This is a genomic window from Rhizobium sp. SU303, assembly GCF_021052345.1.
Classification (GTDB): Bacteria; Pseudomonadota; Alphaproteobacteria; order Rhizobiales; family Rhizobiaceae; genus Rhizobium; species Rhizobium laguerreae.
The window spans coordinates 2,516,366-2,572,187 of the sequence record NZ_CP088095.1 but is presented as its reverse complement, the minus strand read 5'-3'; the positions used below and the strand labels follow the sequence as shown (position 1 = coordinate 2,572,187).

General features: G+C 61.6%; 56 protein-coding genes and 2 pseudogenes (1 of these 58 only partly in view). 41 read left to right on the top strand and 17 right to left on the bottom strand.

What is annotated here, in order from left to right; genetic code table 11:
- The 5 genes from RlegSU303_RS12860 to RlegSU303_RS12840 form a co-directional block, all read left to right on the top strand.
- Positions 1-1,261, top strand: partial view of a cobyrinate a,c-diamide synthase gene (locus RlegSU303_RS12860; RefSeq protein ID WP_131628995.1) — the 3' portion only. It extends 50 nt beyond the left edge of the window; only the last 1,261 of its 1,311 coding nucleotides appear in the window; its start codon lies beyond the left edge, outside the window; it ends in the stop codon at positions 1,259-1,261.
- Complete coding sequence (locus tag RlegSU303_RS12855) at positions 1,258-2,334, top strand: threonine-phosphate decarboxylase (protein WP_131628994.1); 1,077 nt, start codon at positions 1,258-1,260, stop codon at positions 2,332-2,334. The genes RlegSU303_RS12860 and RlegSU303_RS12855 overlap by 4 nt, the downstream gene beginning before the upstream one ends.
- Before the next feature lie 3 nt (positions 2,335-2,337).
- Entirely contained in the window at positions 2,338-3,318 is a 981-nt protein-coding gene (gene cbiB, locus RlegSU303_RS12850; RefSeq protein WP_017960831.1) for an adenosylcobinamide-phosphate synthase CbiB, read from the top strand.
- 93 nt (positions 3,319-3,411) lie between these two features.
- Positions 3,412-3,612, top strand: a complete 201-nt coding sequence (locus tag RlegSU303_RS12845; RefSeq protein WP_003540491.1) for an ECs_2282 family putative zinc-binding protein — start codon at positions 3,412-3,414, stop codon at positions 3,610-3,612.
- Positions 3,613-3,747: 135 nt separating this feature from the next.
- On the top strand, positions 3,748-4,179 hold the full coding sequence (locus RlegSU303_RS12840) for a L,D-transpeptidase (RefSeq protein WP_017960829.1): 432 nt from the start codon (positions 3,748-3,750) through the stop codon (positions 4,177-4,179).
- Positions 4,180-4,210: 31 nt separating this feature from the next.
- On the opposite strand, the gene RlegSU303_RS12835 is transcribed toward RlegSU303_RS12840, so the two are convergent.
- The gene (locus RlegSU303_RS12835; RefSeq protein WP_017960828.1) at positions 4,211-4,933 is read right to left on the bottom strand and encodes a Crp/Fnr family transcriptional regulator; all 723 of its coding nucleotides are present in this window, start codon (positions 4,931-4,933) and stop codon (positions 4,211-4,213) included.
- Positions 4,934-5,372: 439 nt separating this feature from the next.
- Between RlegSU303_RS12835 and RlegSU303_RS12830 the strand changes: the two genes are divergently transcribed.
- The 7 genes from RlegSU303_RS12830 (at position 5,373) to RlegSU303_RS12800 (ending at position 11,842) form a co-directional block, all read left to right on the top strand.
- On the top strand, positions 5,373-5,651 hold the full coding sequence (locus RlegSU303_RS12830; RefSeq protein ID WP_003540486.1) for an acyl carrier protein: 279 nt from the start codon (positions 5,373-5,375) through the stop codon (positions 5,649-5,651).
- Positions 5,652-5,854: 203 nt separating this feature from the next.
- A complete protein-coding gene (locus RlegSU303_RS12825) occupies positions 5,855-6,337 on the top strand; it encodes a 3-hydroxyacyl-ACP dehydratase FabZ family protein (protein ID WP_003540474.1) in 483 nt (160 codons plus the stop codon).
- Positions 6,334-7,539: a beta-ketoacyl-ACP synthase gene (locus tag RlegSU303_RS12820; protein ID WP_131718611.1), complete on the top strand. Its 1,206-nt coding sequence runs from the start codon at positions 6,334-6,336 to the stop codon at positions 7,537-7,539. The genes RlegSU303_RS12825 and RlegSU303_RS12820 overlap by 4 nt, the downstream gene beginning before the upstream one ends.
- Before the next feature lie 12 nt (positions 7,540-7,551).
- Positions 7,552-8,838, top strand: a complete 1,287-nt coding sequence (locus tag RlegSU303_RS12815; protein WP_017960826.1) for a beta-ketoacyl-ACP synthase — start codon at positions 7,552-7,554, stop codon at positions 8,836-8,838.
- A gap of 56 nt (positions 8,839-8,894) precedes the next feature.
- Positions 8,895-9,923, top strand: coding sequence for a zinc-binding dehydrogenase (locus RlegSU303_RS12810; protein WP_131718610.1), 1,029 nt, complete (start codon positions 8,895-8,897; stop codon positions 9,921-9,923).
- Between the two features lie 4 nt (positions 9,924-9,927).
- On the top strand, positions 9,928-10,863 hold the full coding sequence (locus RlegSU303_RS12805; RefSeq protein ID WP_017960824.1) for a lipid A biosynthesis lauroyl acyltransferase: 936 nt from the start codon (positions 9,928-9,930) through the stop codon (positions 10,861-10,863).
- 262 nt (positions 10,864-11,125) lie between these two features.
- Positions 11,126-11,842 carry a PAS domain-containing protein gene (locus RlegSU303_RS12800; RefSeq protein WP_131718609.1) on the top strand — a complete coding sequence of 239 codons (717 nt, stop codon included), beginning with the start codon at positions 11,126-11,128 and terminating at the stop codon, positions 11,840-11,842.
- Between the two features lie 19 nt (positions 11,843-11,861).
- Here the strand turns inward: RlegSU303_RS12800 and RlegSU303_RS12795 are convergent, their stop codons facing one another.
- The 3 genes and pseudogenes from RlegSU303_RS12795 to RlegSU303_RS12785 form a co-directional block, all read right to left on the bottom strand.
- Positions 11,862-12,224: a VOC family protein gene (locus tag RlegSU303_RS12795; RefSeq protein WP_017960822.1), complete on the bottom strand. Its 363-nt coding sequence runs from the start codon at positions 12,222-12,224 to the stop codon at positions 11,862-11,864.
- Positions 12,225-12,623 carry a polyketide cyclase gene (locus tag RlegSU303_RS12790; protein ID WP_017960821.1) on the bottom strand — a complete coding sequence of 133 codons (399 nt, stop codon included), beginning with the start codon at positions 12,621-12,623 and terminating at the stop codon, positions 12,225-12,227. It lies immediately after the preceding gene.
- A gap of 70 nt (positions 12,624-12,693) precedes the next feature.
- Positions 12,694-13,278 (bottom strand): annotated as a pseudogene (locus RlegSU303_RS12785) (helix-turn-helix domain-containing protein).
- 210 nt (positions 13,279-13,488) lie between these two features.
- On the opposite strand from RlegSU303_RS12785, the gene gndA reads away from it, so the two are divergent.
- Both gndA and RlegSU303_RS12775 read left to right on the top strand, forming a co-directional pair.
- On the top strand, positions 13,489-14,940 hold the full coding sequence (gene gndA / locus RlegSU303_RS12780) for an NADP-dependent phosphogluconate dehydrogenase (protein ID WP_172426272.1): 1,452 nt from the start codon (positions 13,489-13,491) through the stop codon (positions 14,938-14,940).
- An 83-nt stretch (positions 14,941-15,023) separates the two neighbouring features.
- Positions 15,024-15,788: a carbon-nitrogen hydrolase family protein gene (locus RlegSU303_RS12775; protein ID WP_094085739.1), complete on the top strand. Its 765-nt coding sequence runs from the start codon at positions 15,024-15,026 to the stop codon at positions 15,786-15,788.
- A 73-nt stretch (positions 15,789-15,861) separates the two neighbouring features.
- On the opposite strand, the gene RlegSU303_RS12770 is transcribed toward RlegSU303_RS12775, so the two are convergent.
- Positions 15,862-16,239 carry a VOC family protein gene (locus RlegSU303_RS12770; protein WP_094085740.1) on the bottom strand — a complete coding sequence of 126 codons (378 nt, stop codon included), beginning with the start codon at positions 16,237-16,239 and terminating at the stop codon, positions 15,862-15,864.
- 251 nt (positions 16,240-16,490) lie between these two features.
- Between RlegSU303_RS12770 and RlegSU303_RS12765 the strand changes: the two genes are divergently transcribed.
- From RlegSU303_RS12765 to RlegSU303_RS12755, 3 genes are all read left to right on the top strand, one after another.
- A complete protein-coding gene (locus tag RlegSU303_RS12765; RefSeq protein ID WP_131628993.1) occupies positions 16,491-16,985 on the top strand; it encodes a GNAT family N-acetyltransferase in 495 nt (164 codons plus the stop codon).
- Between the two features lie 56 nt (positions 16,986-17,041).
- Positions 17,042-17,551 carry a GNAT family N-acetyltransferase gene (locus tag RlegSU303_RS12760; RefSeq protein WP_094085742.1) on the top strand — a complete coding sequence of 170 codons (510 nt, stop codon included), beginning with the start codon at positions 17,042-17,044 and terminating at the stop codon, positions 17,549-17,551.
- Between the two features lie 131 nt (positions 17,552-17,682).
- Positions 17,683-18,300, top strand: coding sequence for a class I SAM-dependent methyltransferase (locus RlegSU303_RS12755; RefSeq protein WP_131628992.1), 618 nt, complete (start codon positions 17,683-17,685; stop codon positions 18,298-18,300).
- A gap of 9 nt (positions 18,301-18,309) precedes the next feature.
- Here RlegSU303_RS12755 and RlegSU303_RS12750 read toward each other — a convergent pair whose 3' ends face one another.
- The 3 genes from RlegSU303_RS12750 to RlegSU303_RS12740 are packed head-to-tail and all read right to left on the bottom strand — an operon-like array spanning position 18,310 to position 20,596.
- Positions 18,310-18,855, bottom strand: a complete 546-nt coding sequence (locus RlegSU303_RS12750; protein WP_131718608.1) for an AAA family ATPase — start codon at positions 18,853-18,855, stop codon at positions 18,310-18,312.
- A gap of 15 nt (positions 18,856-18,870) precedes the next feature.
- The gene (locus RlegSU303_RS12745) at positions 18,871-19,947 is read right to left on the bottom strand and encodes a D-alanine--D-alanine ligase family protein (RefSeq protein ID WP_131628991.1); all 1,077 of its coding nucleotides are present in this window, start codon (positions 19,945-19,947) and stop codon (positions 18,871-18,873) included.
- Positions 19,948-19,981: 34 nt separating this feature from the next.
- The gene (locus tag RlegSU303_RS12740; protein ID WP_131718616.1) at positions 19,982-20,596 is read right to left on the bottom strand and encodes a C39 family peptidase; all 615 of its coding nucleotides are present in this window, start codon (positions 20,594-20,596) and stop codon (positions 19,982-19,984) included.
- A gap of 176 nt (positions 20,597-20,772) precedes the next feature.
- Here RlegSU303_RS12740 and RlegSU303_RS12735 point away from each other — a divergent pair, with 176 nt between their 5' ends.
- Both RlegSU303_RS12735 and leuS read left to right on the top strand, forming a co-directional pair.
- A complete protein-coding gene (locus RlegSU303_RS12735; protein ID WP_131619759.1) occupies positions 20,773-21,681 on the top strand; it encodes a LysR family transcriptional regulator in 909 nt (302 codons plus the stop codon).
- A gap of 393 nt (positions 21,682-22,074) precedes the next feature.
- On the top strand, positions 22,075-24,591 hold the full coding sequence (leuS, locus tag RlegSU303_RS12730; protein ID WP_131718607.1) for a leucine--tRNA ligase: 2,517 nt from the start codon (positions 22,075-22,077) through the stop codon (positions 24,589-24,591).
- Between the two features lie 57 nt (positions 24,592-24,648).
- Here leuS and RlegSU303_RS12725 read toward each other — a convergent pair whose 3' ends face one another.
- A complete protein-coding gene (locus RlegSU303_RS12725; RefSeq protein WP_011652324.1) occupies positions 24,649-25,692 on the bottom strand; it encodes a LacI family transcriptional regulator in 1,044 nt (347 codons plus the stop codon).
- Between the two features lie 454 nt (positions 25,693-26,146).
- On the opposite strand from RlegSU303_RS12725, the gene RlegSU303_RS12720 reads away from it, so the two are divergent.
- From RlegSU303_RS12720 to RlegSU303_RS12655, 14 genes and pseudogenes are all read left to right on the top strand, one after another.
- Positions 26,147-27,382, top strand: a complete 1,236-nt coding sequence (locus RlegSU303_RS12720) for an ABC transporter substrate-binding protein (protein WP_131628989.1) — start codon at positions 26,147-26,149, stop codon at positions 27,380-27,382.
- Between the two features lie 181 nt (positions 27,383-27,563).
- Complete coding sequence (locus RlegSU303_RS12715; RefSeq protein WP_012757807.1) at positions 27,564-28,469, top strand: carbohydrate ABC transporter permease; 906 nt, start codon at positions 27,564-27,566, stop codon at positions 28,467-28,469.
- Positions 28,462-29,406 (top strand): carbohydrate ABC transporter permease, encoded by a 945-nt coding sequence (locus RlegSU303_RS12710; protein ID WP_017960808.1) that lies wholly within the window; start codon positions 28,462-28,464, stop codon positions 29,404-29,406. Before RlegSU303_RS12715 ends, RlegSU303_RS12710 begins: the two co-directional genes overlap by 8 nt.
- Positions 29,407-29,410: 4 nt before the next feature.
- A complete protein-coding gene (locus RlegSU303_RS12705) occupies positions 29,411-30,502 on the top strand; it encodes an ABC transporter ATP-binding protein (protein ID WP_017960807.1) in 1,092 nt (363 codons plus the stop codon).
- Between the two features lie 333 nt (positions 30,503-30,835).
- Entirely contained in the window at positions 30,836-33,295 is a 2,460-nt protein-coding gene (locus RlegSU303_RS12700) for a beta-mannosidase (RefSeq protein WP_017960806.1), read from the top strand.
- Positions 33,296-33,332: 37 nt separating this feature from the next.
- A complete protein-coding gene (locus RlegSU303_RS12695) occupies positions 33,333-34,094 on the top strand; it encodes a sugar phosphate isomerase/epimerase family protein (RefSeq protein WP_018242361.1) in 762 nt (253 codons plus the stop codon).
- Positions 34,095-34,103: 9 nt separating this feature from the next.
- Positions 34,104-35,237 carry a Gfo/Idh/MocA family protein gene (locus RlegSU303_RS12690; RefSeq protein ID WP_017988583.1) on the top strand — a complete coding sequence of 378 codons (1,134 nt, stop codon included), beginning with the start codon at positions 34,104-34,106 and terminating at the stop codon, positions 35,235-35,237.
- 127 nt (positions 35,238-35,364) lie between these two features.
- Positions 35,365-36,396 (top strand): L-glyceraldehyde 3-phosphate reductase, encoded by a 1,032-nt coding sequence (mgrA, locus tag RlegSU303_RS12685; protein WP_131718606.1) that lies wholly within the window; start codon positions 35,365-35,367, stop codon positions 36,394-36,396.
- Positions 36,397-36,490: 94 nt separating this feature from the next.
- On the top strand, positions 36,491-38,104 hold the full coding sequence (locus RlegSU303_RS12680; protein ID WP_131718605.1) for a glycoside hydrolase family 43 protein: 1,614 nt from the start codon (positions 36,491-36,493) through the stop codon (positions 38,102-38,104).
- A 452-nt stretch (positions 38,105-38,556) separates the two neighbouring features.
- Complete coding sequence (locus RlegSU303_RS12675) at positions 38,557-39,483, top strand: ABC transporter ATP-binding protein (protein WP_131644263.1); 927 nt, start codon at positions 38,557-38,559, stop codon at positions 39,481-39,483.
- On the top strand, positions 39,480-40,241 hold the full coding sequence (locus RlegSU303_RS12670; protein WP_003540416.1) for an ABC transporter permease: 762 nt from the start codon (positions 39,480-39,482) through the stop codon (positions 40,239-40,241). The genes RlegSU303_RS12675 and RlegSU303_RS12670 overlap by 4 nt, the downstream gene beginning before the upstream one ends.
- 71 nt (positions 40,242-40,312) lie before the next feature.
- Entirely contained in the window at positions 40,313-40,738 is a 426-nt protein-coding gene (locus RlegSU303_RS12665) for a hypothetical protein (RefSeq protein WP_131718604.1), read from the top strand.
- A gap of 120 nt (positions 40,739-40,858) precedes the next feature.
- Positions 40,859-41,087 (top strand): annotated as a pseudogene (locus RlegSU303_RS12660) (ABC transporter permease); the annotation flags it as partial.
- Between the two features lie 110 nt (positions 41,088-41,197).
- Positions 41,198-41,935 carry an SDR family oxidoreductase gene (locus RlegSU303_RS12655; RefSeq protein WP_094085754.1) on the top strand — a complete coding sequence of 246 codons (738 nt, stop codon included), beginning with the start codon at positions 41,198-41,200 and terminating at the stop codon, positions 41,933-41,935.
- On the opposite strand, the gene RlegSU303_RS12650 is transcribed toward RlegSU303_RS12655, so the two are convergent.
- From RlegSU303_RS12650 to RlegSU303_RS12630, 5 genes are all read right to left on the bottom strand, one after another.
- Positions 41,898-42,821 carry a LysR family transcriptional regulator gene (locus RlegSU303_RS12650; protein ID WP_094085755.1) on the bottom strand — a complete coding sequence of 308 codons (924 nt, stop codon included), beginning with the start codon at positions 42,819-42,821 and terminating at the stop codon, positions 41,898-41,900. The genes RlegSU303_RS12655 and RlegSU303_RS12650 overlap by 38 nt on opposite strands.
- Before the next feature lie 125 nt (positions 42,822-42,946).
- Positions 42,947-43,384, bottom strand: coding sequence for an EamA family transporter (locus tag RlegSU303_RS12645; RefSeq protein WP_017960798.1), 438 nt, complete (start codon positions 43,382-43,384; stop codon positions 42,947-42,949).
- A 187-nt stretch (positions 43,385-43,571) separates the two neighbouring features.
- Positions 43,572-44,273: a TIGR02281 family clan AA aspartic protease gene (locus RlegSU303_RS12640; RefSeq protein ID WP_131628984.1), complete on the bottom strand. Its 702-nt coding sequence runs from the start codon at positions 44,271-44,273 to the stop codon at positions 43,572-43,574.
- Positions 44,270-44,488, bottom strand: a complete 219-nt coding sequence (locus RlegSU303_RS12635) for a DUF1289 domain-containing protein (protein WP_131628983.1) — start codon at positions 44,486-44,488, stop codon at positions 44,270-44,272. The genes RlegSU303_RS12640 and RlegSU303_RS12635 overlap by 4 nt, the downstream gene beginning before the upstream one ends.
- A gap of 18 nt (positions 44,489-44,506) precedes the next feature.
- Positions 44,507-45,289 (bottom strand): adenosylcobinamide-GDP ribazoletransferase, encoded by a 783-nt coding sequence (locus RlegSU303_RS12630; RefSeq protein ID WP_017960794.1) that lies wholly within the window; start codon positions 45,287-45,289, stop codon positions 44,507-44,509.
- A gap of 156 nt (positions 45,290-45,445) precedes the next feature.
- Between RlegSU303_RS12630 and cobT the strand changes: the two genes are divergently transcribed.
- Together cobT and RlegSU303_RS12620 are read left to right on the top strand one after the other, a co-directional pair.
- A complete protein-coding gene (gene cobT / locus RlegSU303_RS12625; RefSeq protein WP_017960793.1) occupies positions 45,446-46,462 on the top strand; it encodes a nicotinate-nucleotide--dimethylbenzimidazole phosphoribosyltransferase in 1,017 nt (338 codons plus the stop codon).
- Positions 46,463-46,601: 139 nt separating this feature from the next.
- Positions 46,602-46,991 carry a diacylglycerol kinase gene (locus RlegSU303_RS12620; RefSeq protein ID WP_131628982.1) on the top strand — a complete coding sequence of 130 codons (390 nt, stop codon included), beginning with the start codon at positions 46,602-46,604 and terminating at the stop codon, positions 46,989-46,991.
- A 104-nt stretch (positions 46,992-47,095) separates the two neighbouring features.
- Here RlegSU303_RS12620 and RlegSU303_RS12615 read toward each other — a convergent pair whose 3' ends face one another.
- Positions 47,096-48,631 carry a sensor histidine kinase gene (locus RlegSU303_RS12615; RefSeq protein WP_231283823.1) on the bottom strand — a complete coding sequence of 512 codons (1,536 nt, stop codon included), beginning with the start codon at positions 48,629-48,631 and terminating at the stop codon, positions 47,096-47,098.
- Between the two features lie 106 nt (positions 48,632-48,737).
- Between RlegSU303_RS12615 and RlegSU303_RS12610 the strand changes: the two genes are divergently transcribed.
- The 4 genes from RlegSU303_RS12610 to RlegSU303_RS12595 all read left to right on the top strand — a co-directional run bounded on the left by RlegSU303_RS12610 (position 48,738) and on the right by RlegSU303_RS12595 (position 52,237).
- Entirely contained in the window at positions 48,738-49,295 is a 558-nt protein-coding gene (locus RlegSU303_RS12610) for a thermonuclease family protein (protein WP_131628981.1), read from the top strand.
- 4 nt (positions 49,296-49,299) lie between these two features.
- Positions 49,300-49,932 (top strand): uracil-DNA glycosylase family protein, encoded by a 633-nt coding sequence (locus RlegSU303_RS12605; protein ID WP_131628980.1) that lies wholly within the window; start codon positions 49,300-49,302, stop codon positions 49,930-49,932.
- A gap of 69 nt (positions 49,933-50,001) precedes the next feature.
- Positions 50,002-50,490: an Lrp/AsnC family transcriptional regulator gene (locus RlegSU303_RS12600; RefSeq protein WP_003540387.1), complete on the top strand. Its 489-nt coding sequence runs from the start codon at positions 50,002-50,004 to the stop codon at positions 50,488-50,490.
- A gap of 718 nt (positions 50,491-51,208) precedes the next feature.
- Positions 51,209-52,237 carry a porin gene (locus RlegSU303_RS12595; protein WP_131628979.1) on the top strand — a complete coding sequence of 343 codons (1,029 nt, stop codon included), beginning with the start codon at positions 51,209-51,211 and terminating at the stop codon, positions 52,235-52,237.
- A 303-nt stretch (positions 52,238-52,540) separates the two neighbouring features.
- On the opposite strand, the gene RlegSU303_RS12590 is transcribed toward RlegSU303_RS12595, so the two are convergent.
- Both RlegSU303_RS12590 and RlegSU303_RS12585 read right to left on the bottom strand, forming a co-directional pair.
- The gene (locus tag RlegSU303_RS12590) at positions 52,541-53,224 is read right to left on the bottom strand and encodes a DNA alkylation repair protein (protein WP_131628978.1); all 684 of its coding nucleotides are present in this window, start codon (positions 53,222-53,224) and stop codon (positions 52,541-52,543) included.
- Positions 53,221-54,090 carry an NAD(P)-dependent oxidoreductase gene (locus RlegSU303_RS12585; RefSeq protein ID WP_131628977.1) on the bottom strand — a complete coding sequence of 290 codons (870 nt, stop codon included), beginning with the start codon at positions 54,088-54,090 and terminating at the stop codon, positions 53,221-53,223. Before RlegSU303_RS12585 ends, RlegSU303_RS12590 begins: the two co-directional genes overlap by 4 nt.
- A gap of 163 nt (positions 54,091-54,253) precedes the next feature.
- On the opposite strand from RlegSU303_RS12585, the gene RlegSU303_RS12580 reads away from it, so the two are divergent.
- Together RlegSU303_RS12580 and RlegSU303_RS12575 are read left to right on the top strand one after the other, a co-directional pair.
- The gene (locus tag RlegSU303_RS12580; RefSeq protein ID WP_131718603.1) at positions 54,254-54,622 is read left to right on the top strand and encodes a hypothetical protein; all 369 of its coding nucleotides are present in this window, start codon (positions 54,254-54,256) and stop codon (positions 54,620-54,622) included.
- 197 nt (positions 54,623-54,819) lie between these two features.
- Positions 54,820-55,785, top strand: coding sequence for an aliphatic sulfonate ABC transporter substrate-binding protein (locus tag RlegSU303_RS12575; protein ID WP_131628976.1), 966 nt, complete (start codon positions 54,820-54,822; stop codon positions 55,783-55,785).
- Positions 55,786-55,822: the final 37 nt, after the last annotated feature.

Genomic DNA, 55,822 nt, shown 5'->3' with positions numbered 1-55,822 from the left:
GGTGACGCTCGGGCTGCTCCGAGCGCTTCGCCGGCGCGGCATAGCGGTCGCGCCCGGCAAGGCCGGCCCCGACTATATCGATCCTGCCTTTCATGCGGCCGCGAGCGGCACGCTTTGCCTGAATTTCGATCCCTGGGCGATGCGCCCGGAGCTGATCTCGGCCAATGCCGCCCTTCACCGTTCCGGCGACCGCATCCTCGTCATCGAGGCAATGATGGGGCTTTTCGACGGCGCGGCCGACGGAAAGGGAACGGCGGCCGATCTCGCCGCCCAGCTGGGGCTTTCCGTGGTGCTCGTCGTCGACGCCTCGCGCATGTCGCAGTCGGTGGCGCCGCTGGTTTCCGGTTTTGCCGGCTTCCGCGCCGATGTCCGGGTTGCCGGCGTTATCCTCAACAAGGTCGGCAGCGACCGGCACGAAGCGATGCTGCGACAGGCGCTGGAGGCTATCCGCATGCCCGTCATCGCCGTGATCGGCAGCGACAAGGCGCTTTCTTTGCCGGAGCGCCATCTCGGGCTGGTTCAGGCCGGCGAACATGCGACCCTCGACGGTTTCATCGACCATGCGGCGGATGCCGTCTCCGAGGAATGCAATTTCGAATTTCTGCTACGCATTGCAAAGCAAGGGCTCAACCGGCCGTCGGCCGCCAATATCGACCGGTTGCCGCCGCTGGGCGCACGCATCGCCGTGGCGCGCGATGTCGCCTTTGCCTTTTGCTACGAGCATATGTTGCTCGGCTGGCGCCGCCGGGGTGCTGCGATCTCCTTCTTCTCTCCGCTTGCCGACGAGGCACCAGCTACCGATGCCGATGCGATCTATCTGCCTGGCGGTTATCCTGAGCTGCACGCCGGACGGCTCGCAGAGGCGCAGAATTTCCGCGCCGGCATGCTCGACGCGACGGCGCGCGGCGCCAGGATTTACGGCGAGTGCGGCGGCTACATGGTGCTCGGCGACGGGCTGATCGATGCGGGGGGCAAGCGCCATCAGATGCTCGGCCTGCTGCCCGTCGTTACCAGCTATGCCGAGCGAAAGCGCCATCTCGGCTATCGCCGTGTCGTGCCGCTCGACGGCGCCTTCTTCGCGCGGATGATGACGGCCCATGAATTCCACTATTCCAGCGTCGTCTCCGAGGGCGAGGGCAAACGGCTTTTCCAGGTGCAGGATGCGCTCGGGACCGATCTGGGTGCAGCCGGGCTCCGGTGCGGGCAGGTGGCGGGGTCCTACATGCATCTGATCGATCTAGCCGGAGCAACGGCTGCATGAGCGCACCGATCGTCCATGGTGGCGGCATCACCGCGGCTGCCGCTACCTTCGGCGGCAGGCCGGACGACTGGCTCGATCTTTCCACGGGCATCAATCCGTGCCCCGTCGCTCTGCCGGATATTCCGGCAAGAGCCTGGCACCGCCTGCCGGACAGGCACCTCGTCGACGAGGCGAGGCGTGCGGCGCGCGATCACTATGGCAGCGGCGAGATCCTGCCGCTCCCCGTGCCCGGCACGCAATCGGTTATTCAGCTTCTGCCGCGTCTGGTCGAGGGTAGGCTGGTTGGCGTCACGGACAACAGGGTCGCTGTGACGGACAACAGGGTTGCCGTGACGGACGATAGGATCGCCGTGACGGACAACAAGGTTGCCGTGGTATCGCCGACCTATGGCGAGTATGCGCGCGCCTTCGCCTCGGCCGGTTTTGCCGTCGATGCGATCGACGATATTGCCGCGATCGGAGCCGGACATCGGCTGGCTGTCGTCGTCAATCCGAACAACCCCGATGGGTTGATATGGCCGACCGAAACGCTGATTGCCCTGCACGATAAGATGAAATCGGCAAACGGGTTTCTTGTCGTCGACGAGGCCTTCGGTGATACCGATCCGGCGCTCAGCCTCGCATTCCGGGCGCCGCAGCTTCCGAACCTCATCATCTTCCGCTCTTTCGGCAAGTTCTTCGGACTTGCAGGCCTGCGGCTCGGTTTTGCCATTGCGCGGGATGATATTCTCGAGCGTTTCGAGGACTGGCTCGGTCCCTGGGCAGTCTCCGGCCCTGCTCTTTCGATTGCAGGTTCGCTGCTGCGCTCGGATGTCTCTCCGATCCGCGGCCGCATCGATGAGCGCAACGCCGGCCTGCATGCGGTGCTGAAGGGCGCCGGCTTGCAAATCTCCGGAGGGACGGCGCTCTTCACCCTTGTCGCCGATGCGAGGGCCGGCGACATTTACACGCATCTCTGCCGCCATCATATTCTCGTCCGCAAGTTTGACTATGCGCCGGATTGGCTGCGTTTCGGGCTGACGCCCGATCCGGCGGCCGACAGGCGGCTTGGCGAAGCCCTTCAGAGAATTTAAGCGATGACGATCGACGAAAACCTTCTCGTACTGCTTCTGGCGCTGCTGCTCGACCGGATCGCCGGCGATCCGCAATGGTTGTGGTCGCGGATGCCGCATCCCGTCGTCATGTTCGGCGCCGCGATCTCCTATGCCGACCGGCAGCTCAACCCGGCAAGTCTCACCGGCTCGCAACGCCGAATGAACGGTATCGCCGCCATCCTGGCGCTGCTTCTGGTGGCGATAGCCGCAGGCTTCGTGTTCAACCGGTTCTTCGCGCTGTTCGGCCTTGCCGGCATCTTGCTGGAGACCGGGCTGGTGGCGATCTTCCTGGCGCAGAAAAGCCTTGCCGATCACGTCGCGGCCGTCGCCGTCGCCTTACGCGACGAGGGGCTTGCCGGCGGGCGGACCGCCGTTTCCCGCATCGTCGGACGCGATCCCGAGACGCTGGATGAGCCAGCCGTCTGCCGCGCGGCGATCGAAAGCCTTGCCGAGAATTTCTCCGACGGCGTCGTGGCGCCGGCTCTCTGGTATGCCGCCTTCGGCCTGCCAGGGCTCTTCGCCTACAAGATGCTGAACACGGCGGATTCGATGATCGGCCACAAGTCGGAAAAATACATCGATTTCGGCTGGGCGGCCGCCCGGCTCGACGATATCGCCAACTGGCCGGCCGCCCGCCTCTCCATCCTGCTGATTGCCGCCGGCGCCTGGATCCGGCGGGGAACAAGCGCCGGTCGTGAGGCGATCCGCGTGGCAATGCGCGACGGGGCCTTGCACCGCTCGCCGAATTCCGGCCGGCCGGAGGCGGCAATGGCGGGTGCGCTGAACGTCCAGCTCGCCGGGCCGCGCATCTATGGCGGCGTCATCGTGCGTGAACCGATGATCAACGACACCGGCCGCGACGTGGCGACCTCAGGCGACATCGAGGACGGCGTATCGGTGTTCTACGCCAGCTGCATGGTGCTCGCCGGTGTGACGTTCGGGCTTTTCTTGTGTTTTCTGTAGAGGCGGCAGGGTACGACCACGCCTCGGTAGACAGCTCCCACTCAAACGTTTATGCGAAACGCCTCCTACCTCCACCAGACCGGAAGCAAAGCGATGACAGTTCAGGTTGAATTACCGTGCCCGAAGTGCAAGAGCACCAAGATGAAGTTCGAGCGTCCCGAGATCCGGGAGACCGACATCATCACCTGTGCCGCCTGCGGCCATAATCTCGGCACCATGGCCTCGATCCGCGAGAAGATGAACAAGGCCTACCAAGGGCTCAATCAGGCTGGGGCGAAGCGCAAGCTTCAATAAGCCTGCGGCGCATCCGCTTGCTGCCATGCGCCGTTAAAATTGTGATTACCATTCGGATTAAAGCAATCTAATAAGTATTGCCGTAGTCTCTCTTTCGTGAGGGCGCAATTAAGCTGCGCGAGTTGAAGAGGGGTTATGATGAAGACGATTTTGGCGGCTGCGGCCGCAAGTTTATTGCTGCAGTTTTCTCCCGTTGCCGCTCAGGCAGCAACGCTGGTCGCCAATATCAGCATCGGCAAGCAGACGATGACTGTTTCCGAGAACGGCTTCGTCAAGTATCGCTGGAAGGTTTCGACCGCGCGCAACGGCTATGTCACGCCGACCGGTTCGTGGAGCGCCAAGTGGCTGTCACGCGATCATCGCTCGCGCAAATACGACAATGCGCCGATGCCCTTCGCCGTATTCTTCAACGGCGGTTACGCCGTTCACGCCACCTTCGACCTGAAACGCTTGGGTCGGCCGGCCTCGCATGGTTGCGTTCGCCTGCACCCCGACAATGCCGCCCAATTCTTCTCGCTGACGCGGCAGGCCGGCCTTGCCAATACCCGCGTGGTCATTACGCGCTAACCCAACGGCTTATGCGCCGCGCTGATCCCTCTTACGCGCTGATCATCCGCTCCAGTTCATCCATGTCGGGGACGATGATATGTCGGAAATTCTCGATGCGAATGACGCCGCTCTTGCGCAGCCTGGTCATCTGGCGGCTGACGGTTTCGATCGTCAATCCGAGGAAATCGGCGATCTCGGCGCGGGATAGCGGCAGGTCGAAGGCGGTGCTTGTGGCCGTTTGCGGTTCGGCGTGGGTGGCGATGAGGTGGAGCAGGCTTGCGACCTTCTCCTCGGCGGTGCGTCGGCCGAGCGTCAGCATCCATTCGCGCGCGGCATCCAGCTCCTTCAGCGCCTGATCGTGCAGGCTGCGCTGCAGTTCCGGCGTCTCCGATATCATGCGGTCGAGCAGGTTGCGCGGGAAGACGCAGATTTCGGAATCGGTCGCAGCCTCGGCCGACAGCGTGCTTTCGCGCACGAAGGGCCTGCCGACGAAATCGGGGGCGAATTGCAGGCCGACGATCTGCTGGCGCCCGTCCGGCATTACCTTGCAGAGTTTCACCACCCCGCGCATGATGTTCGAATAGAAAGAACTTTCCGCGCCTTGAGCGATGATCTCGCTGCCGGCATCGACCTTGCGGCGCAGCGAGTGGCGGCCGAGTTCGCGGAGCTGGCTGCTCGACAGCGCGCCGCAGACCACACCGTGCCGCGCCTGGCAGGAACGGCAGGCGACGAGAGTGCCGGCGTCGGAAACCTCACTGCGTGCGACGTCCATGTCCTGATCCCTTCGAAATCCGCGTGTGCCGGGTGTCGCTGCGCATGCCGGGCATGCTGGGCATACCCTAGACGATTACGCCGCGATTGCGGGTTCGGCTATCCCGATTTCTTCCAGCGCGGCTTGATGATTATCAATTTCGCCGGGACCGCGATTTGATCCAGATCAAAGTTTGCGTGCCATGGCTGTTGTTGGAATCCAGCGTCGACACGAGGCCGTCCGCGGGTTTGATTCGGATGGCTTCTTCGCCCCGCCGACAGGGCTGGCTTTCTAAAGTGGCATCGCCTCGCGCCTTGCGCGACGGCAAAGGCCGGCATTCCATTGCTGTTTAGGCAACACCCAGCTGCCAAATTGCCGCAACGCCGGGACGAAAGCATTGGCTTTTGAAATGGATTTGCCTATGAGGGGATTTAAATCGTCATTTCATGAGGTACAGCGCGTGACCGCTACATTCGATAAAGTTGCCGACATTATTGCAGAAACCAGCGAGATCGACCGCGCGACGATCACGCCGGAGAGCCATACGATCGACGACCTCGGTATCGACAGCCTCGATTTCCTCGACATCGTCTTTGCGATCGACAAGGAATTCGGCATCAAGATCCCGCTCGAAAAGTGGACGCAGGAAGTCAACGAAGGCAAGGTTTCCACCGAAGAATACTTCGTGCTGAAGAACCTCTGCGCCAAGATCGACGAGCTCAAAGCAGCCAAGGCCTGAGCGATATAACAGTCTTTTTTGAACGCCCTGCCGCCCTGAATATGGCGGCCGGGCGGTTTCGTTCCTAATTAGTGCATGCCGCCCAAAAGTGCGCAGCGGTTTTGGGATAACGGCATGCATAAAACAAAGACCTAAAGTGCGAACCAGACGCGCTTTAGGCGTCACCGGCGGGCGGATCTGGCCTGTCGGGCCGGAGGATCCGAATGCTGCTGGAATATTTCCAGATGATTGACCGCGTCGAAGCGGTCGACCTGAAGAAGGGTACGCTTAAGGCGCGATCCGTCGTGCCGGCCAAGAGCCCCGTCTTCGAGGGTCATTTTCCCGGCATGCCGCTCGTTCCCGGCGTGCTCCTGATCGAGACCATGGCCCAGGCCTCCGGCATGCTGGTGCTTGCCGTCACCAATTTTGCCGCCATGCCCTTCCTGATGACGGTCGACGGCGCCAAGATGCGCACCTTCGTCGAACCGGAAGCCGTGCTCGACATCGAGGCGGTGCTGGAGCATGACGGTTCGGGTTTCGCGGTCACCAAGGCTAAAATCACCAGCGGCGGCAAGAAGGTCTGCGATGCGCAGCTGAAACTGCGCACCATGCCGTTTTCCGAGGTGCCGCTCGGCGATATCGTGAAGAAACGTGCCGGCGAGATCGGGCTTCTCGAAGCGATCGCGGCGCAGGGAGTGATTGGATGAGCAAGGCTGCAAACGACGTCGTCATCTCGGGCATCGGCATCGTCACCTGTCAGGGCGTCGGCAAGGACGCGCATATCGCGCTGCTTTCGGCCGCGAGCACCCCGAAGGCGATCATCGAGACCGAGAAGTTCAAGCCCTATCCGGTGCATCCGCTGCCCGAGATCGACTGGTCGCAGCAGATCGCCAAGCGCGGCGATCAGCGCCAGATGGAGAACTGGCAGCGCATCGGCGTCTTCGCCGCCGGCCTTGCGCTCGATGACGCCGGTTTCAAGGATGATATCGAAGCCTGCGGCACGATGGACATGATCGTGGCGGCCGGCGGCGGCGAACGCGACATCAATGTTGACACACTGATCGTCGACGAAGCGCTGAAGCGCAATGAGCGCGAGTTGCTGCTCAACGAGAAGCTGACGACCGAGCTGAGGCCGACACTGTTCCTCGCCCAGCTTTCCAATCTGCTCGCCGGCAATATCTCGATCGTGCACAAGGTCACCGGCTCTTCGCGCACCTTCATGGGCGAGGAAGCGGCCGGCATTTCCGCCGTCGAGACCGCCTTCTACCGCATCAAATCAGGCGAATCCTCGCATGCACTTGTTGGAGGCGCCTTCGCGGCTGAGCGGCCTGATATGATCCTGCTCACCGAGGCGATCGGCGCCCATGCGCGCGGCGACTGGGTGCCGCTCTGGTCGCGCAAGCCGAGCGACGGCGGCGGCATGATCACTGGTTCGGCAGGCGCCTTCCTGGTGCTCGAATCGCGCAAACATGCTGAAGCCCGCGGCGCCCATATCTATGCTGTCATCGACGCGGTCGAGGGCGACCGCGGCAACCGCAATTCCGGCAATCTCGAAGTTCGGCTGGAGCGGCTTTTGGCACCGGCTGCCGGGCTTGCCACTGAGAGCACGGCGATCTTTTCCGGATCGACCGGCATGCACGATCTTGCCGCCCGCGAGCGGGCCGTGCTCGAACATCAATTGCCCGACGTTGCGATCCGCGGCTTCGGCGGCGTCACCGGCCATACGATCGAGACGCAGTTCACGCTGGGTCTGGCGCTTGCAGCCCTTGCCGTCGACGGCAAGGCCAAGGTTCCGCCCTTCGATGCCGCCCATGAGGCGCCGATGCGGGCAGGGGCCGCGGCCGCCGTCGTGACCACGGTCGGACACCAGCGCGGCGAGGGCGTTGCCGTTCTTTCCGCAGATGCGTGAGGAGTGAGAGATATGACAGCTTCCGCTTATAGAGATCACCTCGGCCGTCCGATCGTGGCTGTTACCGGCATGGGCATCATCACCTCGCTCGGTCAGGGCCTCAGCGATAACTGGGCAGCGCTTTCGTCAGGCACGTCGGGCATCCATGAGATCAACCGCTTTCCGACCGAGGGCCTGTCGACGCGGATCGCCGGCACCGTCGATTTTATCGGCATCCCGGTGCCGAACGCCGTCGAGCGCTCCTATGCCTTCGCCCGCGAAACGACGATCGAGGCGCTTGCCGATGCCGGCCTTTCCGGCGATTTCAACGGCCCGCTGTTTCTCGCCGCCCCGCCGATCGAGCCGGAGTGGAGCGCGCGTTTCGAGCTTGCGGACCGTTCGCCGGCTTCCGACCATCCAGGGGATGCTTATGAGCGCTTCCTGACGGCGCTGCGCCAGCGTCCGGATCCGGCCTTCCATGAGGCCGCCCTGTTCGGCGCGATTTCCGAACGCCTTGCCGACCGGTTCGGCACCCGCGGCCTTCCCGTTACGCTGTCGACCGCCTGCGCCTCCGGCGTCACGGCGATCCAGCTCGGCATCGAGGCGATCCGCCAAGGCCGTACGGATCGCGCGCTGACGGTTGCGACCGACGGATCGCTGAGTGCCGAAGCGTTGATCCGCTTCTCGTTGCTGTCAGCCCTTTCGACACAGAACGATCCGCCGACCAAGGCTTCCAAGCCGTTCAGCAAGGATCGTGACGGCTTCGTCATCGCTGAGGGTGCGGCGACGCTGGTGCTGGAATCGCTGGAATCAGCGGTTGCCCGCGGCGCCAAGGTGCTCGGCATCATGAAGGGCGCCGGCGACAAGGCCGATAGCTTCCACCGCACCCGGTCGTCGCCCGATGGCGGCCCGGCAATTGCGACGATCCGCGCGGCCCTTGCCGATGCCGGCATCGACGAGAGCGGCATCGGCTACATCAATGCGCACGGCACCTCGACGCCGGAGAACGACAAGATGGAGTATGGCGCGATGTCGGCCGTGTTCGGCGAGCGGCTCGTCGGCATTCCGGTTTCGTCGAACAAGTCGATGATCGGCCATACGCTGACGGCGGCGGGCGCCGTCGAGGCGGTGTTCTCGTTGCAGACGATGTTGACCGGCACTTTGCCGCCGACCATCAACTACAACAACCCCGATCCGTCGATCGTTCTCGATGTCGTGCCGAACAAGAAGCGGGCAGCACAGGTTTCGGCCGTGCTTTCCAACTCGTTCGGCTTCGGCGGGCAGAATGCCAGCCTTGTCATGGCGCTCGAACCGGCTTAAGCGGTTCGCGACAATTTCAAAACAAGAAGACCGTCTTGAAGGCGAGGGATTTTGCCATGCGCGCTTTGCAACTGATCGACGACCGCAAGCTTGAGATCACCGACCTGCCGCAACCGGACGCTCCTGGTGCCGGCGAGGTGACGCTGCGCGTCAAGGCGGTGGCGCTCAACCATATCGACGTCTGGGGCTGGCGCGGCATGGCATTCGCCAAGCGCAAGATGCCGCTGGTCATCGGTGCGGAAGCTTCTGGCGTCGTCGAGGCGATCGGGCCGGGCGTCGCCAACGTGCTGCCGGGCCAGCTCGTCTCCATCTACGGCGCGCGCACCTGCGGCCTCTGCCGCCCCTGCCGCGAAGGCCGCGACAATCTCTGCGAACATGTCTCCGGCGTGCACGGCTTCCATCTCGACGGCTTCGCACAGGAGAAGGTCAATCTGCCGGCGCGCCTGCTGGTGCCGGCCCCACCCGGCGTCGACGCGATCGGCGCGGCGCTTGCTCCTGTCACCTTCGGCACGGTCGAGCACATGCTGTTCGACAATGCCAAGCTTGAGCCGGGCGAGACGATCCTTGTCCATGCCGGCGGCTCCGGCATCGGCACGGCGGCGATCCAGCTCGCCAAGAAGATCGGCTGCACCGTCATCACCACGGTCGGTTCGGACGACAAGATCGAAAAGGCCAAGGCACTCGGCGCCGATCACGTCATCAACTACCGCACCGACCGTTTCGAAGGCGTGGTGCGCAAGCTCACCAAGAAGAGGGGCGTCGACGTCGTCTTCGAACATGTCGGCAAGGACACCTGGGCAGGCTCGATGCTCTGCATGAAGCGCGGCGGGCGGCTCGTCACCTGCGGCTCGACCTCGGGTGTTTCGACAGAGATGAACCTGATGATGCTGTTCCAGCAGCAGCTGAAGCTCTTCGGCTCCTTCGGGTGTCGCATGGAGAACATGGCGGATGCGATGCAGAAGATGGGCCGCGGGCTCGTCCATCCCGTCATCGATACCGAGGTCAGCTTCAGCGATATCGACCGGGCGCTGGAGCGGATGGAATCGCGCCAGATCTTCGGCAAGATCATCCTGAAGATGGATTGACCGCGTGAAGCTGTTCATCACCCGGATCGTTCTGGCGCTGAGGAATTTCCAGCAATGGCTGGTGGCTCAGGTGATGTTCGGCTTCCTGAATTTCCTGAAGCTGTTTCCGGCCGACGGCGCCATCCGCTTCGCCGACAGGATGATGCGCCGGCTCGGCCGGCTGACCAGCCGCCACAGACTGATGCTGACCAATCTGCGCAATGCCTTCCCTGAGAAGAGCGAGGCCGAGATCGAGGAGATCGCGCTCGCCAGCTGGGGCAATATGGGCCGGCTTGCTGCGGAATACGTCTTTCTCGACCAGCTGTTCGACTATGATCCCGAAAAGTCGGAGCCGGGCAGGGTGGAAGTGTCGGGCGTCCCGATCTTCCTCGACCTGCGCGACAATCCGCGCCCCTTCATCGTCTTTACCGGCCATACCGCCAATTTCGAGCTGCTGCCGGTGGCGGGTGCCGCCTTCGGGCTCAACGTCACCGTGCTCTTTCGGCCGCCGAATAATCCTTATGTCGCCAAGAAGGTGTTCGACTTCCGAAGCGCCCGCATGGGCAAGCTGGTGCCCTCGCATGCAGGCTCGTCCTTCGCGCTCGCCCGTCAGCTGGAAGCAGGCCAGGGGGTGGGCGTGCTGGTCGACCAGAAATTCCGCAAGGGGCTGAAGGGCACCTTCTTCGGGCGCGATGTCAAGACCAATCCGCTGCTGCCGAAGCTGGTGCGCCAGTTCGACTGCGAAGTCTATCCGGCCCGCTGCATCCGGCTGCCGGGAAATCGCTACCGGCTGGAAATCGAGCCGCGGCTGGACATGCCGCGCGACGCCAAGGGCAATCTCGATCTGCCTGCCGCCTCCCAGCTGCTCAACGACAAGGTGGAAAGCTGGGTACGGGAATATCCGGAGCAGTGGCTCTGGTATCACGACCGCTGGCAGATCAAGCAGACGCTCGCGCCTTAGAATAGGATGCTCCAAACGAATAGCGGAGCATGATGTCGCCCGAAAACCGCTCACACTTTTCGGCATCATACTCTAAAAAAGGTCCACCCCCATTTATCAGCGGTGAAAAGCGGCAGGTGCTCCCGGATTGAAACTGAGGGCACTTCATGTTACCCGTCACCACCAAGACGCGAATAATGTCTACCGGAAGGCGCATTTTTGGGAAGTGCAGCCATGTGAGGTTTCGGACTCGTCTCTTGGGACAATGGGAGTGGGAGGCGTCTTGCTGGAGCTTTTTCGAGCTTTTTCCTTGCGTTGCGTGCAAATCGAGGAAGCCATACGCCTGGGCGACGACCAGCGCGTCACGGCGCTCGACCGTCATGTCGAGCCGCTGGTCGAGGCAATCCTCGCCTGCCGGGCAGCCAATCTACTCGAAGTCTACATGCAGCTGCAGTTTGTGAGCCACCTGATCAGCCAGGATGCCGACGACAGCGCCAGCGTCACGGAGCACACGTCAGTGCTTTCCTATCTGCTCGACCGCTATTTCGGGGCGCATGGGCCGGACTGGCGCGTGCCGTCGCCGCAGGATGTGCGCATCGAACCGCCGCCGGCCTATGTGCCGGATACCGACAATGGCCAGTTCCTCAACGCGGTGATCCTCGAAAGCCTGCCGGATCGCGTGGCGGTGCTGACAAGGGACTATCGCTACCTCTATTCCAATCCAGCCAACAGCGCCCATCTCAACAGGAAGCCGATGGAACTCATCGGCCGCCACCTTTCCGAATTCATCGGCGAGGAGCGGTTTGCCGAATGCGCCAAGCCCAAGCTCGACGCCTGTTTTGCCGGCGACCAGATCGACTATACCTATGAGCGCTCGGACGGCAGCGGCGGGTCGCGGCAGGTGCGCTGTCGCATGTCGCCGCTGCGCGATGCGGGCGGCACGGTGATCGGCGCCCTGCTCGTCATGGAAGATCTCGATCGGCTGTCGCAGGCTGCCTGATCAATAGGCTTGGGTAGCCTTAAGCAGTCGCCCAGACGGCGAGCTCATAACCATCGCGGTCGAGGAAGTGGAAGCGACGGCCGCCGGGAAAATCGGTGATCGGCCGGCAGATCGTGCCGCCAGCTCTTTCGACTGAGGTCAGCACTTCTTCCAGATCATTGGCATAGACGACGACCAGCGGGCCGCCGCCTGTCCGCACCGGTCCGAAATCGGTAAAGCCGCCCTTCAGCCGGCCGTCGTCGAATTCGCAATAATTGGGGCCGTAATCGGTGAAACGCCAGCCGAAGGCCGAGCCGTAAAAGGCTTTGGCGGCAGCGATGTCGGCGACGTTGAATTCGACATAGTCGATGCGGCGGTCGTTGTTTTCTGTCTTCTCGGCCATCTATCTCTCCATCAGGGCTTTCAGCATGGCGAGATCTTTCTCGACATGGGCGGCATCGGCGGAAAACTGCACGTCGGTCATGCCGGGCAGACGCAGCAGCGTGAACATGACCTCGCAGCCATCGCCGTTCGGCACGATGCGCAGGGCATTATAGACCCTGAGGCCGGATTCGATCGTCACCGTATGGTCGATCACGCCGAATTCATTGGCAGGCACGAAGCTCACCCTGATTTTTCCAAGAGCGCCATCGGCGATCCAGTCGGCACCATCAGGATCGAGCCCGGTCGCAAGGCCGGAGGCCCAGAGCGGCATGTTCTCCGGCTTGCCGGCGAATTCATAGACGTCGCGCCAATCGCGCTCGATCGACCGGTGGATGATTTTCGCGGGCATGGTCGTCATGGCTTGCAGGTCCCTGTCATTTGGTTTCGTCAGAATAACAAACCGGCCGACAGCGTCTTGAACAAAACGGTCAGTCGCCTCTTTTCCGCATGCCGAGCTGATCGAAAATGACGGCGGGCGTCAGCGTCGAAAGCTCGCCGACCTCCCGCGTCATGTGGGACTGGTCGGCAAAGCCCGCTTCGAGCGCAAGGCGGGCAAGCGGCATCGTGCCCGACTTGCGGCAGAGGTCGAGGAAACGCTGGAACCGGCGGATCCGTTCCAGCGTCTTTGCGCCCTAGCCGAAATAATGGTGGCAGCGACGGCGCAGCTGCCTTTCGCTCATGCCGAGCCGGTCGAGCAGGCCGGATGCCGGGCGGCCGCCGTCGGCGGCGGCAGCGCCAGGCGCAAAACGTGCGCCTATGACGGTCGCGCCCGGCTGGATGACGGGAAAGGCCGCCGTCCTGTCGGGGCCGGCGACGACCAGCCGGCCGTCGATCCAGAGGAGATCGCAATAGCCATCCGGCACGATCGCCACCATTGCCGGCGGTCCGTTATGGAACGCATGAGACCAGAGGCGGCTGAAATGGCGCCGCAGCGTCGGCGGCGGTGCATATTCGCGGTAGCGGCCGGCGCGGGCCGCCAGGAGAGCCATCTCTTTTCGTTTTCCCGATGCCAATGCGATATCTCCCGAGGCACTGATTATAACATGAGATAGGGCATTACGGGCGGGACGCGCGAAAAACTTCCGGCTTCGGATTAAGCGTCAGCTGGCCGGTTGTCGGACAAGCGGGGATATTGCAAGCCTCATTTCATTAGCTTTTGCGAACCGATTAGACCCTTGTGAGACTTGCCGTTTGACCGAGACAGTGCCACAACACCGGTCCAAATGACACATCGGAGGTTTGTCGTGGAAAAGGCAGAAATCGGACTGATCGGCCTTGCGGTCATGGGCTCCAACCTGGCGCTCAACATCGCGGAGAAAGGCAATAAAATCGCGGTCTTCAACCGCACGCCGGAGAAAACCGACGAATTCTACGAAAGCGGCGGCGATTTGAAGAAGCAGATCATTCCCTGCAAGACCATCGAGGAATTCGTCGATGCGATCCGGCCGCCGCGTCCGATCATCATCATGATCAAGGCGGGTGAGCCCGTCGACCAGCAGATGGAGCTGCTGCGCCCGCATCTGTCCAAGGGCGACATCATGATCGATGCCGGCAACGCCAATTTCCGCGACACCGTCGCCCGCTTCGATCGGCTGAAGAATACCGATCTGACCTTCATCGGCATGGGTGTTTCCGGCGGCGAAGAAGGTGCGCGCCACGGCCCGTCGATCATGGTCGGCGGCACCGAAGAGTCCTGGAAGCGCGTCGAGAAGGTGCTGACCTCGATTGCCGCCCGTTACAATGACGAGCCCTGCGTCGCCTGGCTCGGCAATGACGGCGCCGGCCATTTCGTCAAGACCATCCACAACGGCATCGAATATGCCGACATGCAGATGATCGCCGAAATCTACGGCATCCTGCGCGACGGCCTCGGCAAGAGTGCTTCGGAAATCTCCGGCATCTTCGGCGAATGGAACAAGGGCCGGTTGAACTCCTACCTGATCGAGATCTCCGAGAAGGTGCTTGCCGCAACCGATCCCGTTTCCGGCGGACCGATGGTCGACATGATCCTCGACAAGGCCGGCCAGAAAGGCACCGGCAAGTGGTCGGCGATCGAGGCGCAGAACATGGGCATTCCGGCAACGGCGATCGAAGCCGCCGTCGCCGCCCGCAGCCTCTCCTCGATGAAGTCGCAGCGCGAAGCCGCCGAAAAGATCTTCGGCACGCAGGCAGTGTCCTTCCCGATCGCTTACGGCCCCGAACTGAACAAAGATCTGGAGCTGGCGTTGTTTGCCGCCAAGATCGGCGCCTATGCGCAGGGCTTCGCGGTGATGGCGGAAGCGTCGCGCGAGTTCAACTGGTCACTGCCGATGCCGACGATTGCCAGGATCTGGCGCGCCGGCTGCATCATCCGCTCGCAGTTCCTCGACGAGATCACCTCGGCCTTCACCAAGGCGCCTGACGCTGCAAACCTCATCGTCACGCCGGCTTTCTCCGACATGGTCAAGGAATCGATCCCAGCGCTGCGCCGTGTCGTCGGTGGCGCGATTGCCGCCGGCCTGCCGGTGCCGGCGCTGACCTCGGCGCTGACCTATTTCGACGCCTATCGCCAGGGCAGGGGAACGGCAAACCTCATCCAGGCACAGCGCGACTTCTTCGGCGCCCACGGCTTCGACCGCCTTGATGGTAAGGATTTCCACCACGGCCCCTGGGGCAGCGGTGCCTCGACGTTCTGAGGTTTACCGATTTTCAAGGAGAGGCCCGGCCACAGTGCCGGGCCTTTTGCTGAGATGCCCCGGCCGAGAACCCGGAGATCTAAGTGACGAGCATTCGGATAGCCGCCGCCCAGACGCCGGAATTTCGGGAAAATCTTGGGGCGGCCTTGGATTATGCGGTTAGGGTCGCGGCGCTCGCTGAGGCTGAAGGCGTGGCCCTGCTGGTCTTTCCAGAAGGTTTTCTGCAGGGCTACCTGACCGATGAAGCATCGGCGCGGCGGGTTGCCCTCGATCTCGCATCGGCCGAGTTCGCGGCGGTCCTGGATCGGTTGCCGAAGTCGGGACCGGTGCTGGTCATGGGGCTGATCGAGATCGATGATGGGCGATTGTTCAACACCGCCGTCGTCGTCGAGCGCGACGCTCTCCTCGGTCGCTACCGGAAAACCCACCTGCTGCCCGGCGAACGGGCTTTCGAGGCAGGAAAGGACAGTCCGCTCTTTGCGATCGGTGCCCTGCGCTTCGGGATCAACATCTGCTACGACACCAATTTTCCGGAGGCAGCCGCAAAGGTCGCCGCGTCTGGCGCGTCGCTGATTCTATGCCTGTCCAACAACATGATGCCACGGGAAAAGGCGGAAATATTCAAGCCGCTGCATAATGCCGTTCGCGGTGAAAGATGCCGCGAGACAGGCTTGTGGCTGATATCGTCCGACGTAACGGGCGAGCGCGACGGTCGCATCGCCTGGGGACCGACGGCGGTGCTGAACCGGCAAGGGCAGGTCATGGCGCAGCTCCCGCTGGAGGAGCCCGGCTTGCTGGTCTTCGACTTTCCCTGTGATGGACAAGATGCAGGGGCTCGACTCAAATGACAGGCACTGCGGAATTCGGAAATGTGCGAAAGTTGGATGGGGACTGTATCCCCACCCACTTCTCATGGCTGGGTTAGATCGGTTGGCCAACGTCAATGCGGTTGCCATCGGGATCTTCAAACACGAAGGCCCGCAATCCGTAGTCCTTGTCCTGAAGGCTCTTGATGATTCTCAGCCCGTATTGCTGGCAAACCGCGTGCAGGGCATCGACATTGTCGACCATCAGGTGGGCAACATTGAAGTCCGCAGCCTTGTGGTTCGGCTGCAAGGTGAGATGCACCTCGCCCTGATCGCGGTTCAGGATCATGAAGCCGACAGGATTGCCGTTCTCGAATGTTTTCTTGAAGCCGAGAACGTTGGTGTAAAAATCATAGGCCTTGGTCATGTCCTTGACCGGCAGCATGGCGGCAATTCGTCCGAAACGAACACCGTGATCGGCGATATCATTCATCGCAGAACCTCTGATTGCGAAGACGCAAATACCCTTCGGACGGTGCCGACAGAGATGGTACGCTCCGATGTTTCGATCAGCAGGACGGTGCCCACGAGCTTAGGTCTATAGCCTCGGAATCTTCTGCGGAAGAGGGGTAGCGAAATCCCCGCGAGATTTTTTCTGGGATCTACGACACTTGGTTTCAATGGGATAAGACACTGTTTGTACAGGGCAGCACTGACGACAACGCGCTTGAGGAATTGACTGAGATGCTCATTCGATACGAAACGCCTGATGATATCGATACGATCCATGATCTCACCTCGACCGCATTCAAGCCGATGCCCTACAGCGACGGTACGGAAGCGGAGATTGTCCGAAGACTTCGCGCGGCGGGCGATCTCAAGATATCGCTGGTGGCTGAGCAGGATGGCGAGATTCTCGGGCATGTGGCGTTTTCGGCGGTGACGATCGACGGATCGCATGACGGCTGGTTCGGACTGGGGCCGATATCGGTCAAGCCGGAGAGACAGCGGCAGGGTATCGGCAAGGCGATGATTGCACGGGGTCTCGACTTGTTGAACGAGATGGGCGCCAGCGGATGCGCCCTGATCGGCAATCCCGAGATCTACAGCCGTGTCGGTTTCAGCAGCGATGGACAACTGACGTATCTCGACCTCGATACGCGGCTCGTGCAAAGGATTGTCTTTCGCGGACCTCCGCCAAGCGGGACGTTGCAATTCGCTCCGGCATTTGAAAGCTAGAATATTCCGTTCAACGGCCGAAACTCCAAACCCAAGCTGACAGAGAAGGCGGCGACATGTACGAAGCGGGCGCGATGACCATTCGAACCGAGCGTCTCAAGCTCCGCATGCCTGGTATCGGCGATTTCGCCGCCTATGCTGAGATCATGGCGTCGCCGCGATCCGTCGGAATGGGCGGTCCGTTCGATCTACGCGCGGCGTGGGGGATGTTCTGTCACGACGTGGCGCTCTGGCAGCTTTTCGGGCACGGAGCGCTGACGATCGAGCTTGGCGAAACCGGCGAATGCGTCGGTCAGGTGGGTATCAATCACGGGCCGCTCTTTCCGGAAAAGGAATTGGGCTGGTTCGTCTACGAGGCATACGAGGGTAGAGGTTATGCGACCGAAGCGGCGCTCGCGCTACGCAACTGGGCCTTCGCGACGCTCAAGCTGCCGTCGCTGGTCAGCTATATCGCTCCCGGCAATGCGGCATCCGTTGCCGTTGCGGAACGGCTGGGCGCGCGCCTCGATCCCGTAGCACCCCGAACTGATCCCGCCGATCTCGTTTACCGTCACCTCGCGTCCTGAAACGCGGAACATGATCCCGGGCGTACTGCGATTGGTTGCAGACGTCTCAGTTCTTACATGTTGATCAGCTACGCGTCTGAAAGACGCTCGGCGCTGGAGGATATCGGGCTCTGCAAGAGATGGGGTATCGGATGACAGGCGAGAAGCGGGAACACTGGGACGAGGTCTACCGCACGAAATCTGCCGACAGCGTCAGCTGGTATCAGCCGACGCCCGGGCCTTCCTTGCGGGCGCTTGACGAGCTGCAACTGCCGGCAACGGCCTCGCTGATCGATGTGGGCGGCGGCGCATCGAGCCTTGTCGACCGTCTTGTCGAACGCGGGTGGCCCGACCTAACCGTCCTCGACATCGCCGCGCCGGCGCTCGAAGTCGCCAAGGCGCGGCTGCGGGATGAAGCCGCCCGCATCGCCTGGGTGGTTGCCGACGTCACGTCATGGCAACCCGACCGCCACTACGATGTTTGGCACGACCGCGCCGTTTTTCACTTCCTCACCGAGCCCGAGCAGCGGCTGGCCTATCGCCGCGCGCTCGAAACCGGCACGGCGCCGGGCAGCGTCGTGATCATCGCGACCTTCGCGCCGGACGGGCCGGAACGGTGCAGCGGCTTGCCGGTTCAGCGCTACGACGCGGTGGCGCTTGCGACCGAATTCTCGTCCACCTTCGCGCTTCAGCGTGACTGGCGGGAGGAACACACGACACCCGGCGGTGGCCGGCAGTCGTTCCAGTGGTGCGTTTTTCGCAGGCGCTGATGATCTCGTCTACTGCTGCCTCGTTTCCCGAGAGAGGAAGTCGAGGATGAAATCCGCCCGGTCGGCGACCGCGATTTTCGGCAGAATCACGACGTCGTAGCCCAGCGTCGGATAGATGGCGGCAAGTCGATCATATTCGGTGACCGCCTCGTCGAAGCCATGGCGCCGCTCGGGGTCTGTCGTGTAGATTTCGGGCCATGGCGGCGTGAGAAAAATCCTCGAGTGATAGCGGTGGGCGGCGCTCAATTTTTCCAGGACCGGTTCTCCGGTCAGGTGCTGCAGCGCTGCCGCCGCATCGATCAGCCCGCGATCGAAAAACGTCCAGCCGGTCTGCTCACGCGCCGTCGTGTGGTCAGCCATCGCCATCTCGATCGCGCGGCGGGCAAAGGCCGCCATGTCGACCCAGGGCAGGGCTGCGCCGTCGCCTTCGAGTTCCTGTTTGACGATCCGTCGGCCGGGCTCTTCGACGACGGCATGACCGCGGGCGGCAAGTTCCGCCAGCAGCGTCGATTTTCCGCCGCCGGAACATCCCGAAATCAAGACCGACCTGTTCATGATCGAGCTCCCGTCTCAGGCGGCCCGTCGGGCGCGCGCCAGGCCGTGGTCTACGAGGCGGTCGATGATTTCCGCGTAGGTGACACCACTTGCCGCCATGGCCTTGGAATACATGCTGATATTGGTAAAGCCCGGGATGGTGTTGATTTCATTGACGAGGAACCGCATGTCATGCGTCAGGAAGAAGTCGATGCGGGCCATGCCATCGCAGCCAACGGCTCTGAAGGCCTTTGCGGCCACGTCGCGCATGGCGGTTTCGATCTCCTGCGGCAGTTCGGCCGGTACTTTCAGCGCCGCACCTTTCTCGTCGATGTATTTGGCATCGTAGCTATAGAAACCGTGGCTTTCCGCCGGCACGATCTCGCCCGGCCGGGAGACGAAGAGTTCTCCTGCCGCATCCTCCAGCACGCTGAATTCGATCTCACGGCCGCGCACGAATTCCTCGGCGAGCAGCGTGCGATCGTGGCGGAAGGCCTCGGTAAGGGCGGGCGCGAATTCCTGGCTGGCATGGACCTTGGCGACACCGACCGACGATCCCTGGCGCGCAGGCTTGATGAAGAGCGGCAGGCCGAGCTCTCCTTCCAAGGCTGCCAGTGAAGGGGCGGCACCCTCATGGATCGTCACTGCGCGCGCCACCGGCAGGCCCGCCGCCCTCAGCAGGCGTTTGGCGATGTCCTTGTCGAGCGCTGCGGCCGAACCGAGGATGCCGCAACCGGCGAGTGGAACGCGGGCCACCTCCGCCGCGCCCTGTACCGATCCGTCTTCGCCATGCGGGCCGTGCAGCACGGGAAACAGGATGTCGATCCTCGCCAGCTCATGCGGCGCGCCATGAGCCGGGATCGCCAGCACGCGGCCGCGCCCACCCGGCACGAGGCAGATTTCCGTGCCTGATGAAGGTGCCGCTAGTATGCCATTCTCGAAACTGCTCAGCAGCCATTGTCCCTCGCGGGTGATGAAAACAGGAACGGCGTCGTATTTTTCGGGCTTGAGCGCGCCCATGACATTGGTTGCCGAGAGCACGGAAACCTCATGCTCGGCCGAGCGGCCGCCGAAGAGCACGGCAATGCGCAGCCTGTTTGGGGATGGGGTCATTGAAAGCCTCCGAAACGACCTGGTGTTGAAAGGGTCAGGCGTCGACAGATATGCCGCGATTGGCGAAGAAGCGGTCGAAGACGGCAAGCGGCAGCGTCACATCGACCTGGCTCGCCGCGTCGTGGCCGGACGGGTTGTGAAAGCGGATTGTTTCATCGCTGGCTGCCGTCACCAGCACCAGGTGTCCGCCTTTCGAGGGCGGCTCGCACTCCGGCCAGCGGATGCCCGAGTTCACCGAGGCGATGAAAAACCGGCGCTTCGCGAGATACTCCGGAATGGCCGATATCTCGACGCCGGTCATCGTCTCCGCGCTAAGTCCGAAGCGCTCTGCTGCGAAGTGGACGAAGGGCGCGTAGATCAGCCCTTTGATCGATGCATCGATCTCGTTGACGACATAACCGCCATAGGCGGTGCAGGCGCGGGCAAGCTCGAGTGTCGGATGGATCTCGCCGCGGGCAGCAAGGATCATCTTCAGGCAGGCCATGCCGCAGACATTCACCGCCCAGCGCGCATATTCCTCGATCGTCGCGGCCCCAGAATGGCGCCAGAGTGGATCGCGCAGCAGAGCCTGCGATCCCTCGGCAAGCACCGGCAATGTCATGCCAGGTGTTTCCCATTGGCTGAAATAGGGCACGCCGCTCTGCTGCATCCTGTCGATATCCCCCGTGACTCGTCTCATGAGATGGCGGGCAATCTTGGCTTTTTTCGAACCGATGCCCCGCTTGCGAATCCAAAGGCTAAGGTGCAGTTTTCTTCAGGTCCACTTAATTAAAATAAGCATATAGGTTAGAAATTATGGCCGATTGATCAACCGGAGAAACGGGTTTGGATTTCTTCCGATTGCGCACGCTTCGCGAGCTCTCGCGCCGCGAGACGATGGCGGCGGTCGCCGATGCTATCGGCATTTCGTCGTCGGCCGTTTCCCAGCAGATCGCCCAGTTGGAGGACGAAGTCGGCATTGCGCTCGTCGAGCGGCGCGGGCGAGGGGTGACGCTGACACCGGCCGGCCAGCGGCTCGTTGTGCATGCCGACCGGATATTCGCCGTCGTCGAGGAAGCCAAGACCGATATTGCCGAGTTGCAGAATATCGTCGCCGGAGATCTCCGGATCGCCACCCAACCCTCCGCGGCTTCCTCCTTCATTCCCGCCGCAATGCGCCAGCTCGCCATCGACCATCCGCATCTCGACATCGTCATGACGACGATGGGACCTGCCGAAGGCGTGGCAGCGCTCCGGGCCTGGCAGGCCGATATCGTCATTGCCGACGACATATCGCTCGATCCGCATACGCTGGAGGGCACGGCCGACACCCTGTTCCTGTGCCGCGACCAGCTCTTCGTGCTTCTGCCCGCTGGCCACAGGCTGGAGAGCGAGCCCGTCATCGAACTCGCACAGCTGAGGGATGAACATTGGGCGCTTGACGTCGCCTCCAGCGCCTATTGCAGGGCCATCCGCCAGGCCTGTCGCGACATCGGTTTCGAGCCCGTCATCAACGGCTTCAGCGACAGTTTCGAAGTGGTATTCGCACTGGTGGAAGCCGGGTGCTCGATTTCGGTGATGCCCGGACTGGCGCTTCGAGATTTTGGCGAAGCGCTGGTCGTCAAACCCTTGGTGCCATCCGTTTGCCGTGGCATCCATGCGATTACCCGGCGCGGCGAGGTGCGTAACCCTAAGATCGCGGCGGTGCTCGATCAGCTGGTGAGGAGTGCGCCGCGGGATTTGAACAGATCCTGATTTTCACGCGAATGCACTCTTGGCAGGAGCGATCATATCGGGCACTCTTGGTTCATGATTATGGCAACTCAAGCAGCAGACGTTCGCGCACGCGACGCACGACTTACCACCACGGCCTCCTGATCGGAGCCGGATTAACACTGCCGTTTGCTTTCTCCTTATTTGCCTTGAGCCACCGTCCATGGACACCAGATCGTTTTCAAAGCCACATCGCGCTTTTTTCGTCGGGCGCGTCGCGCAGATGTCTTGCGCCGCAACTCCGCACGCGCTTCGACTTAGCCGCGGCTGCCGGACGTCACCGGAGCACCGGCAGCCGTAGCAGCTCCTGAACCAAAGAACGCCTCCATTTTTCAGGACACGCCGCCGCAAAGCCGGCCGGCGCTGGAGTGATGCATGCCTTATGATCCCAAGACGATCGAACCGAAGTGGCAGGCCTATTGGGCCGACCACCATATTTTCCGAGCGGAAATCGATCCGGCCAGACCGAAATTCTATGCACTCGACATGTTCCCGTATCCTTCCGGTGCGGGCCTGCATGTCGGCCATCCTCTCGGCTATACGGCCACTGATATAACGTGCCGCTACAAACGCATGTGCGGCTTCAATGTCCTGCATCCGATGGGATGGGACAGTTTCGGCCTGCCGGCGGAGCGCCACGCGATGCGGACTGGTGTGCATCCCGATATCACGACGAAGCGCAATATCGAGACGTTTCGCGGGCAGGTGCAGAGGCTGGGTTTCTCTTATGACTGGAGTCGCGAGTTCGCCACGACCGACCCCGCCTATGTGCGCTGGACGCAGTGGATCTTCCTGAAGCTGTTCGAGATGGGCCTCGCCTATCAGGCGGAGGTCGCCGTCAACTGGTGCCCGGCCCAGAACGCGGTGCTTGCCGACGAGGAGGTCAAGGACGGGCGTTATGTCGAGACCGGCGATCCCGTCATTCGTCGCAGGATGCGCCAGTGGATGCTGCGTATCACGGCCTATGCCGATCGGCTGCTGCAGGGACTGGACGGCCTCGATTGGCCCGAAAACCTGAAAACCATGCAGCGCAACTGGATCGGACGCTCCGAGGGCGCCGAAATCCGGTTTCCGCTCGATCATGGCAAAGAGGTCATCACCGTCTTCACGACGCGCCCCGAGACCCTGTTCGGAGCGAGCTATATCGTTCTCGCGCCGGAGCATCCCGCTGTCGCCACCACCGTTACGCCGGAAGCCCAAGAGGCGGTTGCCGCCTATATCGCCGAGGCCGAGGCATTGGAGGAAGCGACGCGTACCGATGCTGGACGCGAGAAGACCGGCGTCTTCACCGGCGCCTATGCCGTCAATCCCGCCACCGCCGCCCGGCTGCCGATCTGGGTGGCCGATTACGTCCTGGCGGGCTACGGCACCGGCGCCTTGATGGCGGTGCCGGCCCATGATGCGCGGGACCACGCCTTTGCCTGCGCGCAGGGCCTGCCGATCATTCGCGTGATCGACAGTGCGGACGATATCGAAAAGGCGGAGTTTGAGGGCGAGGGGAGGATGGTCAATTCCGGCTTCCTGAATGGTCTGGCCTCGCCGGAGGCTAGGAAAGCAATCATCGCCTGGCTGCAGGCGAACGGCGCGGGCTGGCCTACGGTCACCTATCGCCTACGTGATTGGCTGTTCTCCCGCCAGCGCTACTGGGGCGAGCCGATACCGGTGCTGCATCTGGCGGACGGCTCGGTGATGCCGCTGCCCGAGGAATGCCTGCCGCTGCTGCCGCCTGAACTGGACGACTATGCTCCGACGCCGGATGGCGAACCGCCGCTTGCCCGTGCGCAGGCCTGGGTCGAAACGATCGTGCCGGGCACCGACATTCCGGCACGGAGGGAGACCAACACGATGCCGCAATGGGCGGGCTCCTGCTGGTATTATCTCAGATTCCTCGATCCGGAGAACACCAGCAAACCCGTCGGGCGCGAGGCCGAGCGCTATTGGATGCCGGTCGATCTCTATATCGGCGGCGCCGAGCACGCGGTCCTGCATCTGCTCTATGCCCGCTTCTGGCATAAGGTGCTCTACGACATCGGCGTCGTTTCGACGGAAGAGCCGTTCCAGCGGCTGTTCAACCAAGGCATGATCCTTGCTCATTCCTACCGCGATGCGGCGGGCCGGTATTGCGCGCCGTCGTCCGTCGTCGAAGAGGAGGGCAGATGGTTCGCCGGGTCGGTCGAAGTGCAGCGCGCCGTCGAGAAGATGTCGAAGTCGCGGCTGAACGTTGTTAACCCCGACGATGTCGTCCGTCAGTTCGGGGCCGACGCCTTGCGCCTGTACGAGATGTTCGTGGGACCTCTGGACGCGGCAAAACCCTGGCAGACCGCTGGCGTGATCGGCGTGCGTCGGTTTCTGGAGCGTGCCTGGCGCATTGTCTGCGACGAGAGCGATGGATTGTCTCCAGTGGTGCTGGAGGCGGCACCCAGCCCGCAGCTTCTGCGCTTGCGCCACCAGACGGTGAAGACCGTGACGGCGGATATCGAAGCAATTCGGTTCAATACCGCGGTTTCCCGGCTGATGGAACTGGCCAACGCACTGACGGCGGAAGCAGTGCGTCCGCGCGAAGTGGTGGAGACATTCGTGCTGTTGCTCGCACCCTTTGCGCCTCACATCGCGGAGGAGTTATGGAGCAAGCTTGGTCACGGGGAAACACTGACATGGGTTTCCTGGCCCACCTTCGATCCCGCAATGATCGAGATGGAGACCCGCGAATATGTCGTGCAGATCAACGGCAAGGTTCGCCACCGCTTCGAAGCCGCCGCCGATCTCGGCGAGGCGCTGCTTGCAGCGGCGCGATCCGAACCTTCCGTTGTGGCCTTGCTCGACGGCAAAACGGTGGTCAAGGAAGTTCTGGTCCCGGGGCGACTGGTGAATTTCGTCGTCGAAGACCTGTGATGATCCAAAGCGGATCGTCGGATTTGAGCCCGACGGTCCGTTCCTTCAACCGACCACCTACCTACCACTCTCCGGCCAAGTCGGCTGGCTTACGCTCTGCAGCAGTTCCGGTTCGACGCCGTCGATGCGGGCGATGACGGCTTTGGCCATTTCGCGGCCGGCGTGGCGGACGTCCTCCTGGGCGGTGATGATCTCGGGGCGGATCCAGTTCAGGATCGGTACTGATTGTTTGGAGACCATGTCGAGATCGCGGCCGAGCGCCTTGCCGGCGGCTTCGATGCCGGCATTGACGGCGATTGCAGCACTGCCGGCTGAACAGACGATGCCGTCAGGTGCGTTGGCCGAGCGCATCATCACCTCGACGACGTCGCGGATGTCGGCGAGCGGGGCGTCGGTGTTGATGCGCAGCGGCACTTCCTCGGCGCCGTAATCATGCAGGCCGGTCTGGAAGCCGATGCGGATATGGGCGTAGTAAGTGAGCTTGCTCGGCGGCTGCAGCAGGGCGATGCGGCGCCGGCCGCGCTTGACGAGCTTTTCCACCGCCTTATGGGCGAAGGCCTCGTTGTCGAAATCGTGGAAGGGATGCGTGAGACCCGCATCGGTGCGCCCATGCGTGGCAAAGGGCATGCCGCGCTCGCTCAGCAGCCTTACGCGCGGATCGTCTGGCTCGATGCGTGAGATGATGACGCCGTCGGCCGAGCCGGTATCAAGGATATAGCGCACCGGCAGCATCGGGTCCTTGCTGTGCGAATGCGGCGTGATGACAATATGATAGGGCGTGCCGGATAGCACCTCGGAGATGCCGAAGACCATCTGGCTCGAGAAGCCCATGATCTCCTCGTCGATGCTGAGGACGAGGGCGATGACGTTGGTCTTGCCGGTACGGAGGCGCACACCCGCCCTGTTCGGCTGGTAGCCGAGCTGGCGGGCGACCATGCGCACGCGCTCCTTGGTTTCGGCCCCGATATCCGGCGCATCCTTCAGCGCGCGCGACACCGTCGTCACGCCAAGGCCCGTCATGAAGGCGATCGTCTTCAAAGTCGGGCGCTCGCGCGCTGCCGGCGTTGATGCCGCGTTCCCGAAATTTCCCTTGTTTTCCATCCCTTTAGGCCGTCCTGCGCGAATTGGTGTCGCTTATAGAGGCTTTTTCCAGCGTCGTAAGCCCGCCGCATGCCAAAATCGCACCTCCCTGAAGAATGCAATCTGTAACGATACAGTAGAAATGTCGAGTGCTTTTTGTTGTGTGCATTGCAACATTGTACGTCCAGGTTGAATCGGCAATCCGTGCTCTGTTTTATTGCGATTGCGAAGAGACTGAATTGGAAGGCTAAGTTCCTTGTGTAAAATTATTACGCAAATTCAAATTGATAAAGTGGAAACGCATGTGCGAGAACACCCGGCGTGGTATCGTTTCAAGGGGATGCAGTGCTCCTGATGTAAACAGGCAGAAGTAGCAATTCCGGTTATCACGGAAAAATTTGCCTGCGGGCAGTTGCGTGAGGAAATCGATTGATCTAAGTTTTTCCGGCAACGTTTCAGTGAGGGAGGAAAACTCATGAAAATCCGTCTAATGGCAGCCCTGCTTGCCACTTCGGTCGCGCTTCCGCTAGGAGCCGCCAATGCCACCGATCTTGAAGTCACCCACTGGTGGACGTCTGGCGGCGAAGCTGCAGCGGTCGCCGAGCTGGCCAAGTCATTCGACGCCACCGGCAACCACTGGGTCGACGGCGCGATCGCCGGCTCCGGCGGCACTGCTCGCCCGATCATGATCAGCCGCATCACCGGCGGCGACCCGATGGGCGCGACCCAGTTCAACCATGGGCGTCAGGCCGAGGAACTTGTCCAAGCCGGCCTGATGCGCGATCTGACCGACGTAGCGACCGCCGAGAAGTGGAAGGACATCATTCGTCCGTCGAGCCTGCTCGATTCTTGCACCATCGACGGCAAGATCTACTGCGCTCCCGTCAACATCCACTCCTGGCAGTGGTTGTGGCTTTCGAACGCCGCCTTCAAGAAGGCCGGCGTCGAAGTTCCGAAGAACTGGGACGAGTTCGTCGCTGCGGCTCCGGCTCTCGAAAAGGCCGGCATCATTCCGCTCGCCGTCGGTGGTCAGCCGTGGCAGGCAACAGGCGCCTTCGACGTGCTGATGGTTGCGGTTGCCGGCAAGGATACCTTCAACAAGGTCTTCAAGGACAAGGATGCGGAAGTTGCAGCCGGTCCTGAAATCGCCAAGGTGTTCAAGGCCGCCGACGATGCTCGGCGTATGGCCAAAGGCAGCAACGTCCAGGATTGGAACCAGGCCACCAACCTTGTCATCACGGGCAAGGCCGGCGGCCAGATCATGGGCGACTGGGCGCAGGGCGAATTCGCGCTGGCCGGTCAGAAGGCCGGCACCGACTATACCTGCCTGCCGGGCCTCGGCGTGAACGAGATCATCTCGACGGGTGGCGACGCCTTCTACTTCCCGCTGCTGAAGGACGAAGAAAAGTCCAAGGCGCAGGCGGTGCTCGCCAAGACCCTGCTCGATCCCAAGACCCAGGTTGCCTTCAACCTGAAGAAGGGTTCGCTGCCGGTTCGCGGTGACGTCGATCTCGCTGCCGCCAACGATTGCATGAAGAAGGGTCTCGAAATCCTTCAGAAGGGCAACGTGATCCAAGGTACCGACCAGCTGCTTTCGGCCGACAGCCAGAAGCAGAAGGAAGACCTTTTCTCCGAATTCTTCGCCAATCCGTCGATGACGCCGGAAGACGCTCAGAAGCGTTTCGCCGGGATCATCGCTTCTGCTGACTGATCAGCAGACTTGCTGCCTTGCGGGTCCGGCTCCCATGGGGGCCGGATCGGTCCGGACGGCCAGTGATCGTCCGGCGGGTGGCGGCGTCTCTCCGGTATCTTCAACAGGTTCGGAGATGGGGACGACAGACGGCGCCTTGCCGTTTTGTTACTGTCGCAGTTGCGATTGAGGAGAAGTGTTTATGACGGGTCAAGCGCGAGCAGGCCGGCCAAACAAGTTACTGCGCAATCTGAATGCCAAGATTGCGTCCATTCCGATGATCCTGACAGCGCTGGTGATCTTTGTCGGCGGCACGTTCTGGACGATCTTTTATTCTTTCACCAATTCCAAACTGCTTCCGCGGTTGAGCTTTGTTGGATTCGATCAGTACCAGCGCCTATGGGCGGCACCCCGCTGGGTGACGGCGATCGAGAATCTGGCCGTCTACGGCATCCTCTCGCTGATCTTCAGCCTGGTCATCGGTTTCATGCTCGCCGCGCTGATGGACCAAAAAATCCGCTTCGAAAACACCTTCCGCACCATCTTTCTCTATCCCTTCGCGCTGTCCTTCATCGTGACGGGCCTCGTCTGGCAATGGGTTCTGAACCCCGATTTCGGCATTCAGGCGGTGGTGCGCTCTATCGGGTGGACGAGCTTCACCTTCAATCCGCTTTATACGCCTGAAATCGTCATCTACGGCATTCTGATCGCGGCGCTGTGGCAGGGAACGGGTCTCGTCATGTGCCTGATGCTTGCCGGCCTGCGTGGGATCGACGAGGACATCTGGAAAGCGGCGCGCGTGGACGGCATTCCGATGTGGAGGACCTATCTCTTCATCGTGATCCCGATGATGCGGCCGGTCTTTATCACCACGATCGTGATCATCGCCTCCGGCATCGTCAAGGTTTACGATCTTGTGGTCGCCCAGACATCAGGCGGACCGGGCATTTCCTCTGAAGTGCCGGCGAAATATGTCTACGACTACATGTTCCAGGCGCAGAACCTGGGGCAGGGCTTTGCTGCCTCGACCATGATGCTCGTCACAGTCGCGATCATCATCGTTCCGTGGGCCTATCTGGAATTCGGCGGAGGGCGCAAGCGTGGCTAATATAGAAGCTCTCAACACCGTTGCTGCCGGCATCGACGCCGTTGCGCCGAAGCTTGGCGACGGCCCCAGCGGCCCGAAACCACGCCCGGCGCTGTCGGCGCGCAACATCATGCTCTACGGCACACTGATCGTCGCAGCGCTTTACTATCTGCTGCCGCTCTATGTGATGGTCGTGACTTCGCTGAAGGGCATGCCGGAAATTCGTCTCGGCAACATCTTCTCGCCGCCGGTAGAGATCACTTTCGAGCCTTGGGTGAAGGCCTGGGCGCAGGCCTGCACCGGCCTGAACTGTGATGGTCTGTCGCGTGGGTTCTGGAACTCGGTGCGCATCACAGTGCCGTCGGTGATCATCTCGATCGCAATCGCCTCGGTGAACGGCTATGCGCTGGCCAACTGGCGCTTCAGGGGATCCGAGCTTTTCTTCTCGATCCTCATCATCGGGGCATTCATTCCCTATCAGGTGATGATCTATCCGATCGTCATTATCCTGCGCGAAATCGGCATTTACGGCACGCTGACCGGCCTCGTCATCGTCCATTCGATCTTCGGCATGCCGATCCTGACGCTGCTCTTCCGCAACTATTTCGTGTCGCTGCCGGAGGAGCTGTTCAAGGCGGCGCGTGTCGACGGGGCGGGCTTCTGGCAGATCTTCCTGCGGATCATGCTGCCGATGTCGCTGCCGATCTTCGTCGTCGCGATGATCCTGCAGGTGACCGGCATCTGGAACGACTTCCTGTTCGGTGTGGTTTTCACCCGGCCGGATACCTATCCGATGACCGTGCAGCTCAACAACATCGTCAATTCCGTCCAGGGCGTGAAGGAATACAACGTCAACATGGCGGCAACGATCCTCACCGGTCTGGTGCCGCTCATCGTCTACTTCGTGTCGGGACGGCTTTTCGTCCGCGGCATCGCCGCCGGCGCAGTGAAGGGTTGATCTCATGAATATGAATGCAAGCGTCTCCATCAAGGATCTGTCCCTGAACTTCGGCTCGGTCAGCGTGCTGAAGGATCTCAATCTCGACATTAACGACGGCGAATTCCTGGTTCTGCTCGGCTCGTCCGGCTGCGGCAAGTCGACCTTGCTGAATTGCATCGCCGGCCTGCTCGACGCCTCGGAAGGGCAGATCTTCATCAAGGGCAAGAACGTTACCTGGGAAGAGCCGAAGGACCGTGGCATCGGAATGGTGTTCCAATCCTATGCGCTCTATCCGCAGATGACCGTCGAGAAGAACCTGTCCTTCGGTCTTCGCGTCGCCAAGGTGCCGCAGGCAGAGATCGACAAGCGGGTGGCGCGCGCCTCCGAAATCCTGCAGATTCAGCCGCTCCTGAAGCGCAAGCCGGCCGAGCTTTCCGGCGGTCAGCGCCAGCGCGTGGCGATCGGCCGGGCATTGGTGCGCGATGTCGACGTCTTCCTGTTCGATGAGCCGCTGTCCAACCTCGACGCCAAGCTGCGCTCGGAACTTCGCGTCGAGATCAAGCGCCTGCACCAGTCGCTGAAGAACACGATGATCTACGTCACCCACGACCAGATCGAGGCGCTGACGCTTGCCGACCGCATCGCCATCATGAAGAGCGGCATCATTCAGCAGCTCGACGATCCGACGACGATCTACAACCGGCCGCGCAATCTGTTCGTTGCCGGCTTCATCGGCTCGCCGTCGATGAATTTCCTGCACGGCGAGCTGGTCAAATCAGGAGACGGCATTGCCTTTTCGGCCAACGGCGTCATTTTCTCGCTCGCTGCCTACGACGCTAGCGAGACGCTGCAGCCCGGCCGCAAGGTGGTGCTCGGCGTTCGTCCAGAACACATCAAGGTCAACGAGAATACCGGCGGCGAAGAACATGATGCCACCGTCGATATCGAGGAGCCGATGGGCGCGGACAATCTGCTGTGGCTGAAACATGCCGGTCACACGATGTCGGTACGAGTCAACGGCGCGCGCCGCTTCAACGTCGGAGCCAAGGTGAAGCTCAGCTTCGACATGTCTGTCGCCTCGGTCTTCGATGCCGAAACGGAGGACAGGATTTGATTGGCCGTCGGGTTCGCTACCGTGTTTTGGCGGCTGCTTGCAAGGCCACTGCTTGGGAAGCCGATTGATGCTCCCTCTGCCCTCATTCCTGTGCTTGTCACAGGAATCCAGGCACGGCGCGTCTGCGCCGTGAATGACTCTTCTCCAGGCAGGGAGTCTGCCGCGCCCAGGGACCTGGGCGCACTGGATTCCTGTGACAAGCACAGGAATGAGGGAGGAGAGGTGAGTGCCTCTCATGAGACAGGGCGGAGGACTTAACGCCCTCAGGAACGACAACTACCGGACGACGACCATGCGCCGTCTCTTTCAAAAACGTAAATCGGAAACGATATCGTGACGCATCGATCAACTACTCCCAACATCGACCTTTCCGGTTCGTGGCAGCTCGCCTCTGTCGACGGCGAGATCCGCACCGCGATCATGCTGCCGGGCGACGTGCACACGGCGCTTCACCGGGCAGGACTGATCCCCGATCCCTATTTCGGCCGCAATGAGGAGAAGGTGCAGTGGGTGGCCGAGCGCGAATGGGCGGTCGAGCGCAGCTTCACGCTTCAGGAGGTCGAGGGCGACTGGTATCTCGATATCGATTATCTCGACACGGTTGCCAGCGTCCACGTCAACGGCTTTCTGGCGCTCGAAGCCGACAACAGCTTCCGCCGCTACCGGCCCGATGTCTCCAGCATGCTGAAATCAGGCGATAACAGCATCCGCATCGTCTTTGCCTCGAACATCGCTGTCGGCGCTGCGCGACAGAAGCAGCAGCCCTTTTACATCCCCTACAGCACGGGCAACTCGCCGATCCCCGACGGCAACATGCTGCGCAAGCCGCAATGCCATTTCGGCTGGGACTGGAACATTGCCATTGCGCCGCTCGGCCTCTACGGGACGATCGCGCTGAAGAAGCTCGAAACCGCGCGTATCGAACATGTGGTCACCCGCCAGACCCACAATAACGACGGCTCGGTGGACCTCAAAGTGACGGCGACGCTGTTTTCCAAGGGACCAGACATTGCCCAGGTCTATTTCGACCTCGACGGCGAGCGCGTGCGCCTGGATGTCGGCGTCAATGGCGAGACGCATGTCAACCACCTGTTCCATATCGACAATCCGCGCCTCTGGTGGCCCTCCGGCAGTGGCGAGCAGGCGCTCTACAGGCTTTCCGTCGAATTGCCGACTGATGAGGTGACCAAGCAGATCGGTCTTCGCACCATCGAGCTGATCACCACGCCGGATGCATCAGGCAGTCGCTTCGCCTTCAAGGTCAATGGCCGCGAGATCTTCTGCCGCGGCGCCAACTGGATCCCGGCCGACGCGCTGTTTTCGCTGTCTTCGCCCGAGAAGACAGAAGACCTGCTGCAATCGGCCAAAGCCGCCAATATGAACATGATCCGCGTCTGGGGCGGTGGCTTCTACGAGCAGGATCATTTCTATGATCTCTGCGACCGACTGGGCCTCATGGTCTGGCAGGACTTCATGTTCGCCTGCAACCTCTACCCCTCGACCGAGGACTTCCTCGACAATGTAACGATCGAGGTCGATTACCAGGTGCGCCGGCTCTCCTCGCATCCCTCGATCGTGCTCTGGTGCGGCGACAACGAACTGGTCGGGGCGCTCACCTGGTTCGAGGAATCGCGGAAGGACCGCGACCGCTATCTCGTCTCCTATGATCGCCTCAACCGCACGATCGAGCAGGCGGTGAAGAAGGCGCTGCCCGGCGCGCTCTGGTGGCCGTCGAGCCCGGCGTCCGGTTATCTCGATTTCGGCGATGCCTGGCATGCGGATGGATCCGGCGACATGCATTACTGGTCGGTCTGGCACGAGAACAAGTCGTTCGACAATTACCGCTCGGTGCGTCCACGCTTCTGCTCTGAATTCGGCTTCCAGTCCTATACGTCGCTGCCTGTGATCAAGACCTATGCCGAGGCGAAGGACATGAACGTCGCTTCCCCGGTCATGGAGCTGCACCAGAAGAATGCCGGCGGCAACGAGCGCATCGCCGGCACGATGTTCCGTTATTTCCGCTTCCCCAAGGATTTTCCGAACTTCGTCTATCTCTCCCAGATCCAGCAGGGGTTGGCGATCAAGACGGCGGTGGAATACTGGCGGTCGCTCAAACCCCATTGCATGGGCACGATCTACTGGCAGCTCAACGACACCTGGCCGGTCGCCTCCTGGTCGAGCCTCGACTATGGCGGCCGCTGGAAGGCGATGCACTATCTCGTCAAGCGCTTCTTCCAGCCGGTCGCGGTCGCTGCCATTCCTTCCGACGACGGAAAGACGATCCGCTTCTCGCTGGTCAACGACACGCTTGCCGATGTCAGCGTCGACCTTTCGATCTCGCTGCTGACGACGCAGGGCGAGCGCCGGCACCTGAGAGACGTACAGGCCATATGTTCGCCGGATGCGGCCGTCACTGCCACGAGCATCGACGTTTCCGATATTCCCGAGGGAACCTTGCTTGCCTGGCGTTTTACCGCGTCGAACGGCACGGGCGGCGAGGGGCATCATGTCAACGGTACCTACAAGGCGCTGGAGCTGGAGCCCGCGGGGCTGACAGTCACCCACGAATATGTCGAGGAGAATGGTTCCGTCGACATCAACGTCACCGCTAGGGGACTTGCGCTTTTCGTGATGATCGAAACCGAGACCGACGGCAAATATTCCGACAACGCCTTCGATCTTGCGGCCGGCGAGAGCCGCCGCATCACCTTTACCCCGGCACGGCCGCTTGATCGTGGCGCGCTTCCGGAGTTCCGGTTCTACGACCTGTATTCCTGCCAGTCGGCGGATTGATCTTGCAAGAATGGGCACGAGGCCCAAGGAGAACATGATGACGAAACTCAGCTACCAGCTCTACAGTGCCCGCAACTTCCAGCCTTATTCGGCGATCTTCGAAAAGCTCGGCAAATCAGGCTATGCCGAGGTCGAAGGCTTCGGCGGCATCTATGCCGATCTCGACGATGCCGGGCTGAAGAGCCTTCGCGCTGAGCTCGACAAGAATGGCCTGGTCATGGCGAGCGGCCATTTCAGCCCCGATTTCCTGGAGAAGGAGGTCGAGAAGTCTCTGAACATTGCCAAGATCCTCGGCATGGATTCGATCTATGCGCCGCATCTCGCCGCCGAGGAACGCCCGTCCGACGCTGCCGGCTGGGCCGCCTTCGGAAAGCGCCTGCAGGAGATCAGCAAGCCCTACAAGGCTGCCGGCTACGAATTCGGCTGGCACAATCATGATTTCGAATTCTTCAAGCTGCAGGACGGCTCGCGGCCGATCGAGCACATCTTCGAAGGCGCGCCCGACATTTCCTGGGAAGCCGATATCGCCTGGGTGATCCGCGGCGGCGCCGATCCCTTCGCCTGGATCGAGAAGCTCGGACCGCGGATCACCGCCGTGCATGTCAAGGACATCGCACCGGCCGGCGAGGCGACGGATGAGAGCGGCTGGGCCGATGTCGGCCACGGCAAGGTCGAGTGGGCCAGGCTGATGACGGCGCTGCGCGCCACCAAGGCCAAGCACTACGTCGTCGAACACGATAACCCGAATGACATCGACCGCAATATCAGCCGCTCGATCGCATCCTTCCAGACCTACTGAGGCTTCATCATGACCAGGGAACTTGGCGTCGGCATCATCGGATGCGGCAACATCTCCACCACCTACTTCTCACTGGCACCGCTCTTCAAGGGGCTTAAGGTGCTGGCTTGCGCCGATATCAACGCTCAGGCGGCCGAGGCGCGCGCCAAGGAATATGGCGTCAAAGCGCAGACGATCGATGAGCTTCTCGTCAATGACGAGATCGACGTCGTCGTCAACCTGACGATCCCGGATGCGCATTTCCGGGTATCGAAGGCGATCCTCGAGGCTGGAAAACACGTCTATTCGGAAAAGCCGCTGGTGCTTTCGCTCGAAGAGGGCGAGGAGCTTCGCCGCATCGCCAAGGAAAAGAACCTTGCCGTCGGTTGCGCGCCCGACACTTTCCTCGGCGGCGCCCATCAGCTCGCCCGCAAGTTCATCGACGACGGCGGCATCGGCCGAGTGACCTCGGGCGCCTGCTACGTGATGAGCCCCGGCATGGAGATGTGGCATCCCAACCCGGATTTCTTCTTCCTGCCGGGCGGCGGCCCGATCCTCGATCTCGGCCCTTATTACATCGCCAACCTGATCAACCTGATCGGCCCGGTCAAACGTGTCGGCGGCATGACCTCAATGGCGTCGCCGACCCGCACCATCACCAGCCAGCCGCGTAACGGCGAGATCATCCCGGTCAAAACGCCAACGACGATCCAGGCGCTGCTCGAATTCGTCAACGGCGCCACGGTGACGCTGACGGCGAGTTGGGACGTCTGGTCGCATCGCCACGCCAACATGGAGCTCTACGGCACCGACGGCTCGCTCTACGTGCCGGATCCGAACTTCTTCGGCGGCACCGTTGAGGCAAGCGGCCGCGACAAGGACATCAAGCCGCTCGATGCCTGGGAGCATCCATTCGGCAAGATCAACCAGGAAAGCCCGAACGGGTCGCGCGCCAACTACCGCACCGCCGGCCTTGCCGACATGGCGATGTCGCTGATCGAGGGACGCGACGCGCGCTGCTCGCTCGACCGCACGCTGCACGGCGTCGACGTCATGACCTCGATCCTGAAATCGGGCGAAGAGGGTCGTTTCATCGACCTGACCACGACCTGCACGCAACCGGCCGCGCTTGGCATCGAAGAGGCGCAGGCGCTGTTGAAGTAGGCCCGCGAAACCTTATTGTCGGCGCGGGCGATGAGCCCTTGCCTTTTTGCTTCGATCGTTTGTTACGCGCAATTCCCAGGGAAAATGCTGCACGCTTTTCGCGGAATTGCTTTTAAGGATTGGGATCATGAGCTGGCAACCGGCCGCAGACCGCTATTCGAAAATGAAATATAACCGCACGGGCCGTTCCGGCCTGAAGCTGCCGGCCGTCTCCCTCGGCCTTTGGCACAATTTCGGCGGCGACACGCCGCATGACCGCAAAATCGATATGTGCCGCACGGCCTTCGACCTCGGCATCACCCATTTCGACCTCGCCAACAATTACGGTCCGCCTCCCGGCAGCGCCGAGACCGCCTTCGGCGAAATCATGCGCAGCGAATTCGTGGGGCTTCGCGACGAGCTGATCATCTCCTCCAAGGCCGGCTACGACATGTGGCCCGGCCCTTACGGCGAATGGGGCAGCCGCAAGTATCTGATCGCCTCCTGCGACCAGAGCCTGAAGCGCATGGGCCTCGACTATGTCGACATCTTCTATTCACACCGTTTCGACCCGGAAACACCGCTGGAAGAGACCTGCGGCGCGCTCGACCATATCGTCCGTTCCGGCCGGGCGCTCTATGTCGGCATTTCCTCCTATAATTCGCAGCGCTCGCGCGAAGCAGCCGCGATCCTCAAGCAGCTCGGTACGCCGTGCCTGATCCACCAGCCGAGCTATTCGATGCTCAACCGCTGGGTCGAGGACGACAGACTGCTCGATACGCTGGATGAGGTCGGCATGGGCTCGATCGTCTTCTCGCCGCTCGCCCAGGGCATGCTGACGACGAAATATCTCGGTGGCATTCCCGAAGACAGCCGCGCGGCGCAGAACCATTTCCTGAAGCGCGACTACATCCGCCCCTCGATCATCGACAATATCCGCAAGCTCAACGAGATCGCCGAAAGGCGCGGCCAGACGCTGGCGCAGCTGGCGATCGCCTGGGTACTGCGCGGCGGCCGTGTGACATCGGCGCTGATCGGCGCCAGCCGCTCGTCGCAGATCGTCGATTGCGTCAAGGCGCTCGACAATCTCGATTTCAGCGTCGAGGAACTCGCCGAGATCGACGTCTATGCCCGCGAGGCCGACATCAACCTCTGGGCCAAGTCCGCCCAACGCGAATAGTCACGTCAGGCCTGGAGGCAAGTCTTCCGGGCCTTTTTCTGCTATAATCTGATGTACGTACAGCAAAGCACCGCCGGTCGGAGGAGACCCTGTCATGATCCGCAATCCCATCCTGCCCGGGTTCAATCCCGATCCGTCGATCTGCCGCGTTGGCGCTGATTATTACATTGCCACCTCGACATTCGAATGGTTTCCCGGCGTGCAGATCCACCATTCGCGTGACCTGGTGAACTGGACGCTCGTGCGCCGGCCGCTGGAGCGGAGATCACAGCTCGACATGCGCGGCAATCCCGATAGCTGCGGTATCTGGGCGCCGTGCCTGTCCTATGCCGACGGGCAGTTCTGGCTCGTCTATACCGACGTCAAGCGCTACGACGGCAATTTCAAGGATGCGCCGAACTATATCGTCACGGCACCCACGATCGAGGCCGAATGGTCCGAGCCGGTCTATGTCAATTCCTCCGGCTTCGATCCCTCGCTCTTCCACGACGATGACGGCCGTAAGTGGTTCGTCAACATGCAGTGGAACCACCGCACCGAAAGTTATGGCGGCTCGCCGAAATCGCCGGCCTTCGACGGCATCCTGCTGCAGGAATGGGATCCGGCGATAAAGGCGCTGAAGGGGCCGATTAAGAACATCTTCGCCGGCAGCCCGCTCGGCCTCGTCGAAGGTCCGCATCTCTTCAAACGCAATGGCTGGTATTATCTGACAACCGCCGAGGGCGGCACCGGCTACGACCATGCCGTCACCATGGCGCGGTCGCGAAAGATCGACGGACCCTATGAGATGCATCCGAACATGCATCTCATCACCTCCAAGGATCATCCGGGCGCGGTACTGCAGCGGGCAGGGCATGGCCAATATGTCGAAACACCCGAGGGCGAGGCCTATCACACCCACCTTTGCGGCCGGCCGCTGCCGCCAAAGCGGCGCTGCACGCTGGGCCGCGAGACCGCCATGCAAAAGTGCGTCTGGCGCGACGACGACTGGCTCTATCTCGAAAACGGCACCACCGTGCCCGATGTCGATGTGCCCGGCCTCTTTGGCGCGGTGCCGGTGGAAAAGCCGATGCGCAGCGAATACAGCTTCGATGGCGGCACGCTGCCCGCCGATTTCCAATGGCTGCGCACGCCAGAGCCCGCGCGCATCTTCAACCTGACGGATCGTCCCGGCCATCTGCGCCTGATTGCGCGCGAAAGCATCGGCTCCTGGTTCGAACAGTCGCTGGTCGCCCGCCGCCAGGAACATCACAGTTTCCGCGCCGAAACCGTGATCGACTTCTCGCCCGATACCTATCAGCAGGTGGCGGGGCTGACGCATTACTACAACCGCCACAAGTTCCACGCCGTCGCCCTGACACTACACGAGACACTCGGCCGCTGCGTGACGATCCTCTCCTGCAACGGCGACTACCCGAACGGACGGCTGAGTTTTCCCGTCGACAGCGGCGTGGCGATTGCCGCCGAGGGCCGTGTCCAGCTCGCCATGGAAATCCGCGAGAACGACCTGCAATTCTTCTGGCAGACCGAAGGCAAGGGCGCCTGGCAGCCGATTGGCCCGGTCCTCGACGCCGGTGTGATCTCAGACGAGGGCGGACGCGGCGAACACGGCTCTTTCACCGGCGCTTTCGCCGGCGTGTTTGCCTTCGATACGTCAGGCCGGGCGAAGGCCGCGGATTTCGACTGGTTCAATTACGACGAGCTGTGAGGTGCACCCCTGGTAGCTATCATCTGCGGTGGACCACGGAAAGAATGAGGTGCGAAACGAAAAAAGAAAGCCGGCGCAGGGCCGGCTAAGACGAACGCGGCTGAACAGGGATACTGGCCGGTTCCAAGCACTTCGTGACTGAACAATAACTTTCACTACATGCCGAGGCAGCAAAAATGGGGCGCAACGAGAACACCCGGAGACGGCTCCGCGAAGGGGTGGGCGGCGGGGCGGATGCCGGTGCTGACCTCGGCTCTCTTATCGGGCACGAAGATCACCGGATGATGACATCTGAAGCCGGTCGTTGCCTTTCTTTCGCCGGCCAACCGCTTGCGGGCCAACTGTGTTAGCAGCACGCGAATGCAGTGTTCATACGCTTAAGGATGTTAAAGCGTTACAAAGGGACTATATAGCGGGCCGAAGTAACTTCCGAGAATCCGCAAGAGTCCCGCATGGCCCCCATCATTTCCGTTCAGAACCTCACCAAGACCTACTCCAATGGTTTCGAGGCCCTGAAGGGCATCAATCTCGACGTCGAAAAGGGTGAGATCCTGGCACTGCTCGGGCCAAACGGCGCGGGCAAGACGACGCTGATCTCGATCATCTGTGGGATCGCCAATCCGAGCGGCGGCCGGGTGCTGGTCGCCGGCCACGACGTCGTGAAGGATTTCCGCGCCACTCGCGGGATGATCGGGCTGGTGCCGCAGGAGCTCACCACCGATCAGTTCGAGACGGTGTTCAATACAGTCAGCTTTTCGCGCGGGCTGCACGGCAAGAAAGCCAATCCTGCCCATATCGAGAAGGTGCTGCGCGCGCTGTCGCTCTGGGACAAGAAGGACAATATGCTGCGCCAGCTCTCCGGCGGCATGAAGCGACGGGTGCTGATCGCCAAAGCACTCTCCCATGAGCCGGATATCCTTTTCCTCGACGAGCCGACCGCCGGCGTCGATGTGACGCTGCGCAAGGACATGTGGCATGTCGTCGAAGAGCTTCGAGCCTCCGGCGTCACCATCATCCTGACCACCCATTATATTGAAGAGGCCGAGGAAATCGCCGACCGTGTCGGCGTCATCAGCGGCGGCGAGTTGCTGCTCGTCGAGGACAAGGCAGCGCTGATGGCCAAGCTCGGCCGCAAGCAGCTCATCCTCGATCTCACCGAACCGCTGAGCCGCCTGCCGGATTGTTTTGCCGGCAACGGGCTGACGCTGGAAGCGGACGGCAACCGGCTGACCTATGAGTTCGACACTGGCAACGAGCAGGAAAGCATTGCGGCACTGCTGACCCGGCTCGGCGAGAACAATATCCATTTCAAGGATCTCTCGACGCGGCAAAGCTCGCTCGAGGACATCTTCGTGGCGCTGGTGGGAGCAGAAAAATGAACGTCGAGGCCGTCAAGTCGATCTATTTCTTCGAGATGGCGCGCACGCGCCGCACACTGCTGCAGAGCGTCATCTCGCCCGTCATCTCGACCTCGCTCTATTTCATCGTCTTCGGCGCCGCGGTGGGATCACGCATTCAGGAGGTAGAGGGCGTGTCCTACGGCGCCTTCATCACGCCCGGCCTGATCATGCTGACGCTGCTCGGCCAGTGCATCAGCAACGGCTCTTTCGGCATCTATTTCCCTAAATTCACCGGCACGATCTACGAGGTGCTTTCGGCGCCGGTGGCGATGACGGAGATCCTGCTCGGTTATGTCGGTGCGGCGGCGACCAAGGGGATGATCATTGGCTTCATCATTCTCCTGACCGCCAATCTCTTCGTCGACGTCAGGATCGAGCATCCCTTCATGATGATCCTGTTCTTTCTGCTGACGGCGATCACCTTCAGCCTGTTCGGCTTCATGATCGGCATCTGGGCCGGGAATTTCGAGCAGCTGAACCTCATTCCCATGCTGGTCGTGCCGCCGCTGACCTTCCTCGGTGGCAGCTTCTATTCGGTCAGTATGCTGCCGCCTTTTTGGCAGGCGGTCAGCCACCTCAACCCGGTGCTCTATCTCGTCAGCGGCTTCCGGTGGAGTTTTTACGGGATCGCCGATGTCAATCCGGCGATCAGCCTGGCGATGATCACGGTGTTTCTGGTGATCTGCCTGGGAACACTCGCCTGGATCTTCAAGACCGGTTACCGGCTGCGCAACTGATCCGGCAGAAATGCCGCAATTTCAACATGAAGGATTGCTCAGCAAAACGTCATCGGTCATGGGGCAATCTGATGGTCAGCAGCAATGTGCTTGGATGTGTCGCAATCGTTTCGATCTATTGTCTAATCCCGCAGCAAAGCCTGTCGCAGGAGACCGCCCATCCCGTCAAGGTTACCTATGCCGTGGTGATGGAGGGGAAGGAGCCTTTCTCTGCCGAGGTGTCATGCCTTCCGGAGGACACATGCAGTCTCGCCAAGCATGACGATCTCGGCATTGATCTTGCAATTACAGTGTTTCCGGGCTCAGAGGCGCATGGTGAATTGGGCATCTATTGCTCGCCCAATCCTTGTTCCTTCCAGAATTTGCGATCACGGATCGAGTTCTTCGGTCGGCGTGCTACTGTCGATATTTTGTCCGGTGAGGCTGACTCCGGTGTCACGACTCTGCTGGTTGTAAGGCGACGCCCGAGGATCGGTGAAGTCCTCATCTCGTACTGAGCGCATTGCGCCAGTTCCCGTCAGGCGCTGCTGACGAGAAGGGCGCCCGAGATGATGAGGAAGGTGCTGGCGACGAGCTTCATTATGTCGAGCTCGGAGGCTTCGCCGAGTCGTGCCGCCACCTTCCTCGGCGGCAGCTTCTATTCGGTCAGTATGCTGCCGCCCTTCTGGCAGGCGGTCAGCCATCTCAACCCGGTGCTCTATCTCGTCAGCGGCTTCCGCTGGAGTTTTTTACGGGATCGCCGACGTCAACCCGGCAATCAGCCTGGGGATGATCACGGTGTTCCCGGTGATCTGCCTGGGAACGCTCGCCTGGATCTTCAAGACCGGCTACCGGCTGCGGAACTGATCGTTTTCTGAAACAACCATCGGAAAATTCGATGACGTCATCGGTTTCTTCCGTTTTTCTTCCGCTCCGGTCCGAGGCATCTGCTGCGTCAGCCAAGAAGGAGACGGCAGATGACGGATATCAGGATCGAAGGCGCGAAGATCATTATTGTTGGCGGCAGTTCCGGAATGGGGCTGGCGCTGGCGAGGCGCTTGCTCGGGGAAGGGGCGGCGGTAACGATCGCAGGACGCAGCGAAGATAAGCTTGCGGCGGCCCGCCGCGATCTCGGCGAGCATCCTGGATTGGCGACGGTCGCCGTTGATATATCGCGCGAGGAAGAGGTCGCGGCGCTTTTCCGCAATAGTGGGCCGGTCGATCACATCGTCAGCACGGCGGCCGATATCGAGGGCGCCTATCAGCTGCTGCCTACGATCGAGCTTGCGGCGGCGCAAAGGGTGGTCGAAAGCAAGTTCTACGGGCCGTTGCTGCTGGCGAAATATGGTGCCGCCCATCTGCCGCCCTCAGGATCGGTCACCTATACGTCAGGTATCGCGGCCTACCGGCCTGCGGCGCGTGGATCGGTGGTCGCAGCCGTCAATGCGGCGCTCGAAGGCCTGGTCAGGGCGCTGGCGATCGAGCTGGCGCCGATCCGGATCAACGCGGTGTCTCCCGGATGGGTAGATACGCCGATCTGGAGCTTCGTCGCCGGCGACGCCAAGCAGGCGACGCTCGACGCGATGGCGCAGCGCCTGCCGGCCGGACGCGTTGGACAGCCTGATGATATTGCCGATGCGATCCGCTTCCTGATCGGCAACGGCTTCACGACAGGCACTATCCTGCATGTCGAAGGCGGGCATCGGCTGGTCTGAGCGGCGAGAGTTCTTCGCTTGCCGATTGCAGCAGGAGGGTAAGCGCTGGCGGCTGCACGCGCATGCGCCGCCACATCATCACCAGTGAAGCGGCAGGTGGATTGCCCGGCCATGGCAGTTCGACGACGTCGCCCCGTGTTGCGGCCGGGCCGACCGCAAGGCGCGGCACGAGGCTATAACCGGTGCCGGATGCGACGAGCCGGACGATCGTCGAGATGCTGTCGGCTTCGGTGACGATTGATGGTGCTGCAATCTGCGCTTCGGCAAAGGCAGTGTCGAACAGGTGACGGTAGACGCAGCCGGTTTCGGTGGCGACGAAGGGGGCGGTGCTCAGTGTCGCGAGGCTCACCGGTGGTCGGGCTTGTGAATCGCCGCCGGCAATCAACACCAGCGGTTCGCTGCAGATGCGGCGCGTCAAGAAGCGCTCATCCTGCCGTCCGCGATCGAAGGTGAAGGCGACGTCGATCGAGCCCTGCTGCAATTGCGCAAGTAATTCGCCGCTGCCGCCGACCTTGAGCTTGAGGCCGACGTCTGGGTTCTTCCCGCGAAAGAGTGACAGCCACGGTGCCAGTCTTTCGGCAGCGATGGTTTCGAGCGTGCCCAAGGTGACGGACTGCTCCGCACTGCCGGCCGCGGCGCTGACGGCGGCATTCGCTTCGTCGTTCAGCGCCAATATCTCTTCGGCGTAAGCCTTGAGGACCGAACCTGCCGCTGTCGGGACGACGCCCTGCCGGGAGCGGAGGAAGAGTTCTGCGCCCAGTTCCTCTTCCAGCGCCTGTATCTGGTCGCTGAGGCTTGACTGAGCGAGATTGACCTCGGCAGCGGCGCGCGTGAGATTTTCGTGCCGGATCACCGCAAGGAATGTCTTCAATTGTCGTGGGTTCATGTCGAGCTCCGGTACGGCGCGCAGTGGCGCCTTGACGCAGGATATCAACAAAGCAGAAGGCGCTGCAACGCAGGAGCATGTGGCGGCAAACTGCTCACCTGCTGTGCGCATTGCGGCAGTTCCCGTCAGGCGCTGCTGACGAGAAGGGCGCCGGAGATGATGAGGAGGGTGCCGGCGACGAGCTTTACGATGTCGAGTTCGGAGGCTTCGCCGAGAAAGACGGCGCCGATCGCCAGTGTCACCAGCACGTTGCAGCTCCAGATTGGGGCGAGTTTCGAGACGGGGACACCGTAAGCGAAAAGCGCAAAGCTGATCAGGCCGGTGCCGACGGCAAAGCAGGCGCCGGCGAGGGCGGCAAAACCGAGACCTTCGGCGGTCCAGGGGGCGGGGCGCCAGATGAGTGCGGCGATCAGCCCGGCGAGCGCGCAGGCAGCGCCGAAGGCGATCAGGTAGACGGCGGAGCCGGTGGCTGATGTGGCGCTCTGCTTCTGGAAGATGGCGGTGATGCCCCAGAACAGGGCGGGCAGAATGCCGCCGATGACGATCGGCCAGAGTGAATTCATTGCAAAACTCCTGTCGCACCCATAGGTCAAGGCCTCGCCTCAGGCGAAGGCGGTCAAACATGCGGTGCCACCAGACTAGGAGTTTCTTTTTGCTCTTTGTGGTCTTGTTGTTGCTCTTGAAGGTGACAGATCCGACCGCTGCCGTAAAGGCGCCCGCAGCGGCAGCGGATCAGGAGCGCCGCGAGGCTTAATCGCGCATGCGGAGTTCGTCGGTCTGCATCTGCAGCGAGCCCAGCGTTTCCAGGAAGCTCATGCCGAGCAGGCTCTGGTCGAGCCGGCCATCCTCGGCGACGCTGGCTGCGACATTGTTGCGGACGATCGGGCCGATCGCTACCTGGTCAAGCGTGACAGGTGCTGCGCGGCCGCGGCCGTTGGCTGTCATGATAGTCATGGAATAGGTGAGGCGGGAGAGATCGATGCCGATCCTTTCGGCATCTTCGCGCGACAGCGCCACCATGCTGGCGCCGGTATCGACGAGCATCTCGACCGTCTGGCCATTGACCGCGACATCAGCTTTGAAATGGCCGTTCAGCAGCTTGTGCAGGATGATCTCCTGGCCGCCCTCACTTGTGGTTACGACGACGGCGCGGCCGGGAACGAGGCCGGCGAGCAGCCTGTTGCCGACGCCGAGCGCTTCCTGACGATAGAGGTAGACGGTTACGAGCGCCAGGATGATGACCAGCCAGATCATCATCTGACGCATCGTTTCACCGACACTGCGCCGGCTCGCCCAGATGCCGGCCGACAGCATCAGCGCGATCGGCAGCAGATAGACGACGCGGCCGAAGTCATCGCTCTGCAGGCCAAGGATCCGGCTGTTGTCACTGTTGAGGATCAGCACGGCAAGGCCGATGCCGATCACGACGAGGAAGACGGTCAAACGGATCATAAAGGCCGCTCCGGCCCACGGGTGAGGCTTGATTTCATATGGTTCGGCACCGTGACGGCGCCTGCAAGCCTTGCCGGCAGCAGTGTCATGATCCGCCTTCGCTCAGCGTCGGAATAGCTCGTCCAGCTGCCGATTTCCAGAAGAGTCCGGCCGCAGCCGGCGCAAAATCCGGTGGTGGGCTCCAAGGAGCAGAGGTGAATGCAGGGTGTTTGCATGAAGGATATATCGGAGTTTCAAAGTGCCGTGGCAAGGGCGCAAAGAGTGGCGATCTCGCAAATTTGCTGCGTCGCGCCCAGCGTATCGCCGGTGTGGCCGGCAAGCTTGCGGCGGATGAAAGCGGTGAAGGCAAACCCTGCGATGCCGGTGGCGAGCAGGCTTGCGACCAGCGGCCGCAGGCCGAATGCGGGCCAGATCAGAAGCGCCGCGACGAGGCCGGCTGAGGCGAGCGCAAACTGCATCGCCGCCTCGTCCGGCTGGCCGGTCGAGGCGGCCACGCCATCGGCCTTTGCCGGTGCCAACCGCTGCCAGTGCCAGGCGATGGCGCCGCGGCTGAGAGCCGCGACGGCGGGAATGGCGAGGGCTGTCGTGAGTGGCGAGGAATGGCGGGCGATCACAGCAAGCGCGGCTGCGCGGATCGCGAAGGAGAGGATCAGCGCTATCGCGCCATAGGTGCCGATCCGGCTGTCTTTCATGATGAGCAGGCTCTGCTCGCGGCTCTTGCCGCCGCCGATGCCGTCGGCCGTATCGGCCAGACCGTCCTCGTGCAGCGCGCCGGTGACGAGGACCTGGATGGAAAGCGCGATCAAAGCTGCCATCAGCGGGTCCGCACGCAGCCCCAAAAGGAGGAGGAGGGCAAGTGCGGGGATGAAGCCGATGACGATGCCGGCAAAGGGAAAGGCGCGCACCAGCCGGCCGAGCCTGCCGTCATAACCTTTGAACAGCGATTGCGGCATGGGAATGCGGCTGAGGAAGGCGACGGCGCGGGCGGTATCGACCGCATAGTCCTTGATCTTCATTCTGCTTCATTCTGCCGGAGGTCTCGGCTTATGGTCGCGGCGGCGCTTTTGGAGTTGTTCGCCTCGTCCGCCCGCTTTAAGAGAGTGGCCACCCGCAAAGAAGCTGATTTGCGGGAAAAAAACAAGAATACCCGGATTCATAGGAAAACCGCACAGATGAGCGTTTCAGGCCTGCCGTTCGACGATTTCCGTACCCTGCTCCGTGACCTGCCGGGGCCGGATGCCCGCGCGCTGGTGGCGGCGCGCGAACGTGACGCGCAGCTGACCAAGCCGCCGGGCGCGCTCGGACGGCTCGAGGAAATCGCCTTCTGGCTTGCTGCCTGGACCGGCCGCACACCTGCCGTCAACCGGCCGCTGGTGGCGATCTTTGCCGGCAATCACGGCGTCACCAGGCAGGGCGTCACGCCCTTTCCGCCAACGGTGACGCAACAGATGGTCGAGAACTTTGCAGCCGGCGGTGCTGCAATCAACCAGATCTGTGTCGCCTATGATCTCGGGCTGAAAGTCTTCGATCTGGCCCTCGATTATCCCACCGGCGACATCACCGAGGAGGCAGCGCTTTCCGAGCGCGATTGCGCCGCGACCATGGCCTTCGGCATGGAGGCGATCGCCGGCGGCACCGACCTGCTTTGCATCGGCGAGATGGGCATCGGCAATACGACGATTGCGGCGGCGATCAACTATGCACTCTACGGCGGCTCGGCGCGTGACTGGGTTGGACCCGGCACCGGTTCGGAAGGCGAGATGCTGGAGCGAAAGATCGCGGCGGTGGAAAAGGCGGTGGCGTTGCATGGTGACCATCTCGACGATCCGCTCGAGATCATGCGCCGGCTTGGCGGTCGCGAGATCGCGGCGATGGCCGGCGCCATCCTTGCCGCCCGCATGGAACGCATCCCGGTGCTGATCGACGGCTATGTCGCGACCGCAGCGGCGGCGATCCTCAAAGCCGCCAATCCGTCGGCACTCGATCATTGCCTGATCGGCCATGTTTCCGGCGAGCCCGGGCATTTGCGCTCGATCGAGATGCTCGGCAAGACGCCGCTTCTGGCGCTCGGCATGCGGCTCGGCGAAGGCACCGGTGCGGCGCTTGCCGCCGGTATCGTCAAGGCGGCCGCCGCCTGTCATTCCGGCATGGCGACCTTCGCCCAGGCAGGTGTGTCGAATAAGCATTAGGGCCGCGGTCGGCGCCGCCGATCCGCACGCCTTCGCTTGCGCGCCTCAAGTGGATTCGTTATTTGCGTATTCGCTCATCAAAGAGGAGACGGCAAAGCCTCTCCCGGTCTGTGATGCAACGGGAAGAGGAGAGGGCATCTTGACGAAGCCGGCGGTGACGAAAGAGACCGGACTTCGGCATTTCACCGCCGCTGCCAGCTATTCCTGGGCGGGCTTCCTGCGGGTGCTGAAAGAGGCGGCCTTCCGCCAGGAACTTGGCTTCTTCGTCGTTTCGATGGCGGCGCTGGCGCTGGTGGGAGCCACTGCGGGCGAGATCGTCGTCGCGGTGCTTCTGTTTCTCGGGCTCTTTTCGATGGAGGCGATGAATACCGCCGTTGAAGAGGTGATCGACCGGATTTCGCCGGAGATTTCAATCGTTGGCAAACACGCCAAGGATCTCGGCTCCTTCGCGGTGACCTGTATGATCGCCGCCTGCTGCCTCTATCTCGGCTTCGTCCTCGGCAAACACCTGTTCTTTGGATCCGGTTGATTTCACGCGGGATCGGCCGGTGTCATCCGGATCCAAGTCTAAAAATTGAAGCATGATGTTGCCCGAAAACCGCTCACACTTTTCGGCATCATGCTTTAGCTGAATCAGGCAAAACTCTTGCGCTTGCGCGCGACGGCCTGGGCCTCCTCGACGGCCGGCAGGCTCTGGAGCACGCGCTTGGCGGGCAGGATGGCGATAACTTCGGTGCCCTCGCGCAGCTTCGATTTCAGCAGGAACTGTCCGTCATGCTTGGCAAGGATCGCCTGGACGATCGGCAGGCCGAGGCCGGTGCCCTGTTCGGCGCTCTTGATGGCGATCGAGCCCTGGCCGAAGGCCGACAGGACGACGGGAATCTCTTCTTCCGGAATGCCGGGACCGTTGTCCTTGATCGAGATGTACTGTCCGCCGCCGGCGGTCCAGCCGACCTTGACGTGGATCTCGCCACCCTGCGGCGTGAACTTGACGGCATTGGAGAGAAGGTTGAGCACCACCTGGCGCATCGACTTTTCGTCGGCCCAGATAGCCGGCAGCTGCCGCTCGAACTGGTCCGAAATGGCAATGTTCTTGGCGCGGGCGCGCAGCTGGACCATGCCGATGCAATCTTCGGTGATATCGAGTAGCGATATCGCCTCCTCGCTCAGCTCGTATTTGCCGGCTTCGATGCGCGACAGGTCGAGGATCTCGTTGATGAGATCGAGCAGATGCTGGCCTGAACGGTGAATGTCGCCCGCATATTCCTTGTAGGTCGGATTGGCGAGCGGCCCCATGACCTCGGCCGACATCACCTCGGAAAAGCCGAGGATGGCGTTGAGCGGGGTTCTGAGCTCATGCGACATGGAGGCAAGAAAGCGGGACTTGGCGAGGTTTGCTTCTTCGGCGCGGCGGCGAGCCTCGTCCGGCATCGATTTCGCCACTTCCAGCTCAGCGATCAAGTCGTCCTTCTCCGATTGGTAGGAAAGGATTCTGAGGTTCGACTTGAAGAGCCGGTCGCTGATATAATTGAAGAAGACGAGGGTGGTGGTGAAGAGCCCCGTGAGGCTGATTTCGAGGAGGTCGCGCGACAGGCCGCTCTTGGCGGCAAGCGCCAGGACCGCCGGCGAGAAGGCGGCGAGCACGGCGGGCGTCAGCATGAAGTTCGACATGGCCGTGACGGAGAGCGCGATCAGCAGTGTCGCGCCCTTATAGAGAATGAAGCTCGACGGATCGCAGGTGTCGCAGCCCTGCAGCGCGAAGACGGCCCAGCAGCAGCCGAGCAGGCACTGGCCGGAGAGCAGCAGGCGGCGCCATTTGCGGGCGCTCTCGGCGGTGATCTCCTGCCGGCGCGCGCGCCGCGCCAGCAGGATATTACCGGCGTGACAGGTGAGTGTCAGCAGCGCCCAGAAGATCAATTGTGTGTTTTGGGTGAAATAGACGCCAAGCGCGGTGATGATGACGACGAAGAGCGGCATGATCGTCGCGCCCTGCAGCACCGACGCCACATACATGTCGAGCACGTCACGATCGAAGGAGGAATTGGACGCATGACCGGACTGAAGACGTTCGCGCGTCTGCCGCACGGCCTTGGAAACGGCCTTGTTGCGGTGGCTGCGCGACCTGTCGACGATGATCTTGTCGGTCGATGTGCTTACGCCGGTACTCATGTGCACGTTGAAACTTCATCCCAGGGTGGATAAGAGCTTAACCGGCAATTCTTAAGAAGATATTTGCCATCTTTGCCAAGGATTTGTTTTTTAAGGAGGCAAAAGCGTGACACGGGGCCTGCGCCTGATTCGCGACGGCGTGATTGCTTTTGCCCTGCTGGCGCTCGTGGCGCTGATCGCCGCCAAGCTCAACGATGCAGCAAAAATCGAGCATGCAGGCGCCTTCCATGCTGCCGACGGCGACAGCCTGGTATTGGGAGACGAACGGTTGCGCCTCGAAGGCATTGATGCGCCGGAACTCAACCAGAGCTGCGAGCGGGCGGGGAAAGCCTGGGCCTGCGGGCGCGCGGCGCGCGAGGCGCTGCAGGACATGGTGCTGGCATCGGGAACGCTTTGTCGGGGCAGCCGGCACGACCGCTACGAAAGGCTGCTCGTCATCTGCCGCAGCGGGACGGGCGGCGACATCAATGCCGCCATGGTGCGCCGGGGCATGGCGATTTCCTATGGCGATTATGGCAAGGAGGAGGCCGAGGCGAAGGCTCAGAAGGCCGGTCTCTGGGCCGGGACTTTCGAGCGGCCGCGCGATGTGCGCGATCATGCGCGCCAGAGTTCCGGTTTCGATGGCGCTCTGCGCTTCATCGGGCAGATCATCGGGTGGGAGTAAAGCCATGAGCGACGAAGCCGTGCTGGAGATGCTGCGGCATGAGATCGCCTCCTGTCGCATCTGTCGCGACGCACCGGCGAAAGGCCTCGAATACCGGCTGCCGCACGAGCCGCGGCCGGTGGCGGTGATCTCGTCGAGCGCGCGCATCCTGATCGCCGGGCAGGCGCCCGGGCTTCGGGTGCATGAGAGCGGCCTGCCGTTTGACGATGCATCGGGCGACCGGCTGCGATCATGGCTCGGCGTTGACAGGGCAAGCTTCTACGACCGCGACCGATTCGCCATCGTGCCGATGGGCTTCTGCTTTCCCGGCTATGATGACAAGGGCGCGGATCTGCCGCCGCGGCGCGAATGCGCACCGTTCTGGCGGCAAAGAGTGATCTCGGCCATGCCGCAGATCGAACTGGTGCTGGTTATCGGCCAATATGCGCAGGCCTGGCATATGGCCGGCGAAAGGCAGGACAATATGACCGAGACGGTGCGGGCATGGCGCGACAGTCTTCTGTCCGACCGATCGCCGGCGGTGCTGCCGCTGCCGCATCCGAGCTGGCGCAATAGCGGCTGGCTGAAGCGCAATCCCTGGTTCGAGAAAGAATTGCTCCCGGTCCTGCAGGAACGGACGAAAATGCTGCTTTCCTGAAACAAAATTCTTTTCGTTGCGCGGAATCGAGTTATACAAAGAAAATAATTCGAAAGGACTGTTGTGCGCATGGATCGCCTCGACCGAAAAATACTGCGTCTTCTGCAAGAAGATTCGACGCTTGCCGTTGCCGATCTCGCCAAGAAAGTGGGGCTTTCGACGACGCCGTGCTGGCGGCGCATACAGAAGATGGAAGAAGACGGCGTCATCAAGCGCCGAGTCGCCATTCTCGATCCGGAGAAGGTCAACACCAAGGTCACCGTCTTCGTGTCGATTCGCACTGCCACCCATTCAATCGAATGGCTGCGCCGCTTTTCCGAGGTGGTCGCCGAATTCCCCGAAGTGGTCGAATTCTACCGGATGAGCGGCGATGTCGACTATCTCTTGCGAGTTGTCGTCCCCGATATCGCTGCCTATGACGCTTTTTATAAGCGGATGATCGCCAAGATCGAGATTCGCGACGTTTCCTCCGCCTTTGCGATGGAGCAAATCAAGTATTCGACGCAACTGCCGCTCGACTACATGATTCTCGATAATGCCAAGTCCAACGAGGATTGAGGCCAAGCGTGCGGCCGTGACCGCACGCGATCATGCAAAATCCAACGAGGGCTGGGACCAGACGTGAGTCTGACCGGGGATATGCCCGTTGGAGGCGAGGTGTGACACCCTGGCCGCACGCGGGAATGCCGGTTCGGCAAGACCGAGTTCTGGCATGTGCGGTCGGTGACTGCAAAAAAGCCTCAAAAATAGCGAAAAAACGCTCAAATCGCCCATAATTCCTGTAAAAGTGAATAGCCTGGTAAAGGATTCCGGGGTTATGGTCGATGAAACCAATGGGCGATATGTCATAATTTTGTCTCATTGGTATCGAATTCAGGACACCATGTTCTAAACTGCCACCTTGTTTGCGCTTGTTAGCCGGCGGTAGAGTTTATGCGCTTCACCAGCATGTTCGACGGGGGTCGGACGGTGGAGAATTTGACAACGGGGTGTAGCGTTTGCGGCTTGCGATGGAGGATTTCCGTCGCGGAGCCGTTTGGGCATGTCTTTTCTATAAATATTTGAAATTGTTGTATAAAAATCACGTTGTCGGGGAAAATAGCCCGTGAGAACCCATCTGGTGTGTATCGAGAATTGCTTGATAGGGCCTTGTATGTGATGACGGTTTGGCGGTTCGATCGATCCGCACGCCGAGATGGCTGTTCAAACTGGGCCGGCTTCAAATCGACTATCCGATCTGAAGCCAGCCCCGATCGACAAAGGAATGGATTGGTAAATGAACATCAGAATGGTTTTGCTTGCATCAGCAGCAGCATTTGCTGCATCGACGCCGGTTCTTGCAGCTGACGCTATCGTTGCTGCCGAGCCGGAACCGGTTGAATATGTTCGCGTCTGCGACGCTTACGGCACCGGCTACTTCTACATCCCGGGCACCGAAACCTGCCTCAAGATCGAAGGCTACATCCGTTTCCAGGTCAACGTTGGCGACCAGCCAGGTGGTGACAACGATTCTGATTGGGATGCAGTAACTCGCGGTCAGGTTCAGTTCACGGCCAAGAGCGACACCGAGTATGGTCCGCTGACCGGCGTCATCGTCATGCAGTTCAATGCTGACAATGCCACCGATCAGGATGCCATCCTCGACTCCGCTTACCTCGACGTCGCGGGCTTCCGCGCCGGTCTGTTCTACAGCTGGTGGGACGATGGTCTCTCTGGCGAAACCGACGACATCGGTTCGGTCGTAACGCTCCACAACTCGATCCGCTATCAGTATGAAAGCGGCACCTTCTACGCTGGCCTCAGCGTCGATGAACTGGAAGACGGCGTCTACAAGCTCGGTGAAGAAGCTAACAACGTTGGCGTTGCCTTCGGCGTTGGCGGCACTGCCGGCGCATTCAGCTACCAGATCACCGGTGGCTATGACGTCGACAACGAAGACGGTGCTGTCCGTGCAATGGGTACTGTCGAAATCGGTCCTGGTACGCTCGGCCTCGCCGGCGTATACTCCACCGGCCCGAACTCGTACTACTCTTCGGCTGAATGGGCTGTTGCTGCCGAATACGCTATCAAGGCAACCGACAAGCTGAAGATCACCCCGGCCGTCCAGTACTACGGCAACTACTTCGGCGGCGGCACTGTCGTTCCGGATGACTTCGACGGTCTCGGCGATGCCTGGAAGGTCGGTCTGACGGTTGATTACCAGATCGTCGACAACTTCTACGCTAAGGCTACCGTATCGTATCTCGATCCGGATGATGGCGACGACTCCACTTCGGGCTTCTTCCGCCTGCAGCGTTCGTTCTAATCCACTTGGTGGATGCTCCCGGTCTTCGGACCGGGGGCACTACAATCAGTTTCTGATCCGAGTGACCTCCGATCAGCTACGGGGACGGGTTCGGTCTTCCCTGCCGGACCGTCCTTGCAGTGTTTTTGTGTGCAGTCTCCAAGGCAGTCGATCACGATGCCTTCAGATGAGCCGAACCGGTGCGGTGCGTATTGCACGTCGGTATCCTGCCAGCCTCGTTTCTTGAGGCCCCCCGTGCTGATCGATTTCTTGGTCGAAAAGTCCAGTCAGCATTGATTTAGTTATTCGAGCCGGCATCCCGCCTCATCTCAACCGTGCCAACAGCTTTTCGCCGGCCAGCTCCCTGACGGCGTCCTTGCCGATCCAGCGGGTGGTTTTGTCAGGACTTTCCGCCAGGGCCTTTGCGAGCGCCAGGGCCGGCGCATGGCAGGCGAGATTGCGCTTGCCGATGCTGCGCAGCGCCCAATTCACCGCCTTGCGCACGAAGTTTCGCGGGTCGCCGGCATGGGCCTCGATCAGCGGCAACCAAGCGAGGATGGTCGCATCAGGTTCCTTCTTCAAGTGGACCGCGGCACCGGCAATCATGGCGAAGGCAGTGCGCCTGATAAATTCACGCTCGTCGGCGGCGAAGTCTGAGATGAGTTCATCCAGCCCGGCCTCGACGAAGAGATCGGCGGCGCAATCGACGATCTCCCAGGAGTTGAAATCATCGGCCCAATGTCGGGCTTCCTCCGTCGTCAACCGCTTCGGCTCGGCTGTATAGAGGGCGAGCAGGCGGGCTTCGCGGATATCGCTTCGCCAGAGCTGTATTGCCCTGAGGTGATCCTTCTTCGCCAGTCTGGCGACCGCCCTTATATCGGGATTGGAGATGCCGAGGGCGCCGCCGGTGACGATGCCGAAGCGCGCCATGCCGGCGACATTCTGCTCTGAACGCAGCGTTTCGAGATGCGCGATCAGTTCGGCCGCATCGGAGGAGGGGCCGATCATTTTTCGAGGCGGGCGAGCAGCGAGGATGTGTCCCAGCGATTGCCGCCCATTGCCTGCACGTCGCCATAGAACTGGTCGACGACCGCGGTGACCGGCAGCTTGGCGCCGTTGCGGCGGGCTTCGGTGAGCACGATGCCGAGATCCTTGCGCATCCAGTCGACCGCGAAGCCGAAGTCGTATTTGCCTGCGTTCATGGTTTTGTGGCGGTTTTCCATCTGCCAGGAACCGGCCGCACCCTTGGAAATCACCTCGACGACCTTTTCAATATCGAGGCCGGCGCGCTTGCCGAAATGCAGCGCTTCGGCAAGTCCCTGGACGAGGCCGGCGATGCAGATCTGGTTGACCATCTTGGTCAGCTGGCCGGAGCCTGCCGGCCCCATCAGGCCAACCATGCGGGCGTAGGCGTCGATGACAGGCCTGGCACGTTCGAAGACGGCCTCGTCGCCGCCGCACATGACGGTCAGGATACCGTTTTCGGCGCCGGCCTGACCGCCGGAGACGGGAGCGTCGATGAAGTCGACGCCTTTTTCCTTGGCCGCGGCATAAAGTTCGCGGGCGACTTCAGCGCTGGCGGTGGTGTTGTCGATCAGCACCGAACCGGGCTTCATGCCGTGTAAAGCGCCGCTCTCGCCTAATGTCACCGAGCGGAGATCTTCGTCATTGCCGACGCAGACGAAGACGAAATCGGCACCGGCGGCGGCCTCGGCCGGGGTGGGGGCGGCGTGGCCTGAAAATTTCTCGGCCCAGGCGGCGGCTTTTGCCGGCGTGCGGTTATAGACGGTGACATCGTGGCCGCCTTTCGTCTTCAAATGCCCCGCCATAGGGAAACCCATGACGCCGAGACCGATGAACGCGACTTTTGCCATATGTCCTATCCTTTTCCTGAAGTGCAGGCCCGAGGATTAACCGAAACGGCGGGAGCAGAAAAGCCCGTGAAGACGGACTTCCCTCCGATTGACGCATATGAGACTGGTTACCGTTCGGCTGAGCCCTAGATTGGAGGGAAGGCATTTATGTTCCGGGGGTGACATGACCGAAATTCCGACGATCAAGCCGCGGCGCAAAGGCCGTAGCGGAATGCAGGCGATGCTTATTCCATCGCAGCAGATGGTCGCAGAGCAGATTCGATCGGCACCGGAAGGTGTCCTCACCGAAGTAGGCACTCTCCGCCGCCGTCTCGCCGCTCAATACGGGGCGGACGCCTGTTGTCCGGTGACCGTGCAGCGGCATTTGCGTGCGATCGCCGAGTTGTCATTCGGCGCGCTGGAGATGGGCGAGCCGGTTTCGACGGTTACGCCCTATTGGCGCATGGTCGATCCCGCAAGCCTGCTTGCGAAGCGTCTTGCCGGCGGCCCCACCTTCATCCGTGAGCGCCTGGCCGCCGAAGGTCGGGAGTGAGCCGGGATAATAGGCAGCATAAGGGCGCGCGAAAAAATTCCGCTTAAGGGCGATTTCCGGGCCGCAAAATTTCAGCAAAGGCGGAATCTTGCAAATAAAATTGTCGATATAAATTATAGATTTCATCATCATGGCATTTATCACTGACAGGGTCGACCAGCGGAACAGGCCCGGCACCATCAAAAAAGGGGAAAATCATGATTTCACGTCGACAAACGCTCGGGCTTTTCGCAGCCGCTGCGGCCACGGCAATCCTGCCGGCTGTCCGGCCGGTACGCGCTGCGGCCAGCGAATTCCGTATCGGCTGGCAGAAGAACGGCGTGCTGGCGCTCGCCAAACGCCGCGGCGCGCTTGAGAAGCGGCTTGCCGACCGCGGCATTGCGGTCAGCTGGTCAGAATTCACCTCCGGCCCGCCGCTTCTCGAAGCGCTGGGCGCCGGCGCTCTCGATTTCGGTGCGACCGGCGATGTGCCGCCGCTCTTTGCTCAGGCGGCCGGCGGGCAGCTCTATTATGTCGGTCTCTACCGCGGCAGCCCGTCAGCCTCGGCCATCGTCGTGCGCAAGGATTCGCCCATCAAGACGCTCGAAGACCTCAAGGGTAAAAAGGTCGCCTTCAAGCGCGGCTCCAGCGCTCACAATGTGACCGTCAAGATTCTGCGCAAGGGGGGCCTGAATCCCGAAGATGTCGAGCAGCTCGATCTCTCGCCACCGGATGCCGCCGCGGCGTTCAAGAACGGCAGCATCGACGCCTGGTCGATCTGGGATCCTTATCTGGCGATCGTCGAAGCCGATCCGGAGACACGTATCCTGACGACTGCCGAAGGCATCGTCGACTCCTACAGTTTCTTCCTCGCCAACCGCGATTTCACCGATGCCAACGGGCAGGTGGTCGTCGATGTGATCGATGAGCTTGCCAAGGTCGGCAGGTCGGCCCAGAGCAATCTCGACGAGACGGTGAAGGAACTTTCCGAGATCACCGGTGTGCCGGTTGAGGTGACACGCGTGACATTGACGCGAAAGGGTGCCGATCTCGGCAGCGTCTCGACCATCACCGATGCCGCCGCCGCCTATCAGCAGGCGCTCGCCGACGAGTTCCACGGGCTCGGCATCCTGCCGAAGAAGCTTACGACCGGCGATATCGTCTGGCGTCCCAAGGCAAGCTGATTTTCCGGCCGGGCCAAGATTTCCGCGAGGCGGCATG

Bases quoted from the DNA above. Each gene is read 5' to 3' on its own strand.
- RlegSU303_RS12640 (WP_131628984.1), bottom strand. From the start codon at position 44,273: ATGATCCGTTTGACCGTCTTCCTCGTCGTGATCGGCATCGGCCTTGCC.
- leuS (WP_131718607.1), top strand. From the start codon at position 22,075: ATGCCTTATGATCCCAAGACGATCGAACCGAAGTGGCAGGCCTATTGG.
- RlegSU303_RS12795 (WP_017960822.1), bottom strand. From the start codon at position 12,224: ATGGCCGAGAAGACAGAAAACAACGACCGCCGCATCGACTATGTCGAA.
- RlegSU303_RS12705 (WP_017960807.1), top strand. From the start codon at position 29,411: ATGAATATGAATGCAAGCGTCTCCATCAAGGATCTGTCCCTGAACTTC.
- RlegSU303_RS12825 (WP_003540474.1), top strand. From the start codon at position 5,855: ATGCTGCTGGAATATTTCCAGATGATTGACCGCGTCGAAGCGGTCGAC.
- RlegSU303_RS12605 (WP_131628980.1), top strand. From the start codon at position 49,300: ATGAGCGACGAAGCCGTGCTGGAGATGCTGCGGCATGAGATCGCCTCC.
- RlegSU303_RS12630 (WP_017960794.1), bottom strand. From the start codon at position 45,289: ATGAAGATCAAGGACTATGCGGTCGATACCGCCCGCGCCGTCGCCTTC.
- RlegSU303_RS12585 (WP_131628977.1), bottom strand. From the start codon at position 54,090: ATGGCAAAAGTCGCGTTCATCGGTCTCGGCGTCATGGGTTTCCCTATG.
- RlegSU303_RS12740 (WP_131718616.1), bottom strand. From the start codon at position 20,596: ATGCAGCAGAGCGGCGTGCCCTATTTCAGCCAATGGGAAACACCTGGC.
- RlegSU303_RS12845 (WP_003540491.1), top strand. From the start codon at position 3,412: ATGACAGTTCAGGTTGAATTACCGTGCCCGAAGTGCAAGAGCACCAAG.
- RlegSU303_RS12835 (WP_017960828.1), bottom strand. From the start codon at position 4,933: ATGGACGTCGCACGCAGTGAGGTTTCCGACGCCGGCACTCTCGTCGCC.
- cbiB (WP_017960831.1), top strand. From the start codon at position 2,338: ATGACGATCGACGAAAACCTTCTCGTACTGCTTCTGGCGCTGCTGCTC.
- RlegSU303_RS12770 (WP_094085740.1), bottom strand. From the start codon at position 16,239: ATGAATGATATCGCCGATCACGGTGTTCGTTTCGGACGAATTGCCGCC.
- RlegSU303_RS12725 (WP_011652324.1), bottom strand. From the start codon at position 25,692: ATGGAAAACAAGGGAAATTTCGGGAACGCGGCATCAACGCCGGCAGCG.
- RlegSU303_RS12650 (WP_094085755.1), bottom strand. From the start codon at position 42,821: ATGAACCCACGACAATTGAAGACATTCCTTGCGGTGATCCGGCACGAA.
- RlegSU303_RS12595 (WP_131628979.1), top strand. From the start codon at position 51,209: ATGAACATCAGAATGGTTTTGCTTGCATCAGCAGCAGCATTTGCTGCA.
- cobT (WP_017960793.1), top strand. From the start codon at position 45,446: ATGAGCGTTTCAGGCCTGCCGTTCGACGATTTCCGTACCCTGCTCCGT.
- RlegSU303_RS12750 (WP_131718608.1), bottom strand. From the start codon at position 18,855: ATGAACAGGTCGGTCTTGATTTCGGGATGTTCCGGCGGCGGAAAATCG.
- RlegSU303_RS12790 (WP_017960821.1), bottom strand. From the start codon at position 12,623: ATGACGACCATGCCCGCGAAAATCATCCACCGGTCGATCGAGCGCGAT.
- RlegSU303_RS12635 (WP_131628983.1), bottom strand. From the start codon at position 44,488: ATGCAAACACCCTGCATTCACCTCTGCTCCTTGGAGCCCACCACCGGA.
- RlegSU303_RS12580 (WP_131718603.1), top strand. From the start codon at position 54,254: ATGACCGAAATTCCGACGATCAAGCCGCGGCGCAAAGGCCGTAGCGGA.
- RlegSU303_RS12760 (WP_094085742.1), top strand. From the start codon at position 17,042: ATGTACGAAGCGGGCGCGATGACCATTCGAACCGAGCGTCTCAAGCTC.
- RlegSU303_RS12720 (WP_131628989.1), top strand. From the start codon at position 26,147: ATGAAAATCCGTCTAATGGCAGCCCTGCTTGCCACTTCGGTCGCGCTT.
- RlegSU303_RS12655 (WP_094085754.1), top strand. From the start codon at position 41,198: ATGACGGATATCAGGATCGAAGGCGCGAAGATCATTATTGTTGGCGGC.
- RlegSU303_RS12810 (WP_131718610.1), top strand. From the start codon at position 8,895: ATGCGCGCTTTGCAACTGATCGACGACCGCAAGCTTGAGATCACCGAC.
- RlegSU303_RS12670 (WP_003540416.1), top strand. From the start codon at position 39,480: ATGAACGTCGAGGCCGTCAAGTCGATCTATTTCTTCGAGATGGCGCGC.
- RlegSU303_RS12575 (WP_131628976.1), top strand. From the start codon at position 54,820: ATGATTTCACGTCGACAAACGCTCGGGCTTTTCGCAGCCGCTGCGGCC.
- RlegSU303_RS12645 (WP_017960798.1), bottom strand. From the start codon at position 43,384: ATGAATTCACTCTGGCCGATCGTCATCGGCGGCATTCTGCCCGCCCTG.
- RlegSU303_RS12675 (WP_131644263.1), top strand. From the start codon at position 38,557: ATGGCCCCCATCATTTCCGTTCAGAACCTCACCAAGACCTACTCCAAT.
- RlegSU303_RS12715 (WP_012757807.1), top strand. From the start codon at position 27,564: ATGACGGGTCAAGCGCGAGCAGGCCGGCCAAACAAGTTACTGCGCAAT.
- RlegSU303_RS12755 (WP_131628992.1), top strand. From the start codon at position 17,683: ATGACAGGCGAGAAGCGGGAACACTGGGACGAGGTCTACCGCACGAAA.
- RlegSU303_RS12855 (WP_131628994.1), top strand. From the start codon at position 1,258: ATGAGCGCACCGATCGTCCATGGTGGCGGCATCACCGCGGCTGCCGCT.
- RlegSU303_RS12815 (WP_017960826.1), top strand. From the start codon at position 7,552: ATGACAGCTTCCGCTTATAGAGATCACCTCGGCCGTCCGATCGTGGCT.
- mgrA (WP_131718606.1), top strand. From the start codon at position 35,365: ATGAGCTGGCAACCGGCCGCAGACCGCTATTCGAAAATGAAATATAAC.
- RlegSU303_RS12840 (WP_017960829.1), top strand. From the start codon at position 3,748: ATGATGAAGACGATTTTGGCGGCTGCGGCCGCAAGTTTATTGCTGCAG.
- gndA (WP_172426272.1), top strand. From the start codon at position 13,489: ATGACACATCGGAGGTTTGTCGTGGAAAAGGCAGAAATCGGACTGATC.
- RlegSU303_RS12680 (WP_131718605.1), top strand. From the start codon at position 36,491: ATGATCCGCAATCCCATCCTGCCCGGGTTCAATCCCGATCCGTCGATC.
- RlegSU303_RS12820 (WP_131718611.1), top strand. From the start codon at position 6,334: ATGAGCAAGGCTGCAAACGACGTCGTCATCTCGGGCATCGGCATCGTC.
- RlegSU303_RS12615 (WP_231283823.1), bottom strand. From the start codon at position 48,631: ATGAGTACCGGCGTAAGCACATCGACCGACAAGATCATCGTCGACAGG.
- RlegSU303_RS12690 (WP_017988583.1), top strand. From the start codon at position 34,104: ATGACCAGGGAACTTGGCGTCGGCATCATCGGATGCGGCAACATCTCC.
- RlegSU303_RS12665 (WP_131718604.1), top strand. From the start codon at position 40,313: ATGGTCAGCAGCAATGTGCTTGGATGTGTCGCAATCGTTTCGATCTAT.
- RlegSU303_RS12745 (WP_131628991.1), bottom strand. From the start codon at position 19,947: ATGACCCCATCCCCAAACAGGCTGCGCATTGCCGTGCTCTTCGGCGGC.
- RlegSU303_RS12765 (WP_131628993.1), top strand. From the start codon at position 16,491: ATGCTCATTCGATACGAAACGCCTGATGATATCGATACGATCCATGAT.
- RlegSU303_RS12600 (WP_003540387.1), top strand. From the start codon at position 50,002: ATGGATCGCCTCGACCGAAAAATACTGCGTCTTCTGCAAGAAGATTCG.
- RlegSU303_RS12695 (WP_018242361.1), top strand. From the start codon at position 33,333: ATGACGAAACTCAGCTACCAGCTCTACAGTGCCCGCAACTTCCAGCCT.
- RlegSU303_RS12590 (WP_131628978.1), bottom strand. From the start codon at position 53,224: ATGATCGGCCCCTCCTCCGATGCGGCCGAACTGATCGCGCATCTCGAA.